Annotated in this window: 58 protein-coding genes (1 of these 58 only partly in view); 23 read left to right on the forward strand and 35 right to left on the reverse strand. The window is 64.0% G+C overall.

The window, feature by feature from the left end:
- The first annotated feature begins 84 nt into the window (after nt 1–84).
- Complete coding sequence (locus tag VGN46_RS00005; protein ID WP_331639282.1) at nt 85–1,011, forward strand: MBL fold metallo-hydrolase; 927 nt, start codon at nt 85–87, stop codon at nt 1,009–1,011.
- 69 nt (nt 1,012–1,080) lie between these two features.
- Here VGN46_RS00005 and VGN46_RS00010 read toward each other — a convergent pair whose 3' ends face one another.
- A complete protein-coding gene (locus VGN46_RS00010) occupies nt 1,081–2,355 on the reverse strand; it encodes an FAD-binding oxidoreductase (protein ID WP_331639284.1) in 1,275 nt (424 codons plus the stop codon).
- Nucleotides 2,356–2,462: 107 nt separating this feature from the next.
- On the opposite strand from VGN46_RS00010, the gene VGN46_RS00015 reads away from it, so the two are divergent.
- Nucleotides 2,463–2,984 (forward strand): 3-hydroxyanthranilate 3,4-dioxygenase, encoded by a 522-nt coding sequence (locus tag VGN46_RS00015; protein WP_331639286.1) that lies wholly within the window; start codon nt 2,463–2,465, stop codon nt 2,982–2,984.
- 64 nt (nt 2,985–3,048) lie between these two features.
- Here VGN46_RS00015 and VGN46_RS00020 read toward each other — a convergent pair whose 3' ends face one another.
- Nucleotides 3,049–3,594: an NUDIX hydrolase gene (locus VGN46_RS00020; protein ID WP_331639288.1), complete on the reverse strand. Its 546-nt coding sequence runs from the start codon at nt 3,592–3,594 to the stop codon at nt 3,049–3,051.
- 155 nt (nt 3,595–3,749) lie between these two features.
- Here VGN46_RS00020 and VGN46_RS00025 point away from each other — a divergent pair, with 155 nt between their 5' ends.
- The 3 genes from VGN46_RS00025 to VGN46_RS00035 all read left to right on the forward strand — a co-directional run bounded on the left by VGN46_RS00025 (nt 3,750) and on the right by VGN46_RS00035 (nt 7,932).
- Nucleotides 3,750–4,697: a transporter gene (locus VGN46_RS00025; RefSeq protein WP_331639290.1), complete on the forward strand. Its 948-nt coding sequence runs from the start codon at nt 3,750–3,752 to the stop codon at nt 4,695–4,697.
- Nucleotides 4,698–4,906: 209 nt separating this feature from the next.
- On the forward strand, nt 4,907–6,397 hold the full coding sequence (locus VGN46_RS00030) for an amino acid permease (protein ID WP_331639292.1): 1,491 nt from the start codon (nt 4,907–4,909) through the stop codon (nt 6,395–6,397).
- A gap of 95 nt (nt 6,398–6,492) precedes the next feature.
- On the forward strand, nt 6,493–7,932 hold the full coding sequence (locus VGN46_RS00035; RefSeq protein WP_331639294.1) for an amino acid permease: 1,440 nt from the start codon (nt 6,493–6,495) through the stop codon (nt 7,930–7,932).
- Nucleotides 7,933–8,253: 321 nt separating this feature from the next.
- Here VGN46_RS00035 and VGN46_RS00040 read toward each other — a convergent pair whose 3' ends face one another.
- Nucleotides 8,254–8,589 (reverse strand): high-potential iron-sulfur protein, encoded by a 336-nt coding sequence (locus VGN46_RS00040; RefSeq protein ID WP_331639296.1) that lies wholly within the window; start codon nt 8,587–8,589, stop codon nt 8,254–8,256.
- Nucleotides 8,590–8,728: 139 nt separating this feature from the next.
- Here VGN46_RS00040 and VGN46_RS00045 point away from each other — a divergent pair, with 139 nt between their 5' ends.
- From VGN46_RS00045 to VGN46_RS00060, 4 genes are read left to right on the forward strand one after another with little or no spacing between them, the layout of a single operon-like run.
- Entirely contained in the window at nt 8,729–9,373 is a 645-nt protein-coding gene (locus tag VGN46_RS00045) for a methylthioribulose 1-phosphate dehydratase (RefSeq protein ID WP_331639298.1), read from the forward strand.
- Nucleotides 9,370–9,942 (forward strand): acireductone dioxygenase, encoded by a 573-nt coding sequence (locus tag VGN46_RS00050; protein WP_331639300.1) that lies wholly within the window; start codon nt 9,370–9,372, stop codon nt 9,940–9,942. The genes VGN46_RS00045 and VGN46_RS00050 overlap by 4 nt, the downstream gene beginning before the upstream one ends.
- Nucleotides 9,943–9,995: 53 nt before the next feature.
- Nucleotides 9,996–10,679, forward strand: a complete 684-nt coding sequence (gene mtnC, locus VGN46_RS00055; RefSeq protein WP_331639302.1) for an acireductone synthase — start codon at nt 9,996–9,998, stop codon at nt 10,677–10,679.
- Nucleotides 10,663–11,775, forward strand: coding sequence for a C13 family peptidase (locus VGN46_RS00060; RefSeq protein ID WP_331639304.1), 1,113 nt, complete (start codon nt 10,663–10,665; stop codon nt 11,773–11,775). The genes mtnC and VGN46_RS00060 overlap by 17 nt, the downstream gene beginning before the upstream one ends.
- A gap of 128 nt (nt 11,776–11,903) precedes the next feature.
- Here the strand turns inward: VGN46_RS00060 and VGN46_RS00065 are convergent, their stop codons facing one another.
- Genes VGN46_RS00065 through VGN46_RS00075 form a run of 3 tightly spaced genes read right to left on the reverse strand, consistent with a single transcriptional unit; the run spans nt 11,904 to nt 14,884 of the window.
- Nucleotides 11,904–12,713 (reverse strand): amidohydrolase, encoded by an 810-nt coding sequence (locus VGN46_RS00065; protein ID WP_331639306.1) that lies wholly within the window; start codon nt 12,711–12,713, stop codon nt 11,904–11,906.
- Nucleotides 12,701–13,846, reverse strand: coding sequence for a pyridoxal phosphate-dependent aminotransferase (locus VGN46_RS00070; RefSeq protein WP_331639308.1), 1,146 nt, complete (start codon nt 13,844–13,846; stop codon nt 12,701–12,703). Before VGN46_RS00070 ends, VGN46_RS00065 begins: the two co-directional genes overlap by 13 nt.
- 9 nt (nt 13,847–13,855) lie before the next feature.
- Nucleotides 13,856–14,884, reverse strand: a complete 1,029-nt coding sequence (locus VGN46_RS00075) for a LysR substrate-binding domain-containing protein (protein WP_331639310.1) — start codon at nt 14,882–14,884, stop codon at nt 13,856–13,858.
- A 128-nt stretch (nt 14,885–15,012) separates the two neighbouring features.
- Between VGN46_RS00075 and VGN46_RS00080 the strand changes: the two genes are divergently transcribed.
- The gene (locus VGN46_RS00080; protein WP_331639312.1) at nt 15,013–15,594 is read left to right on the forward strand and encodes an FMN-dependent NADH-azoreductase; all 582 of its coding nucleotides are present in this window, start codon (nt 15,013–15,015) and stop codon (nt 15,592–15,594) included.
- A 79-nt stretch (nt 15,595–15,673) separates the two neighbouring features.
- On the opposite strand, the gene VGN46_RS00085 is transcribed toward VGN46_RS00080, so the two are convergent.
- The 6 genes from VGN46_RS00085 to VGN46_RS00110 form a co-directional block, all read right to left on the reverse strand.
- Nucleotides 15,674–15,820: a hypothetical protein gene (locus VGN46_RS00085; RefSeq protein ID WP_331639314.1), complete on the reverse strand. Its 147-nt coding sequence runs from the start codon at nt 15,818–15,820 to the stop codon at nt 15,674–15,676.
- A 228-nt stretch (nt 15,821–16,048) separates the two neighbouring features.
- Nucleotides 16,049–16,804, reverse strand: coding sequence for a ribonuclease H-like domain-containing protein (locus VGN46_RS00090; RefSeq protein ID WP_331639316.1), 756 nt, complete (start codon nt 16,802–16,804; stop codon nt 16,049–16,051).
- A 185-nt stretch (nt 16,805–16,989) separates the two neighbouring features.
- Nucleotides 16,990–19,407: a DEAD/DEAH box helicase gene (locus tag VGN46_RS00095; protein ID WP_331639318.1), complete on the reverse strand. Its 2,418-nt coding sequence runs from the start codon at nt 19,405–19,407 to the stop codon at nt 16,990–16,992.
- 68 nt (nt 19,408–19,475) lie between these two features.
- Nucleotides 19,476–19,712 carry a hypothetical protein gene (locus tag VGN46_RS00100; RefSeq protein ID WP_331639320.1) on the reverse strand — a complete coding sequence of 79 codons (237 nt, stop codon included), beginning with the start codon at nt 19,710–19,712 and terminating at the stop codon, nt 19,476–19,478.
- A 101-nt stretch (nt 19,713–19,813) separates the two neighbouring features.
- Nucleotides 19,814–20,050, reverse strand: a complete 237-nt coding sequence (locus VGN46_RS00105; protein WP_331639322.1) for a hypothetical protein — start codon at nt 20,048–20,050, stop codon at nt 19,814–19,816.
- 84 nt (nt 20,051–20,134) lie between these two features.
- Entirely contained in the window at nt 20,135–20,548 is a 414-nt protein-coding gene (locus tag VGN46_RS00110) for a hypothetical protein (RefSeq protein ID WP_331639324.1), read from the reverse strand.
- Between the two features lie 139 nt (nt 20,549–20,687).
- On the opposite strand from VGN46_RS00110, the gene VGN46_RS00115 reads away from it, so the two are divergent.
- Together VGN46_RS00115 and VGN46_RS00120 are read left to right on the forward strand one after the other, a co-directional pair.
- Entirely contained in the window at nt 20,688–21,092 is a 405-nt protein-coding gene (locus VGN46_RS00115; protein WP_331639326.1) for a hypothetical protein, read from the forward strand.
- 49 nt (nt 21,093–21,141) lie between these two features.
- A complete protein-coding gene (locus VGN46_RS00120) occupies nt 21,142–21,525 on the forward strand; it encodes a hypothetical protein (RefSeq protein WP_331639328.1) in 384 nt (127 codons plus the stop codon).
- On the opposite strand, the gene VGN46_RS00125 is transcribed toward VGN46_RS00120, so the two are convergent.
- The 4 genes from VGN46_RS00125 to VGN46_RS00140 form a co-directional block, all read right to left on the reverse strand.
- Nucleotides 21,522–21,749 carry a hypothetical protein gene (locus VGN46_RS00125; RefSeq protein WP_331639330.1) on the reverse strand — a complete coding sequence of 76 codons (228 nt, stop codon included), beginning with the start codon at nt 21,747–21,749 and terminating at the stop codon, nt 21,522–21,524. The genes VGN46_RS00120 and VGN46_RS00125 overlap by 4 nt on opposite strands.
- Nucleotides 21,750–21,907: 158 nt before the next feature.
- Nucleotides 21,908–22,249: a hypothetical protein gene (locus VGN46_RS00130; RefSeq protein WP_331639332.1), complete on the reverse strand. Its 342-nt coding sequence runs from the start codon at nt 22,247–22,249 to the stop codon at nt 21,908–21,910.
- A gap of 91 nt (nt 22,250–22,340) precedes the next feature.
- A complete protein-coding gene (locus VGN46_RS00135; protein ID WP_414675188.1) occupies nt 22,341–23,030 on the reverse strand; it encodes a carbonic anhydrase in 690 nt (229 codons plus the stop codon).
- Nucleotides 23,031–23,242: 212 nt separating this feature from the next.
- Nucleotides 23,243–23,965 carry a murein L,D-transpeptidase catalytic domain family protein gene (locus VGN46_RS00140; RefSeq protein WP_331639334.1) on the reverse strand — a complete coding sequence of 241 codons (723 nt, stop codon included), beginning with the start codon at nt 23,963–23,965 and terminating at the stop codon, nt 23,243–23,245.
- A gap of 137 nt (nt 23,966–24,102) precedes the next feature.
- Between VGN46_RS00140 and VGN46_RS00145 the strand changes: the two genes are divergently transcribed.
- From VGN46_RS00145 to VGN46_RS00155, 3 genes are all read left to right on the forward strand, one after another.
- Nucleotides 24,103–25,839: a L,D-transpeptidase family protein gene (locus VGN46_RS00145; protein WP_331639336.1), complete on the forward strand. Its 1,737-nt coding sequence runs from the start codon at nt 24,103–24,105 to the stop codon at nt 25,837–25,839.
- Nucleotides 25,840–25,899: 60 nt separating this feature from the next.
- Entirely contained in the window at nt 25,900–26,631 is a 732-nt protein-coding gene (locus tag VGN46_RS00150; RefSeq protein WP_331639338.1) for a 2OG-Fe dioxygenase family protein, read from the forward strand.
- A gap of 105 nt (nt 26,632–26,736) precedes the next feature.
- Nucleotides 26,737–27,069, forward strand: a complete 333-nt coding sequence (locus VGN46_RS00155) for a 2-hydroxyacyl-CoA dehydratase (RefSeq protein WP_331639340.1) — start codon at nt 26,737–26,739, stop codon at nt 27,067–27,069.
- Between the two features lie 79 nt (nt 27,070–27,148).
- On the opposite strand, the gene VGN46_RS00160 is transcribed toward VGN46_RS00155, so the two are convergent.
- Both VGN46_RS00160 and VGN46_RS00165 read right to left on the reverse strand, forming a co-directional pair.
- Nucleotides 27,149–27,400 carry a Txe/YoeB family addiction module toxin gene (locus VGN46_RS00160; protein WP_331639342.1) on the reverse strand — a complete coding sequence of 84 codons (252 nt, stop codon included), beginning with the start codon at nt 27,398–27,400 and terminating at the stop codon, nt 27,149–27,151.
- A gap of 6 nt (nt 27,401–27,406) precedes the next feature.
- Nucleotides 27,407–27,676 carry a type II toxin-antitoxin system prevent-host-death family antitoxin gene (locus tag VGN46_RS00165; RefSeq protein ID WP_331639344.1) on the reverse strand — a complete coding sequence of 90 codons (270 nt, stop codon included), beginning with the start codon at nt 27,674–27,676 and terminating at the stop codon, nt 27,407–27,409.
- Between the two features lie 117 nt (nt 27,677–27,793).
- Here VGN46_RS00165 and VGN46_RS00170 point away from each other — a divergent pair, with 117 nt between their 5' ends.
- The gene (locus tag VGN46_RS00170; RefSeq protein WP_331639346.1) at nt 27,794–28,222 is read left to right on the forward strand and encodes a MarR family winged helix-turn-helix transcriptional regulator; all 429 of its coding nucleotides are present in this window, start codon (nt 27,794–27,796) and stop codon (nt 28,220–28,222) included.
- Nucleotides 28,219–29,979: a chloride channel protein gene (locus VGN46_RS00175; RefSeq protein WP_331639348.1), complete on the forward strand. Its 1,761-nt coding sequence runs from the start codon at nt 28,219–28,221 to the stop codon at nt 29,977–29,979. Before VGN46_RS00170 ends, VGN46_RS00175 begins: the two co-directional genes overlap by 4 nt.
- Here the strand turns inward: VGN46_RS00175 and VGN46_RS00180 are convergent.
- Nucleotides 29,976–31,562, reverse strand: a complete 1,587-nt coding sequence (locus tag VGN46_RS00180; protein WP_331639350.1) for an inorganic phosphate transporter — start codon at nt 31,560–31,562, stop codon at nt 29,976–29,978. The two genes, VGN46_RS00175 and VGN46_RS00180, sit on opposite strands and share 4 nt — an antisense overlap.
- Before the next feature lie 124 nt (nt 31,563–31,686).
- Between VGN46_RS00180 and VGN46_RS00185 the strand changes: the two genes are divergently transcribed.
- The 3 genes from VGN46_RS00185 to VGN46_RS00195 all read left to right on the forward strand — a co-directional run bounded on the left by VGN46_RS00185 (nt 31,687) and on the right by VGN46_RS00195 (nt 35,085).
- Nucleotides 31,687–32,481, forward strand: coding sequence for a CHAD domain-containing protein (locus VGN46_RS00185; RefSeq protein WP_331639352.1), 795 nt, complete (start codon nt 31,687–31,689; stop codon nt 32,479–32,481).
- A 160-nt stretch (nt 32,482–32,641) separates the two neighbouring features.
- A complete protein-coding gene (locus VGN46_RS00190; protein ID WP_331639354.1) occupies nt 32,642–33,388 on the forward strand; it encodes a DUF1080 domain-containing protein in 747 nt (248 codons plus the stop codon).
- A 392-nt stretch (nt 33,389–33,780) separates the two neighbouring features.
- Nucleotides 33,781–35,085, forward strand: a complete 1,305-nt coding sequence (locus VGN46_RS00195; protein WP_331639356.1) for a carbohydrate-binding protein — start codon at nt 33,781–33,783, stop codon at nt 35,083–35,085.
- Nucleotides 35,086–35,119: 34 nt separating this feature from the next.
- Here VGN46_RS00195 and VGN46_RS00200 read toward each other — a convergent pair whose 3' ends face one another.
- Both VGN46_RS00200 and VGN46_RS00205 read right to left on the reverse strand, forming a co-directional pair.
- Nucleotides 35,120–35,347 carry a hypothetical protein gene (locus VGN46_RS00200; protein WP_331639358.1) on the reverse strand — a complete coding sequence of 76 codons (228 nt, stop codon included), beginning with the start codon at nt 35,345–35,347 and terminating at the stop codon, nt 35,120–35,122.
- 125 nt (nt 35,348–35,472) lie between these two features.
- Nucleotides 35,473–36,222 carry an SDR family oxidoreductase gene (locus VGN46_RS00205; RefSeq protein ID WP_331639360.1) on the reverse strand — a complete coding sequence of 250 codons (750 nt, stop codon included), beginning with the start codon at nt 36,220–36,222 and terminating at the stop codon, nt 35,473–35,475.
- Between the two features lie 98 nt (nt 36,223–36,320).
- Between VGN46_RS00205 and VGN46_RS00210 the strand changes: the two genes are divergently transcribed.
- Nucleotides 36,321–37,244, forward strand: coding sequence for a LysR family transcriptional regulator (locus tag VGN46_RS00210; protein WP_331639362.1), 924 nt, complete (start codon nt 36,321–36,323; stop codon nt 37,242–37,244).
- Between the two features lie 59 nt (nt 37,245–37,303).
- On the opposite strand, the gene VGN46_RS00215 is transcribed toward VGN46_RS00210, so the two are convergent.
- Genes VGN46_RS00215 through VGN46_RS00230 form a run of 4 tightly spaced genes read right to left on the reverse strand, consistent with a single transcriptional unit; the run spans nt 37,304 to nt 42,958 of the window.
- On the reverse strand, nt 37,304–38,437 hold the full coding sequence (locus VGN46_RS00215) for a hybrid sensor histidine kinase/response regulator (protein WP_331639364.1): 1,134 nt from the start codon (nt 38,435–38,437) through the stop codon (nt 37,304–37,306).
- Nucleotides 38,434–39,006: a chemotaxis protein CheB gene (locus VGN46_RS00220; RefSeq protein WP_331639366.1), complete on the reverse strand. Its 573-nt coding sequence runs from the start codon at nt 39,004–39,006 to the stop codon at nt 38,434–38,436. Before VGN46_RS00220 ends, VGN46_RS00215 begins: the two co-directional genes overlap by 4 nt.
- Nucleotides 39,003–39,860 carry a protein-glutamate O-methyltransferase CheR gene (locus tag VGN46_RS00225; protein ID WP_331639368.1) on the reverse strand — a complete coding sequence of 286 codons (858 nt, stop codon included), beginning with the start codon at nt 39,858–39,860 and terminating at the stop codon, nt 39,003–39,005. The genes VGN46_RS00220 and VGN46_RS00225 overlap by 4 nt, the downstream gene beginning before the upstream one ends.
- The gene (locus VGN46_RS00230) at nt 39,833–42,958 is read right to left on the reverse strand and encodes a response regulator (RefSeq protein WP_331639370.1); all 3,126 of its coding nucleotides are present in this window, start codon (nt 42,956–42,958) and stop codon (nt 39,833–39,835) included. The genes VGN46_RS00225 and VGN46_RS00230 overlap by 28 nt, the downstream gene beginning before the upstream one ends.
- Nucleotides 42,959–43,144: 186 nt before the next feature.
- Between VGN46_RS00230 and bla the strand changes: the two genes are divergently transcribed.
- Nucleotides 43,145–44,062: a class A beta-lactamase gene (gene bla / locus VGN46_RS00235; protein WP_331639372.1), complete on the forward strand. Its 918-nt coding sequence runs from the start codon at nt 43,145–43,147 to the stop codon at nt 44,060–44,062.
- A gap of 86 nt (nt 44,063–44,148) precedes the next feature.
- On the opposite strand, the gene VGN46_RS00240 is transcribed toward bla, so the two are convergent.
- From VGN46_RS00240 to VGN46_RS00285, 10 genes are all read right to left on the reverse strand, one after another.
- Complete coding sequence (locus tag VGN46_RS00240; RefSeq protein ID WP_331639374.1) at nt 44,149–45,558, reverse strand: 6-phospho-beta-glucosidase; 1,410 nt, start codon at nt 45,556–45,558, stop codon at nt 44,149–44,151.
- Nucleotides 45,536–46,480 carry a carbohydrate kinase family protein gene (locus tag VGN46_RS00245; protein WP_331639377.1) on the reverse strand — a complete coding sequence of 315 codons (945 nt, stop codon included), beginning with the start codon at nt 46,478–46,480 and terminating at the stop codon, nt 45,536–45,538. Before VGN46_RS00245 ends, VGN46_RS00240 begins: the two co-directional genes overlap by 23 nt.
- Nucleotides 46,462–47,829: an APC family permease gene (locus VGN46_RS00250; protein ID WP_331639379.1), complete on the reverse strand. Its 1,368-nt coding sequence runs from the start codon at nt 47,827–47,829 to the stop codon at nt 46,462–46,464. Before VGN46_RS00250 ends, VGN46_RS00245 begins: the two co-directional genes overlap by 19 nt.
- Nucleotides 47,813–49,663, reverse strand: a complete 1,851-nt coding sequence (locus VGN46_RS00255) for a beta-galactosidase (protein WP_331639381.1) — start codon at nt 49,661–49,663, stop codon at nt 47,813–47,815. The genes VGN46_RS00250 and VGN46_RS00255 overlap by 17 nt, the downstream gene beginning before the upstream one ends.
- A 2-nt stretch (nt 49,664–49,665) precedes the next feature.
- Nucleotides 49,666–52,398, reverse strand: coding sequence for a TonB-dependent receptor (locus VGN46_RS00260; protein ID WP_331639383.1), 2,733 nt, complete (start codon nt 52,396–52,398; stop codon nt 49,666–49,668).
- Nucleotides 52,399–52,667: 269 nt separating this feature from the next.
- Nucleotides 52,668–52,838 (reverse strand): hypothetical protein, encoded by a 171-nt coding sequence (locus VGN46_RS00265; protein ID WP_331639385.1) that lies wholly within the window; start codon nt 52,836–52,838, stop codon nt 52,668–52,670.
- A 179-nt stretch (nt 52,839–53,017) separates the two neighbouring features.
- Nucleotides 53,018–53,653 carry a hypothetical protein gene (locus tag VGN46_RS00270; protein ID WP_331639387.1) on the reverse strand — a complete coding sequence of 212 codons (636 nt, stop codon included), beginning with the start codon at nt 53,651–53,653 and terminating at the stop codon, nt 53,018–53,020.
- Between the two features lie 385 nt (nt 53,654–54,038).
- Complete coding sequence (locus VGN46_RS00275; protein WP_331639390.1) at nt 54,039–54,362, reverse strand: hypothetical protein; 324 nt, start codon at nt 54,360–54,362, stop codon at nt 54,039–54,041.
- 185 nt (nt 54,363–54,547) lie between these two features.
- A complete protein-coding gene (locus VGN46_RS00280) occupies nt 54,548–54,823 on the reverse strand; it encodes a hypothetical protein (protein ID WP_331639392.1) in 276 nt (91 codons plus the stop codon).
- Nucleotides 54,824–54,829: 6 nt separating this feature from the next.
- Entirely contained in the window at nt 54,830–54,982 is a 153-nt protein-coding gene (locus tag VGN46_RS00285; RefSeq protein ID WP_331639394.1) for a hypothetical protein, read from the reverse strand.
- A 122-nt stretch (nt 54,983–55,104) separates the two neighbouring features.
- Here VGN46_RS00285 and xth point away from each other — a divergent pair, with 122 nt between their 5' ends.
- Nucleotides 55,105–55,272, forward strand: partial view of an exodeoxyribonuclease III gene (xth, locus tag VGN46_RS00290; protein ID WP_331639396.1) — the 5' end (the start) only. It continues 630 nt past the right edge of the window; the window shows 168 of its 798 coding nt (coding positions 1–168); it begins with the start codon at nt 55,105–55,107; its stop codon lies beyond the right edge, outside the window.

Raw genomic sequence — 55,272 nt, forward strand, 5'->3', positions numbered from 1 at the left:
GACGGGGGCAGCCGCAAGCACCCATCGCGCGCAAGCGCGCTCCTACAGATGCGGTGGGCAGCCTGGTGGGGTTACGCTTGCCCCATGCACGGCATCCATACCATCGACACCGGCTTCGGCCGCCCTTCCTTCGACGCTGCCTACCTCGTGGTGGAGCGCGGACATGGCGCCCTTATCGATAGCGGCACCACGCATTCCTTGCCGCGCTTCCTGGAAGCGATCGAAACGGCTGACCTGCGGCCGCGTGACATCGACTGGCTGATCCTCACCCACGTACATCTCGACCACGCAGGCGGTGCCGGCGAGTTGATGAAGCACCTGCCGAACGCCATGCTCGCGGTCCACCCGCGGGGCGCGCGGCACATGATCGACCCTTCCGCGCTGATCGCTGGCGCGACCGGCGTCTATGGCGAAGACGCCGTGCGGCGGGACTACGGCACGATCGTGCCCGTACCGAAGGACCGCGTGATTGAGGCCTCGGACGGTTTCGTCGTCGACCTTGCCGGGCGTGCGCTGCTCTGCCTGGACACGCCAGGCCACGCGAAGCACCACATCGCCATTCATGACGAGCGCGCCAATGCGTTCTTCACCGGCGATATCTTTGGCCTGTCCTATCGCGAATTTGATACGGCCAACGGCCCCTTCATCATCCCGACCACGTCGCCCGTGCAATTTGATCCGGACGAGGCCCACGCCTCGATCGAACGGATGATGCGCTACGAGCCCGAAGCGATGTACCTCACGCATTACGACCGGGTGACGCAGGTGAAGCGTCTGGCGAAGGATCTGCACGAACAGATCGACGCGATGGTGGCGATCGCGAAACGCCACGCGAGCGACCCGGACCGCGAAACGCGCATCGCGACCGCTTTCGCCGAACTCTACGTAGGCCGGGCGAAAAAGCACGGCGTGATGCTATCCGCCGAAGACATCACCAAACTCCTGAAGATCGACATCAAACTCAACGCCCAGGGCATCCTCGTCTGGCTAGACAAAGCCCACGCCTTGTAGAAGCGCGCTTGCGCGCGGTGGGTGCTCGCGGCAAGGTCCGATCGCGCGCAAGCGCGCTCCTACAGAGGCTTAGCCTTCGAGGCGGGATTTGAACCAGTCGGCTAGCTCGAGCTTCCAGTAGGTGCCTTGCGCGGCGAGATAGCCAAAGGGGCGGTGCACCGGTTCAAGGCCGAACGCTGCATAGGCGGGCACGGATTTCTCGCCCGAGGCAATGGCATCGGCCAGGGCTTCCCCTGCCGCGCAGGTCGGTGCCAGGCCATGTCCGCCAAAGGCCTGGGCGTACCAGAGGCCGTTGCCGTGGGTGCCGACCTGGGGCATCTCGTGACGGGCATAACTCATCAAGCCCGACCACGCATGCTCCACCTTCACCCCCTTGAGCGATGGAAAGACCCTCGCGAGATCGCGTGCGAGGAGCTTCTGGACCGCCCGTGGGTGGCGGTCGCGCACCGAGATCCGGCCACCCCAGAGCAGCCGCGTGTCCTGCAGGGGGCGGTAGTAATCGAACGCGAAGCGCGTGTCGTAGATGGCCGCCTGCGTCCGCAGGCATTCGGCCAGGCGCGGGCCCAATGGCTCGGTCACCATGACATACGTCGCGATCGGCAGCACGGCGCGGTCGATCGTACGGTCGAGGCCGGCCAGGTAACCGCCGCACGCAAGCACCACATTAGGCGTCTCGATCTCGGCATCGCCGACGCGCAACACCCAGCGCGGGCCCCGACGCTCGAGCATCCTGACCCGTGAGCCTTCGTGAATCGCAACGCCAGCCACCTCTGCCGCCACGGCAAGCCCGCGCGCATAGGCCAATGGATCGATATGCAGCGCGTTCCGCTCGTATAAGCCATCGTGGTAGCGGCGGCTGTGCACGAATTCGTGCACGGCATCCGCAGGTATCCACTGCCATTCGCTGCCGTAATGTTCGGCAAGCAACTGCTGGCGGGCCCGCAACAGGCGCGCGTCACGGAACCAGTTCGCCCAGACCACCCCGGCGTCGACCATGTCGCAGTCAATGCCGAGCGTCGTAATCCGCTGACGGATCAGGTTCACCGCGGCCACCGTGCGTCCGTACAGGTCACGCGCCTGTTGCTCCCCTAGTTTGTCGAGGAGCGCCCGCTCACCGAGTGAGTACCCGGCGAAGACGAAACCACCGTTCCGGCCCGACGCACCGAACCCGATGCTCCGCGCTTCCAGCAATACAACGTCGCGGACGCCGCGTGCGGCCAGGCCCAGTGCCGTGTTCAGCCCGGCGAAACCGCCGCCCACCACCACGACCGCGGCCTCGCGCTTGCCCTGTGGCGCGGGACGTGGCGACGGCTCAGGTTGACGGGCGTGGTACCACGACGCCATGTAGGCGAATCCTTACGAAACGGACCGCAGTTGTACGACACAGCGCGGCCGCCGGGAAGTACCGGTGCGGGAGTATGATCGCCGGACCACTCCTTGAATCCTCGCCAATGAGTCTTACGCCTCCCATCGACCTGCAACGCTGGATCGACGAAAACCGCGCCCTGCTCAAGCCGCCGGTCGGCAACAAATGCATCGTGGATGGCGATTTCATCATCATGATCGTCGGTGGCCCGAACGCACGTACGGACTATCACTATGACGAGGGCCCCGAGTTCTTCTACCAGCTCGAAGGCGAGATGGTGCTGAAGGTGCAGGATGACGGCGTCGCGAAGGACATCCCGATCAAGGCCGGCCAGGTGTTCTACCTGCCGCCGCGCATACCGCACTCACCGCAACGCATGCCGGATTCAGTCGGCCTGGTCATCGAGCGCCGCCGCCTCAACGGGGAGCGCGATGGCCTGCTGTGGTTCTGCGAGCACTGCAATACCAAACTCTTCGAAAAGTACTTCACGCTGGAAAGCATCGAAGCGGACTTCCCGCCCGTCTTCGATACCTTCTACCGCGACACGGGCGCCCGCACCTGCCCGACCTGCGGCACCCTGCACCCCGCTCCAGCCCGCTACCTGTAGGAGCGCGCTTGCGCGCGATACACCCTGACGTAACCCTGATCGCGCGTAAGCGCGCTCCTACAGGTCAGCGCTGCGCAAGCCACTTTCGGGCCATGCGGCGCAGCGAGGGGTCGCTCGCCTCATCCCTGGCAATGTCCGCGATTTCGCGCCAGGCCAGGCCTAGTGATTCTTCATTGGCTTCGAAGGCTTCGGAGCCGCGTGCCTGAACCACGTAGCGCGCGTCGTAGTGCCAGTGTTCCGGCTCCTGCCCGCGGGCAGGGATGACGTGGCGGTCCAGGTCGAACAGCGACGGCATCACGACCAGGTCAGTCAACCCCGTTTCTTCTTCCGCTTCGCGCAACGCCACATTGGCGAGATCAGCCTCGCCATCGGCGTGACCACCTGGTTGAAGCCAGCGCTGCAGCTTGCGGTGATGCATCAGCAGAACGCGCACGCCATCCGCACTGACCAACCAGGCCGAGCCGGTGAAATGGCCGGCCAGAGTCTCGCGGTGGAAAGGCTTCGCTTCCGTCGCCAGCCAGTCACGGAAGTGCCCCACATCGGGTTCATCCGGGTGGCGGCCGGCGTAATGGTTGATGGCGGAGGCAAGGGGAACGTAGGAGGGATCCATCAGGGAATTCCGATAAACAGGCGGGCATTTTCGCACAGCATTTTCAGACAAGTCCGATGTTGCCGGCGACAGCGCCGGCCTAGCATGGAGGTGTGCGCAAGAAGCGCACCGATATTCCTGCAGCCACCAGGCTGCCTTCATGCATGGACCCGCTCATGTCACCCTCTCTTTTCCGTTATGCCACCTTGTTCGCCCTCATGCCGCTCACGGCGTTCGCCACCACCGACCGTGACGCGCTCAACTTCACCGGCCCGCTGGTCACGCCAGCAATCAACACCCTGCCCGCCGGCAAGCTCAACATAGAGCCGTACCTGATCTATACGAACGTTCGTGGCGGCTACGACAACGCCGGCTCGCGCCACGCGCTACGCCACCACGCCCGCCAGTGGCAGGTTGCGCTACCCATGATCTACGGGTTGGGCGACACCACCGCCGTGCAGCTCACGCTAAGCGCGGCACGCACCTCCACGTATCGCGCCCACACCGACGGCCTGCGCATGGGCGACTCCGTCGTGCGCCTGCAGCAGCGCCTCACCGGTCCAGGCGATGACGGCACGGGATGGGTTTCGTCCGTCTCGGTGGCCCAGCGACTGCCGACCGGCGCGTACCACCACCTCGATACCAATCCGCTCAACGGCATGGGCAATGGCACCGCCCGCACCACGCTTGCCTACGGCGTCCAGAAGCTGCAATGGCTGCCGGATGGGCAGGCGCTGCGCTACCGCGGCCAGTTGGCGTGGAGCCCGAACCCGGCCCACGTCCGTGTCCATGGCACCAGCGTGTACGGCACGGGCCCGGGTTTTCACGGCACGGCGCACCACGGCCAGGCCTGGAATGCATCGTTCGCCGTTGAGTACGCGCTGGATCCGCGCTGGGTACTCGTGAACGAGCTCGTGTTCAATCGCAACGGCACCCTGCGCCTCAAGGATGCGGCGCACCATGCCTGGAAGCTCAACCCAAGCCACGACCTCAGCCTCGCACCGGCGGTGGAATACCACTTCAACGCCACCCTGGGCCTCATCGCCGGCGTGCAGTTCTCCGTGGCCGGGCGAAACGCACCCGCCTACGTGGCGCCGCAGGCCGCGCTCAACATGCTGTTCTGATACACCGCGTCCGTTCCATCACAACCGCCGTAAGTCATGGTGACTTCCGCCGCCCTCCGTGCAAGGCCTTGGAAGGCCTCGCAATGCAGCTTGTACGGCCGTGCCCCGCTGGGCTATGGTGCCGTGCCGACTCACCGGGGGCGGCGTTCCATCATGGCTGCCACGGCGGTCCCAATAATAAAGAGCACTTCCGGCAGTAGGGGAGACACATGTTGAAACACCTTTTCGCGACGCATCCTATCGAGGCCGCGCCGCACGTCGATGCTGGTGAGCATATCGATACTGGCGCGCATGGTGATGCGGGCCTCAAGCGCGTACTCACCGCAAAGCACCTGATCCTGCTAGGCATCGGCGCCGTGATCGGTGCGGGTATCTTCGTCATCACCGGCCAGGCGGCCGCGATGCATGCCGGCCCCGCGCTCGTCGTCAGCTTCCTCATCGCGGGCTTCGCCTGCGCACTGGCCGGCCTCTGCTACGCCGAGTTCGCGGCCATGCTGCCGGTCTCGGGCAGCGCTTACTCTTATTCTTATGCCACGCTCGGCGAATACGTCGCCTGGTTCGTCGGCTGGAACCTGGTGCTGGAGTACCTGTTCGCTGCGGCTACGGTGGCGGCGGGCTGGTCGGGTTACTTCAATGAACTGCTGGGTCTTATCGGCGGCATGATCGGCAGCGACATCTCCCTGCCCTCCACGCTCGCGTCGGCCCCGTTCCAGTTCATTGAAGGCCACATCCAGTCCACCGGCGCACTGATCAACCTGCCGGCGGTCATCATCATTGCCGCGCTTTCGGGCCTGTGCTACGTCGGCATCACCCAGTCGGCCTTCGTGAACTCGATCATCGTGGCCATCAAGGTCACCGTGATCCTGCTGTTCCTGGCGTTCGCGATCAAGCTGATCAACCCGGCGAACTGGCACCCGTTCATCCCGCCGAACGAGGGCGAAGGCGTCTTTGGCTGGAGCGGCATCTTCCGCGCCGCGACCATCGTGTTCTTCTCCTACGTCGGCTTCGATGCGGTCTCGACCGCGGCCGGCGAAGCGAAGAACCCGCAGCGCGACATGCCGATCGGCATCCTCGGCTCGCTGGCCGTCTGCACGGTGCTGTACATCGCCGTGGCCCTGGTGCTCACGGGTATCGCCCCGTTCCGCATCCTGAACACGCCGGAGCCGGTCGCTACCGCGCTGGGCCTGTACCCGCAGCTGTCGTGGCTCAAGGCCATCGTGGTCGTCGGTGCCATCACTGGCCTGTCCTCGGTGATCCTGGTCATGCTCATGGGCCTGCCGCGCATTTTCTTCTCGATGGCGCGTGACGGCCTGCTGCCCCCGGGCATGGCCAAGGTGCACCCGAAGTTCCGCACGCCGTACCTGGGCACCATCATCGTTGGCGTCGCCGCCGCGGTCATGGCCGGCCTGTTTCCGGTCAGCGTGCTCGGCGAACTGGTGTCCATGGGCACCCTGCTCGCTTTCGCCACCGTCTGCATCGGCATCCTGATCCTGCGTTACACCCGCCCGGACCTGAAGCGCAGCTTCCGCGTCCCGATGGTATGGCCCATCTCGATCCTCGGCGCGGTGTCCTGCGTGTACCTGTTCTGGCAGGCCTTCGAAGAGCACTGGCGCCTGATGGTCGGCTGGATCGTCATCGGCCAGCTGATCTACTTCGGCTACGGCTACGCGCACAGCAAGCTGCGCAAGTCGCTCGGCTGATCAGCCAGGGCTCATCCGGGAAGGCCGGCGGTCACTCGCCGGCCTTCCCTGTTTTGAAGCTATCCTCATCCACGTCACATTGATCCGAGCCATCCATGCTCAAGCAGTTACTCGCCAAGAAAGCCCCGACCATCGAATCCGATGATGCCCACGGCCCGGCCCTGCGCCGAACGCTGGGGCCGTGGGGCCTGACCGCGCTGGGCATCGGCGCTGTGATTGGCGGTGGCATCTTCGTCATCACCGGAGTGGCCGCGGCGGAACACGCCGGCCCGGCCATCATCCTCTCGTTCATCCTGGCCGCCATCTGCAGCGTGTTCACGGCGCTGTGCTACGCCGAGTTCGCCTCGCTGGTCCCGGTGTCCGGCAGCGCGTACTCCTATGCATACGCGACGCTGGGCGAAGGCGCAGCCTGGTTCATTGGCTGGAATCTCATTCTTGAATACGGCGTCTCCGCCTCCGCGGTCGCCGTGAGCTGGACCGGCTACTTCGTCAGCCTGCTCGACCATGTCGGCATTCATATCCCGCCGGCGCTGACCAATGCACCGGTGGATTTCGTCGATGGCCACCTCGTAGCCACCGGCGCGCTGTTCAACCTGCCTGCCGTCGGCATCACGCTGGCGCTGACCTGGCTTTGCTACGTCGGTATCAAGGAATCCACCGGCCTGAACATGGCCATGGTCCTGCTCAAGGTGGCGTTGATCGTCGTCGTGATCGTTGTCGGTGCCAGCCACATCGATACGGCCAACTGGCATCCGTTCATTCCGGCCAACCAGGGCGGCGACAAGTACGGCTGGTCGGGCGTCATGCGCGGCGCATCGCTGGTGTTCTTTGCTTATATCGGCTTCGAGGCGACCTCGACGGCCGCGCAGGAATCAAAGAACCCGCAGCGCGACATGCCAATCGGTACGCTCGCCTCGCTGGGCATCTGCACGGTGCTGTACATCGCCATGGCCGCCGTGCTCACCGGCCTGGTGCCGTTCTCGGAACTCGGTACGGCCGAGCCCGTCGTCACCGCCATCCGTCAGCATCCCGAACTGAACTGGCTGCGTGGCCTGGTTGAAATCGGTGCGCTCATTGGCCTGTCGTCTGTCGTGCTCGTCATGATCATCGCGCAGCCGCGCATCTTCATGATCATGGGTCGCGATGGTTTGCTGCCGAAAGTGTTCACGACCATCCACCCGAAGTACCGCACGCCTCATCTCAATACGGTGATCACAGGCGTTGGTATCGCCGCACTCGCCGCGGTGTTTCCGCTCAACCTGCTTGGTGATCTCACCTCGATGGGCACGCTCGTCGCCTTCTGCGCGGTGTGCATTGGCGTGTTGATCTTGCGTCGCACGGATGCGGACAAGCCGCGTACGTTCCGCGTTCCGTTCGCACCGGTCACGTGCACGCTCGGTGTGCTCAGCTGCATCGCGTTGTTGTATTCGCTGGGCTTGCGTAACTGGATTTTGCTTGGCGTATGGACGGCGCTGGGCGTGATGGTTTACTTCGGTTATAGCTTTAGGCACAGCCGGAATCGTCGCGCTGATTAACCCTGGATCGCGCGCAAGCGCGCTCCTACAACGGAACATTAACTTTTGTCGTTAAGTTAATGTTTTTGCGACGAAATACACAAAAACACGTTCGTCATTTAACTGCCATTGGCCGGTCGCGCCCCGAGGGGAGTATGATCCCGGTTCCGTGGGTAAATCACTTGGCAGTGGGCCCCGGATTGCCGCCCAGCGCGTCAGGCGGGTCAGCTCCTCGGCCTGGCGCGCTTGGGTAGCATTTTTGCGCGGTCCCTTGGATCGCGACGCATGAAAAAAGGCCAGCCCTTCGGCTGGCCTTTCTTTTGCCTGGAACCCGGTCGCGGGTCAGATCATGACTGCGTGAGACACGCACCAGCCCTTAGCGGCCACGGCCTTGCCCGGGAACAACTGACACGGACCCCACGCGGCTCCGGCCTTGCCCTGGTAAAAGTTACAGTTGAAACAAGCGTCGCTCGCAACCTTCTTTCCCACGGCCTTGCTCCCGTCCTCCACGTACTTCAGCGCCGAGGCGGTGGGGTCGGACGGGGACAGGTGCGGCAGGTCCTGGGCCTTGCTCACCCCAGGCAGGCTGCCCAGCAGGGTGGCGGCGGCCACGGAGCCGGCGGCGGCCTTCAGGAAGCGGCGGCGGCCCTCGATGTCGTTGGTGTCGTTCTGCGCCATGAAACAACCTCGTGCGAAAGATGCTGGCATCCTACGCAAATCCGGAAAGTGGAATGGTTCGTATTTTCGCAAGCTACCGCGATCGGGCCTGTAAACACCCCCATGGTATAGTCGCCTCCTGATTTAGACGTCCAAACCCATGACCAAGACTCTCGACCACATCGACCCAGCCCTGCTCGCCTCGCGCGCCGATGCCATCGCTGACGCCGCCCGTGAACTTGCGGCCTTCGGCTGGACCCCGGCGACGAGCAGCAACTTCTCCATGCGCCTGGATAACGACCTCGCCGCCATCACCATTTCCGGTCGTGACAAGGGCCGCATGGGCCGCGACGACATCATGGTCGTGGATATGGATGGCAAGGCGGTCGGCAGCGATTCGCGCCCCTCCGCGGAGACAGGCCTGCATACCCAGGTCTATAAGCGTTTCCCCGATGCGAACGTGGTGTTGCACACCCACTCACGCACGCAGAGCGTCGCCTCACGCCTGTTCGCCGCCGAGGGCCGCGTGCATCTCGAGGGCTGGGAGTTGCAAAAAGCGATCTCCGGCTACACAACGCATGAGAGCGTGCTCGACATTCCCGTCTTCCCCAACACTCAGCAGATGCCGGAGCTCGAAGCCCAGGTCGATGCGTGGATCGACAGCGGCAAGCCACTGTACGCCTACCTGATCAATGGCCATGGCATCTACACCTGGGGCCGCGACATGGCGGAAACCCGCCGGCACCTCGAGGCCCTGGAGTTCCTGCTGGGTTGCGAACTTGACCTTCGGAGGCTTTCCCCATGAGCCGTCTGCGCATTTACGACGACGCCAACCACGAACAACCCCTCGGGGTTTTTACCGACCACGCTGCCATTGCCACGGAGCTGAACGCCATTGGCGTGCGCTTCGAACAGTGGGAAGCGAACCAGCCCATCCAGCCGGGCGCGAGCCAGGACGAAGTCATCACCGCTTACAAGGGGGATATCGATCGCCTCATGCAAGAAAACGGCTATCAGGCCGTCGACGTCATCAGCCTGAAGCCGGATCATCCGGACCGAGCCGCCTTCCGCGCCAAGTTCCTGAACGAGCACACGCACAGCGAGGATGAAGTGCGCTTCTTCGTCGCCGGCGCCGGCCAGTTCACCCTACATAAGAACGGCAAGGTGTACGAGGTGCTGTGCGAGAAAGGCGATCTGATCGGCGTGCCCGATGGCACCCGGCATTGGTTCGACATGAGCGTGTCGCCCTATTTCGTGGCGATCCGCCTGTTCACGAACGTGGAAGGCTGGGTGGCGAGCTTCACCGGTGAAGACATCGCCGAGCGTTTCCCACGCATGGATCCGCACGCCTCAGCGAGCGCTGCTGCGTCGTAAAGCCGCTCCGGCTCGGCTATCCTGCGGATATCCCCGATCCGCAGGCTTCCCCCATGTCCGATATCCGCGCCGTCCTCACCGACATCGAGGGCACGACCAGCTCGATCGACTTCGTGAAAGACGTGCTGTTCCCCTATGCCCGGCAACACCTCCCTGCCTACGTGGAAACCCACGCGGACGAGCCGGAAGTTCAGCACTGGCTGCATGAGGCGGCGAAGGAAGCGGGGATCATCGAAGCCTCGCGTACCGAAATCATCGACCTGCTGATCCGCTGGATCGATGAGGACCGCAAAGCCACACCGCTCAAGGCCTTGCAGGGCATGATCTGGCGTGAAGGTTACGAGGCGCAGGCCTACGTTTCGCACATGTATCCGGAAGTCGCGAGTCGGCTGAAGGCGTGGCACGACGAGGGCCTGGCCCTTTACGTGTACTCCTCCGGTTCGGTGCCGGCGCAGAAACTGATGTTCGGTTACAGCGAAAGCGGCGACCTCACGCCCCTGTTTTCCGGTTACTTTGACACGCAGATGGGTCACAAGCGTGAGGCCGAGTCCTATCGGCGCATTGCCAAGGCCATCGGCCTCGCCCCGTCGCACGTACTCTTCCTTTCTGACATCCGCGAAGAACTCGATGCGGCGCGCGACGCCGGCATGCAGACCACGCACCTCATCCGCCCGCCCCTGCCCATGACGGACGCCGGCCATCCGGCCGTGGCGGATTTCAATGCCATCCAGCCTTGATCCACGCCGTCGCACGGCGATCTACACGCTTGCCGGGTTCATTGCCGGCGCGGTACTGACCGCGGCGATCCTGAATTTTGGGCCGCGACCGGTCGTCACGGGCGTAGCGCCCGTGGTCCCGGCGCCCCCGGTGGCGGCAGTCTCCCCGCTCGTCGCAGGCGCCTCGACGAGCGGCGGCAAACCTCCCGCGGTTGCCACCTCCGTACCGGCGGCGCCCTCGACGGCCTCCGACGCCGTCACCGATATCAGTGATGACCCGGGTCTGCAGCTGGACGCAAGCGACTGGCCGGAGAACGCGCCTTCGCCCGAACAGGTGTTCACGAGCCAGCCCGGCGCTATCCGTGAGGCTGTGGGCAAGTTGGCCAGGCGTTCGCCCGCCAAGCCCAACGTGTACGCGGTGGCCTTCGGTGCGGACGGGGCCGAAGATGTTTTCCGCAACGAGGCCGAATACCTCGACATGCTGATGGCAACGCGCTTCGGTAGCCCGAACCACACCCTGGTCCTGGAAAATAACCCGGCGACGCTCGCGACCCGGCCGCTGGCGAGCTGGAGCAACCTCGAGGCAGGCCTGGATGGCCTCGCCAAGGTCATGAACCCGAAGGAGGACATCCTCCTGGTCTACATCGCCACGCACGGCGGCAGCGACCACAGCCTGCTGGTCGACATGGATCCTATCCCGCTCGATCAGCTGGACCCCGACGGCCTCGCGCAGATCCTCGCCAAACATGATTTCCGCTGGAAGGTGGTGGTCGTGAACGCCTGTTATTCCGGCGGCTACCTACCCAAACTGCGTGGGAGTGGCACGCTGGTCATGGCCTCGGCGCGCACCGATCGCACGTCGTTCGGGTGCGGCACCGATTCCGACATCACCTACTTCGGTCACGCGTGGCTCGCCAATGGGCTCAACGCCACGCCCGATTTCATCGAGGCGTTCAACCAGGCGAAAGTCGAGATCGCCGGCTGGGAGAAGAAGGATGCCGTCACGCCTTCCGAGCCGCAGATCGATATCGGCGCAGGGATCGAGGACAAGCTGGCCGCCTGGCGTAAGGTCGCGAAGATCGGCCCGGTCGTGCCGTTCAAACCCGCCGCCAAATAACCTGCTCATGGTAGGAGCGCGCTTGCGCGCGATCCGAGGTTGCGGCAAGCACCCATCGCGCGCAAGCGCGCTCCTACGGGTCAGGTGATGGCCCTCTGGCAAGCCCCGGCTTGCGCGCAAGCGCGCTCCTACAGGTCAAGGGTGGTGTTGAGGGAGAAGGTGTCGGCGTCCATCCACGCGGGGAAGCGTTCGCGGTGGGCGAGCAGCGGCGCAGGGTCGATGGCGATGGTGACTACCTGCTCGACCGCACCCAGCTCCACCCATGCTTCACCGACGGGATCGATCACTGCGCTGTCGCCGCTGTACGAATGGTTGTTGCCGTCCACGCCGACGCGGTTCACGCCGATCGTATACGCCAGGTTCTCGATGGCGCGGGCACGCAGCAGCGTTCGCCACGGCCCACGTCGCGGCGAGGGCCAGTTCGCGACAAACAACGCCAGGTCGTAGTCCATGCCGCCGGCCGCCGCCTCGTTGCGGCTGTTACGCAGCCACACCGGAAAGCGCAGGTCGTAGCAAACCTGCGGCAGGATCCGCCAGCCCTTGAGCTCGACGATCAATCGCTCGGTACCGCCGCCGTAGCGGGTGTGCTCGCCGGCCATGCGGAACAGGTGGCGCTTGTCATAGCAGGCCAGGTCACCGTTCGGCGAGGCCCACATCAGGCGGTTATAGACCGTACCGTTCTCACGGATCACCAGGCTGCCGGTGATCGTCGCGTTGACCTCGACTGCCAGCGCCCGCAACCACGCGACGCTTTCGCCATCCATCGTTTCCGCGTTGGCGAGGGTGTCGTTGGTGAAGCCCGACAGGAAGGTTTCCGGCAGAACGAACAGATCGCTCGGTGCGGCGCCACGCACGAGCTTGCCGTAATACTCGCGGTTGGCGGGCGCATCGTGCCAGCGGGTGGCACCCTGGACGAGCGAGACGGTCAGAGTTTGCACAGCAGCTCCGCGGCGGCTTCCATGGTGGCATCGTTCTTGGCGAAGCACAGGCGCACCAGGCGGGTATCCGGCGCGGTTTCGTAGAACGGGCTCAACGGGATCGCCGCCACGCCGCCTTCGCGGACCAGCCATTCACTGAAATTGATGTCATCCGTATCGCGGATGGCGCTGTAATCCACAAGCTGGAAATAGCCGCCCGGCACATCGAGCAACTTCAACCGCGACGGGGCCAGCAACGCGCGGAAGCGATCGCGCTTGGCCTGGTAGAACGCAGGCAGCTCGAGGTAATGCTCCGGCGTGGACTCCAGGAATTCCGCGAACGCCCACTGCGCCGGGTTGAACGTGCAGAAGGTCAGGTACTGGTGCACCTTGCGGAACTCGGCGGTCAACGCCTTCGGTGCCACCGCGTAACCGAGCTTCCAGCCGGTGCAGTGGTAGGTCTTGCCGAACGAGGACACCACGATGCTGCGTGCGGCCAGTTCCTCGTGGCGCAGCACGCTCTGGTGTTCGGCGCCATCGAAGACGATGTGTTCGTACACTTCGTCGGAAAGCACCACGATCGACGTGTTGCGGATGATCGAGGCCAGCTCATCCAGGTCGGCCCGCGACAACACGGCACCCGAAGGATTGTGCGGCGAGTTGATCAGGATCATGCGGGTCTTCGGCGTGATCGCCTCGCGTACGCGCTGCCAGTCGATGCCAAAGGAAGGCACGTCCAGCGGGATATGTACCGCCGTGGCGCCCTGCAGTTCGATCGCCGGCTCGTAGCTGTCGTAGCACGGATCGAACACGATCACTTCATCGCCCGCACGCACCACCGCGGCGATGGCCGAGAACAGCGCCTCGGTGGCACCGGAGGTCACGGTCACTTCGGTATCGGGGCTGGCCCGGTGCCCGTAGAGGCGCTCGGTCTTCAGGGCGATCTGCTCGCGCAGCTTCGCGATACCGACGCCTGGCGCGTACTGGTTCTTGCCTTCGGCCATGGCCCGCGTAATCGCATCGCGCAGCGGTTCCGGCGGCTCGAAGTCCGGAAAACCCTGGCCGAGATTCACGGCCTTGTGCTCCAGCGCAAGCTGGCTCATGACGCTGAAAATGGTCGTGCCGACCTTCGGAAGCTTGGTTTCGATCTGCATCGAACGCCCTTATTCGTTTGGACGGCCAAACGCGGCCGTATTCTCCGATCCTAACATGCGGCGCATGGCGATCGCGCCCCTGCTGGCCGGGTCATCCGCCACCTTCTGGCAATCCTTGTGAAATTCGGCCTGCGCCTTCGGCAGGCGTTCGGCCAGGAAATCGACGAAGCTGCGCACGGCCGGCAGCAGGCCGCGGCGGCTGGGGTACACGAAATGCAGGGTGCCCTGCGCCGTGGTGAACTCAGGCAACACCCATTCCAGTTGGCCGTTGCTAAGCAGCGGTGCGCAGTAATCCTCGGGAAGCAACGCGACGCCGCAGCACTGGAGAGCCGCCGAGATCAGCACAGTGAAGTCGCCGCTGACCAGACGCGGCTTCACTTCCACGGCGGCTTTCTTGCCATGGGGATCGACCAGCTCCCAGACCTGGGCCCCCTCGTGCTCATACATGCTCAGGGCCGGAAGCTGGGCGAGCTCCTCCAGGGTCTTCGGGCGGCCGTGACTATCCAGGAACTTCGGGCTGGCGACCAGCAGGCTACGGGCGTAGCCGATGCTGCGCAGGACCAGGGTGGCGTCCGTGTCGAGTTTCTCGCGCACGCGTACGGCCACGTCGTAACCCTCGCCGATCAGGTCGACACGCCGGTTGGTCGCGGTCAGCCGGACCTGCACCTTGGGGTGTTCCAGCAGATAGGCCGGGAGCATGGGGCCGACGATATTCTGGGCGATCGAGATAGGGCAGCTGATGCGGACGACGCCGCGCGGTTCGGTGCGCAGCTCATCCACCGCGTCCTGGGCTGCCTTGGCCTCTTCCAGCACCGCCCGGCAATGCTGGTAGAAGCGTTCACCGATCTCGGTGACCACGAACCGGCGGGTGGTGCGCTGGAGCAGGCGGACGCCTAGCCGGTCCTCGAGTTGCGCGATGCGCTTGGAGAGGCGGGATTTCGGGATGCCCAGGGCCCGGCCGGCTGCCGAAAAGCCCCCGTGCTCAACCACGGAGGCGAAGAAGTAGAGATCGTTCAGGTCTTGCAGGGCGCCTTCCATCGGGACGTGCCTCGTCGTTTCCTATTCGGAACAATCAGTCTACTCCATGCGGACTAATCAAGTGATTGTCCGAAGCGTACCTTCTCCTCATTCCCGCTGCCTGCGGGACCGACGAACGAGGACCTGCCATGAAACTCCTGCATATCGACGCCAGCGCCCTGGGCGCCCATTCCGTCTCGCGCGGCCTGACCCAGGCCATCGTCTCGGAATTTGTTAACCACCACCCGGGCACCGAGGTCACCTACCGTGACCTGCACGCTGCCCCGCTCACCCACTGGGGCCTGCCCGCTGGCGAAAGCGACCCGAACGCGGCCGAAGGCGCGAAGGTCCTTGAAGAGTTCCTGGCGGCCGACGTGATCGTCGTAGGTGCCCCGATGTACAACTTCAGCATCACCAGTTCGCTGAAGGCCTGGATCGATCGCATCCTGGTGGCTGGAAAGACCTTCCAGTACACCGCGAATGGTCCCGAGGGTCTGGCCGGCGGCAAGCGCGTGATCATCGCTTCGTCGCGTGGCGGTATCTACAGCGCCGGCCCCGCGACGGGCATGGATTTCCAGGAGCCGTACTTGCGTGCGGTGCTGGGTTTCATCGGTATCACTGATATCGAGTTCGTCCGCGCCGAAGGTGTCGCGATGAGTGAAGACCACAAGGCGCAGGCGCTTGAAACGGCCACCGCCGGCATCGGCGGCCTGGTCCGCAAAGCGGCCTAAAACCCCGCTTTTGTAGGAGCGCGCTTGCGCGCGATAGGGGTTCCCTCACCACCTATCGCGCGCAAGCGCGCTTCTACCATCAGCTGCCTTGTTTGCCGGGCTTCTTGTCTGGCATGTTCTGGTGCTCCTGCGGGTGGCCCTCGCCCGGGATGTGTTCCTTGCCGGTGCGCGGCTTCGGGTTGTCTTCCTTGTAACCCGGGGTTTCCTGTTTATCGTCGTTCGTCATGACGTAACCTCCTCGCACTCAATGCCGCTGCTGGCACGCGGCGTGGCCGCACTCGCAGGTGCCGCCCACGTTCTGTGCTTCCGCCGCCATGCGGCACGCCTCGCTGCAGAAATCGCGCGAAATAGGAACCTGGCATCCGCAGCCAGCATGGTCGCAAGGCTTGGTCGCTTCGTTCATCACCTCGTCTCCTGGCCTTCAACGCATCCCGCAGCCTGCGCGGCGTAACGTCTATTTTTCGTCACCGGCCGGCGAAGCGGCCTGCGCATCCGTTGCCGCCCAGCCATGTGCCTCGACAAGCAGCCCACTCAGGCTGCGCACATCCTGCAGGTTGTGTTCAGCCACGCGCACCAGGTCCGTCGATGAACCGCCACGCAGATAGGTGAGCCACGCCCGCGGCGCCTCGGAACCCGGCAGATCGTCCTCGCGCACGATGCGCAAGAGCTTGCGCTCGGCTGTTTGCATCTTGCAGTTCTCCCACACCTGCCGGTAGCGGCGCCGCATGGGATGCAGCAGGTCGACGTGGGTCAGGCCGGTCAACGGGTTCGGCAATCGTGCGAGCCGGTAGCGCGTGGAAAGCAGGGGCGCGTCGTAGGATTTGCCGTTGTAACTGACCAGCACCGTATCCGCATCGATCCAACGTGCAAACTCGCTGAGCATGGCCGTCTCGGCAGCCATGCTTGTCATGTACAGCTGGCGCACCCGAAGGCGGCCGGCGAACCAGTCGGCGGCGCCGATCATGAAGGCGCGCGTGCCCGTGCCGCCAGCAAGCCCGGTTGTCTCCGTATCGAAATGCAGCAGGTGCTCGCGCCGCGCGCTGGTGAGCCGCGCGAACGTAAGGTCAAACTCATCGGGCGGTTCGGGCCAGGTCGTATGGTATTCGAGGTAACGCAGGCCGGGCGCGATCTCATCACCCGGCACGTCACGCGTCACGGGCCGTGAAGGCACTGCGCGCACGACACCCAACCGATCACGAACGCCCGCCATCCGCCGCAGCGCCGCCAGATCCACCCCACCTTGTGGGAGCGCGCTTGCGCGCGATGGGTTCTCGCGAGGCGTTTCGGATTTTGCGGCGTTGTCGCCAGCAGGGATCGCGCGCAAGCGCGCTCCTACAGGTGGGGTCGTGGCACCGGCTTGTTTGCGGAGCGCGGCGAGTTTGGCGGCCAGGTCGGTCACGCGTTGGCGCCGAGCAGCTCAAGCACCTTCGCGGTGAGGGCCTTGGGGGTCTGGTCGCGCTGTTCGTCGGCGGCGAGCACCGGGCCGACGCAGGCGGGACAGCCGGCCTTGCACTCACAGCCTTGCACAGTCGCCAGCGCGTGCCGCACCAGCTCAGGCGCGCGACGGAACAGCGGTTCACTCAGGCCAACACCGCCGGGGAAGTTGTCGTACAGGTACACGGTAGGCAGGAAGCGTTCGAACGCATCCGGCAGCGCCAATGAGCCATCGGGTGCACGAATCTGCCCTCGCCCGCCCGCATCGACCTGCGCGGACCAGCCACCATCGCCCGAGCCCACAGCCTTCTGAAGGTCGCGCGACTCCGCCATCACCGCGACGATCGCCGCGGTGTGCAACGCATAGGCTGCACCGAGGAATCCATCGAGCGCATGTTGCCGCGAGCGGAACACGGCGTCGAGCACGCCCTGCGGTAACTGCCACCACACGGCAGTGGAATGCAACTCCTGGTCGGGCAGGTTCACCGGCCCGTAGCCAATATTTTCATGCGTGTAGTAACGGATCTTCTTGTATCCCGAGACACGGCGAACCACGTGCACTTCGCCATGCCGCGCCGTGCCCTCACCCACGTTCGAACCATCGAAGCATTCGAGCTCCTTGAGCTTCGTGTAATCGATGGCGTCCGTGTAGTAATCGACACGAGTGCGCGTGCAGTAGGCTTTGCGTCCGTCCCAATCGAGTCGCTCCACCTGGTAGGGCACGCTCTGGATCATGTGGATGGCACCTTCATACAGCGTCAGTGCCGCTGCCGAGTAATCCACCTCGGCAATGATGGTCTGGCGCCCCTCGGTCCGGTCCACCACGACGAAATTGCCATCGGCCACCGAACGCAGGCTCACGGCGTTCGCCGGGTAGCTATCGGCGATCCACTCCCAGCGATCGCCCTCGCGATGCAGGACTTCGGATTCCTGCAACACCTGCAGATAAGGTTCGGCATCGTTCGGCCCAAACGGATCGGCGCCCACGAAGGGCAACTCGAACGCGGCGCAGCGAATATGGTCCAGCAGGATCAGCGGCTGGTCGGGCTGGATGCGCGCGTGCTCGGGGCTGGCTTCGGTGAGGAAGGCCGGGTGTCGCATCAGGTATTGATCGAGCGGGGCACTGGTGGCGACCAGCACGCCGAGCGACGGCTGCTGCCGTCGGCCCGCGCGACCGAAACGCTGCCAGGTCGCTGCGATTGAGCCCGGGTAGCCGTTCAATACCACAGCATCGAGGCTGCCGATATCCACGCCGAGTTCCAGTGCTGATGTGGAAACGATGCCATCCACGTTGCCTGCGCGCATCTCCCGCTCTACCTCACGCCGCTCCGTGGGCAGGTAACCGCCACGATACGCACGAATGCGCGGTGCCACGCGTGAATCGTGGTCGAACACATCCTTGAGGTACTTGGTAAGTACTTCAACCATAAGCCGCGATTGCGCGAACACCAGGGTCTTCATCTTCGCCTTGATCGCGACGCGCGCGATCAGGTTGGTCTGCGACCGCGCGGAAGCACGCAAGCCAAGGTCAGGGTTCACGACCGGTGGGTTCCACAACAGGACGTGCTTGTCACCGCTGGGCGCGCCGCTTTGCGCCACCGTCAGCACCTCGTCCTCGATCAGTGCTTCGGCATGCTCGGTGGCATTGCCGATCGTGGCCGAGCACAGCACGAACTGCGGGCGCACGCCGTAGAAGGCGCAGATGCGCTTCAGCCGACGCAGGACGTTGGCCAGGTGCGAGCCAAATACGCCCCGGTATGTGTGGATTTCATCGATCACCACGTAACGCAGGTTTTCGAAGAACTGCGCCCACTTGGTGTGATGCGGCAGGATCGCCTGGTGCAGCATGTCGGGATTGCTGACCACGACATCACCGTGCAGCCGGATCGCCTGGCGGGCATCGCCCGGCGTGTCGCCGTCGAAGGTGAACGCCTTTACGCCCAGTTCGCCAGCGCGATTGAGTTCCAGCAGCTCGGCGACCTGGTCCTGCGCCAGCGCCTTGGTCGGGAACAGGTACAACGCTTTCGCACCCGCCTCCAGCACGGATGACACCACCGGCAACGTATAGCAGAGGGTCTTGCCCGATGCGGTCGGGGTGGCGACCAGCACATGCTTGCCGGCGCGCGCGCCCGCCCAGGCTTCCTGCTGATGCGAATACAGGCGCTCGATGCCGCGCGCCGTCAGCGCCGCGGCCAGGGCGGGCGGAAGGTCCGCCGGCAGCGGCACGAACTGGCCCTCGCGGCCGAACACCGTGAAACCGGTCGCTACACGGTCCGCGTACTTGTCGGTCAGCCGGTGCGCCAGGGTGCGCCCATCGTGGTGGCTGGCAAGGGCGCTCTCGGCCTCATCGGTACGCTTTGCTTGGAGGTAGGCGGCCATGGCGACTCGGGCACGGAAACAGAGCCGTGTTTATCCTCCGGCCCGATCTCAGATCCTGCGACGGTCACTCAATCGGCGGTGATGACCTCTCCGTGGAAGGCCGCATAGCGCCAGTTGCCGTTTTCGTCCTCAATCTTGATATCCGCGTCCTGGCCGGGCTGGGACCGGATCGCTGCCACCAGATGACTCGCATGGCGAAGCGCTTCTTCACGCGTCGCGAACTGGCCCGCCAGGTCCGAATTGCGGCGCACTATCCATTGTCCGCGTGGTGCGGCGTTGTACGGCAGGTAAAGAATGATCCGCACAGCTCGCTCCGGGGTGGGAGGGCCCGTTGCCCTCCTTGGAGGCCAACCTAGGGGCGGAATCGTCGCGGAGGCGTTACGGCGAGGTGGCCGCGGTGGTCACGTCAGCCTGAATAGGCGTTGCGCGCGGCGGCAAGCCAACCGGCGTGCTGGCAGCCTTTTTCCATGGCGGCGTCGACCGCGGCGCGCTCGTCCAGAAATTCCTCCAGCAGCGTGATCATGACAAAGTCACGCGGCCCGGCATGAGCCAACTCCACGATATAGGCCGCCTTCCACAAGCCCGTAGCGTGGTGAAGCGTGCGTACTTCGACGCAATACTGGCCAACGATGCGCCGGTGCATGGTACGGATCTCCCGTCTGGCGACGCGATGCGGTAAGGGATTCTTGCGCCTTCGCGTCGCCAATGACAAGCGTTATGTCATGGCTCAGGCCTTGGGCGCCGCCGCTGCCGTGGCCGCTGTCAGGCCCTCGCCGCTGGCCGGGATGCTGAAGTTCTTGGCCTCACCCTGGCCGACCGTGGCATCCGCGTCGATCCGATCACTGCTGCAGGCACCATGCGGCATCACGGTGAGCTTCCGGCTCCCCGAGGGGACGTGCAGCACCAGCTGCTGGCCGATTTCCATGTCGGCGACGACCTTGTCATCGAGGTAGACGGCGCTGGAGCAGCCGGCGCCCCACAGGCCCTGGTCCCGAACGATGGTCAGGGTGGCGTCGCCATCCGACGGATTCTGGTAGGCCAGGGTGGTGCTGGAAAGCACGTCATGGATACCGACGTGGCGTTCGTTCTGGGTGGCGCAGCCGGTGAGCAGGACAAGACCGGCAATGGCGAGGTAACGCATGGCGTGCAACTCCTGGGGTGATTTACCCAGCATTCTTTCGCAGATGTGCAACGCGAGTGAAGTGCCATGACGTGGCCTGCACACGGTGGACCGAACAATGCCGCGCCCTACGTCCCCGACGCCCTAAGGAAATCCTGCCATGGCCAGCCGCGACTGGATCGAGATCGAGTCTTTCGAAGCCATCGACGATATCGGCCAGTTTGACCAGCCCGACATTCCCCGCGTTGAGGCAATTCTTGCAGGGTCGCCCGAACGGGAGTGGCAGCAGTTCTTCGCGGTTCGAGCCCATGCGCTTGAGCAGAGCCACCCGGGGCTGCGTATGGAGATTCTCGCGGACCGGCTCGGCTTCCACACACGGGTTGCCACGCTGGAAGAGACCTGCCGGCTGGTAAACGATGCCGTCCAGGGCACCAACCACGACTACGCCGCCCAGAAAGCCGCCGAAGAAAAGCGGATCGCCGACCGCGACCAGGAAGTCCGCGACCTGATCGCCCGGGTGAAGTCATTCAACGCCGACTGGCCCCCGGAAGATCCGACCGAATAGCGTAATAAAACGTGCGGAGGCTTAGCCGCAGAGCTAAACTACCGCCACGATGAGCACCCGCCCCGACGCCCTGGTATTTGACCGCGCCAGCATGGTGGCGGAGACCGTTGCCATGGTTCTGGAGGACGCGGGCTATGCGGCTCGTGCAACGGTGACTTACCGGGATGCTAAGCGCGCCTTTCAGAACATGCCCGATTTGTCGGTCCTGGTCATCCACGCGGATACGCCGGGCGAACGGCGCGGCACCGCCCTGCTCCACGCTGTGCTGCGTGAACGACCGAAAACGGCCATTGTCGTCGTCTCAAGCCGCTTGCCCGAGGACCTGGAGCCCTTCCCGCTCAGCGCGGTTTTCCTCGAGAAGCCGTTCGACCGCGACCAGTTGATGGAGGCTATCGAGGACGCGCGCCAGCTGCGCCCTCGCCAGCCGGGCTAGCGTTCCAGCCGCGATAATGACTCGCGGGCCATGCGCCAGCCCTCGGACATCGCCATTTTCTGGGAATCGTATGAGACACCGCCGCTATCGCTGGTGTCGATAATGGTCGTCCCGTCGCGCGCGAAGACGCGGTAATCCCACGTATAGCGGGGGATGTCGTGGACGCTGCTATCGCGCAGGCACTCCACATCGATGCGGGATTCTTCGTCCAGGTCATGGCCCATGGCACGCTCCGCCGGCTGTCGGGAGGGAGAGTGCAGCAAGGTCCATATAAAGACGATGCGAACGGCAGAGAAAAAAGCCGTTGCAGGAGGGCGCTTGTGCGCGATCGGGGATGCCGCGAGCACCCATCGCGCGCAAGCGCGCTCCTACATTTATCGGGTTAGAGGCAGGAGATGGCTTCGTCGCGGTAGCGGCCGTCGTACTCGGAGCCTTTCTTCATCTTCTGGATTTCGTACATCACGACCTGGGCACCGGCGCCATTGGCCGTGACTTCGAGGCGCTCATGCTTGCCATCGTCGCTGGCATTGACCACGCCCTTGTCGTCCTTCGCGTCGCCCTTGGCATCCTTCGTCAGGGCCTGCCATTTCGGCACGACGCACTGGACGTAGGCCGGCACGCTCTTGCCCGTCTTGCTGCTGAGCTTGGGCAGGGTGTCTTTCATGCCGCTGGTGGCGCAGCCGGCCAGGAGGATGCAGCCGGCGATCGCAAGAACGTGTTTCATGCTCGATTCCACGGTGAGGTTACCGGGATTCTAGCTGAGAGCGCGGGCGGGGATCAGGTCCCCGCCCGCGACGCCCGTTTACAGCACCCGATCAGGACGCCCTGTCGAAGAAATCGACCCGGCCGGTATCCAGGTGATAGTAGGCGCCGACCACTTTCAGCCGCCCTTCCTGCTGGGGTTTCAGCATGATCGGATCGCTCTCCTTGCGGAGGACTTCAACCACCCGGCGGACATTCTGCTTCACGGCGTTTTCGACGGGATCGCCAGCCAGGTTGCGTGCTTCAAGCACCGCCGGAATGATCGGTTCAATCATGTTATCGATCGCGCCTGGGAATCGCGCATTATTCGCGACCACCGACATGGCCGCCTTGACCGCTCCGCAGGCCTCGTGTCCCAGCACCACGACCAGCGGTACGCCGAGCTCCGCGACGGCATACTCGATCGAGCCCATCGCGACGACATCGACGGTATTTCCCGCGTTGCGCACAATAAACAGCTCGCCCAAACCTCGTCCGAAAAGAAGCTCGGGCGGGACACGACTATCCGAGCAGGACACGTACGCACAGAAGGGCGCCTGTCCCTGCGCCAGCGCGAGGCGACGAGCGGCACTGATATCCGGCGTCTTCAGCTCATTGCGGAGGAACTGCGCGTTACCCGCGATCAGCAGGTCAAGGGCCTCGTCAGGACTAAGCGCCGCGCGACCATCCTTCGTGGGGACGGGCTTGACGTTAGCTCCTTTCGCCGGACTTCCAAGCGCGGACGACGCGGGAACTGCAGCCAGTGCGGCAGCGCCGAGCACGGCTTTGCCGATGAATGAACGCCGATCACCTTTCACCAAACTCTCCTGATGGACAACGGGAAAGCCGTGGATCGCGCGACATGATGGTGTTCCGGCACGTCCCGCCACGGCATGCTGGCAAGGTACACGCGGGTCACCGGGACCACTAAGGCCGCCGGGGCCAGAAGGTGGTCAAGCGGGGCCAGACGCGCGGATCAGGTTCCTGCGCGGGCGACGGTGTTGGCTTCGGTCTTGGCGAGTTGGTTAGTGCTGCACTTCAGGTAGCTCGACGAACTCAGCCACTTCTTGTCCGGGTAGTACGAGAACACCATCTGCCCACCCTTCAGCGCATCGATCAGCTTGTGCGCCACCGCCGTGCTTACCGCGGGGCACCCCCAGCTACGGCCAATGCGGCCGGCGGCATGCGCCATGGTCTCGCTGACATACGCCGCGCCGTGGATCACGATGGCACGCGCCAGCGCATTGCTGTTCACCCCGGGCTCGAGACCGGTCATCCGCAGCGAGTAGCCGTTCTTGCCCATGTATGTCTCGGAGGTGCGGAACAGGCCGATGCTCGAGGCCAGGCTGTTGGGCGCATTCGAGAACTTCGTGCTGTCCGCGTCGCCACTGTTCTTGCCGTGAGCGACCAGTTCCTGGAAGAGCAGCTTGCGGTTTACCGTATCGAAGACCCACAAGCGGGGTTCAGACGACGGTTTGGAATAGTCGATCACCGCCAGGCGGTTTGAAGGCGTACCACCCTGGCTCTGCGCGCACTCCGCAGCCTGGACAGCGAGCCCAATGACCTTGGGGTTAGCAGCGGGGGCCAGCTTTGAAAGCGCATCGCCGAGGGAATCGGCGGCATGGGCCTGGAGCGGTAGGAAAGCAACTACACCGAGTAGCGGTGCGGACGCCAGAAGCGCACGAATCGATCGGATCATCAGGTAAGCCGGGGACTACAGATCGGTCGATCCTAACGTGGTGATCATTTACTGACCACAACATCGTCACATCTCTGCCCTTCATATATGTGAAAGGGTGAAGGAATCACCGCGTAAAAAATGGGAAGCAATAGACAATGACTATGGAAAAGCGGTCTCGTGGCGCCTCGGTACTGATCTTCCTTCTGCTGGCCCTGCCCTTGTGCGGCAAGGCCCAAAGCCCGACCACGGCCGCCTCGGCGGCCCTTCCTCCACCGATCGTCGCGCCAGCACCCGGTTCATCCGTGGCGTCCAGCGTGCCGCAGCCGCCGCCGACCGATGACCCGGCCGCCCAGGCGATTTACGCACGGATCGTCGCCATGGCGCCGATCCAGGGCGGCCCGCTGACCCGGCAGGAGGCCGCGATCGGCCAGGCCCTGACGGATTTCTACATGCAGCGCCACTATGCCCCGGCCTGGTCGGACAGTCAGAACGTCGACCAGTTGTTTGCCGGGCTGGCCTCGGTCGAGGCTGACGGGCTCCTACCCCAGGACTATGGCCTGGATGCCTTGCGCAACATCCGCCAGGCCCCCGGTTTCGCCGACGCCAGTCCCGCCCAACATGCCGATTTTGACCTCGTAGCCACCCGCGCCTACATGACCGCCCTGGTCCAGCTGGCGCGCGGCAAGGTGGACCCGGCCCGGCTGGATCCGGTCTGGAACATCGATCCCCTGGCGATCGATCCGCAGCAGGGCCTGGCCATGCTGGAGACCTCGATCGACGAGCGCTCAGTCGACCAGGCCTTCGCCATGGCGCGGCCGCAAAACCCGCTGTACGCGAAGCTCCGCGACGGCCTGGTGCAATTGCGCGCCACGGCGGCGAGTGGCGACTGGCCTACCGTGCCCGATGGCCCGTCGCTGAAGCCTGGTATGAAGGATCCGCGTGTGAGCGCACTACGCGCTCGCCTGGTCGCTGGCGGTTACCTCGACACCACGCTTGCCCAGGGGCAGCACTACGACAACACCGTCACCGACGCTGTAAAGCGCTTCCAGCAAGATCATTACCTGGATGTCGATGGCGCGGTGGGAGCCGACACGCTTGCAGCGCTCAACGTGTCCCTCGCGCAGCGCATCGGCCAGGTCCGCGCCAACCTCGAACGCGCGCGCTGGCTACTGCATGCCCTGCCCGACACCTTCGTGGTCGTCGACGTCGCAGGCTTCAAGGTGACCTATTACCGCGATGGCCATCCGGTCTGGAAATCACGGGTACAGGTGGGTAAACCGTACCGCAGCACACCGATCTTTCGCTCGCAGATCACCTACATCACGTTCAACCCGACGTGGACCATTCCACCCACGATCCTGAAAAACGATGTGCTGCCCAAGATTCGCGCGAATCCTGCCTACCTGGCGAACAACCGTATCCGCGTCCTCGACAGCGCCGGGAACACGATATCGCCCGGCAGCGTGAACTGGTCGAGCCCGCGCAGCATTACCCTGCGCCAGGATGCCGGGCCCGGTAATTCTCTTGGTCAAGTCGTCATCCGCTTTCCCAACGCCTTCGCCGTCTACCTGCACGATACCCCGCACCAGGAACTGTTCTCGAAGGCCAAACGCGACACCAGCTCCGGCTGCATCCGCGTCGAGCATCCGCTCGACCTGGTCCAGTTGCTCTTCAACGATGATGAGAAGTGGACCCGCGATGCGATCGACGAACGGATCGCTACCGGGAAGACCCAGAATGTCACGTTGCCGACGACCGTGCCGATCCTGCTCGCATACTGGACGGTGGACATCGACGACGACGGCCGCCTTGCCTACAAGAACGACATCTATGGACGCGATGCCCCGCTACTCGCTGCGCTGGACAAGCCCCAGCGGCTGAAAACCCTGTAGCGCAGCGGCGCGGCGCGCTTTACCGCAGCCCGGCCCGGTGGCCGGGCGTATACTGCGCCGATGAACGCCCCCCTCGAAGCGACCGAACTCACCCTCCACGACCAGGTGCACGACGAGGGCTTCGCCTTCGTCCACGGCGAGACCATGCGCGAGCTGGTGAGCCACGTTGCCTCGCTCGACGATTGGGAAGCCTTTGCGGCGAGCTGGCATGCCCTGGAGCCGGATACCTACCTCGCAGCCACAGGGCGTTTCCGTCGCCGCCGGCACGCGGTCTACGCCGCCGAGCGGTTTGGTCATGTCGAACTGCGCCCGCACCAGGCGCACTTCCAGACCCTCGCTTACAACACCTTGCAAGGCGATATCGAGCGCTGGTTCGAGCCGGTACTCCCGGAAATCGCCACGGGCGCGAGCATGCGAGCCATCCTGGATTTCTGTCGGGATTTCTTCGGCGGGCTCTCGCCCGACGTGCCGCACTGGCACATCGAGGCGCACCAGTTCCGCATCGAAGCCACCGCCGCCGCCGCCGGGGAGCCCACGCCCGAAGGCAGCCACCGCGATGGCGTGGATTACGTCCTCGTCCTGCTGGTCGATCGCGAGAATATCGCCAGTGGCACCACCACCATCCATGCACCGGATGGGCGCGCGCTCGGCGAATTCACCCTCGCCAAGCCTTTGGATTCGGCACTGATCCACGACCCACGGGTGTTCCATGGCGTGACCCCGGTAACCCCGCTGAACGCCGCCAGCGCCTCACATCGGGACGTGCTCGTGGTGACCTTCCGCGCCGGCTGACCGAGCCATTATTGAGACGCCCGGGTGCCATATTGGCCCGTATTCTCAAATTTCCGACATCTGGCCATGCCACAATTGTCGTCCATACCGTAACCGACTGAAGTGATGAATTCGTCCGGAAAATACGATTTCAGACAGTTCCAGGACGAACTCGCCGCCCTCGACCGCCAGAACGTCGCCGCTAGCGATGCCGCCAAGGCCGTGGTCAAGGAAGCGGTCGTCGAGAAACGCAAACCCGGCCGACCCAAAACCGTGCGCGTGGATCCCCTGGCCGAAGCCCGCACTGCATTTGAGGCTTTGCGCATGCGCCATAACCTCACCGTGGCCGATGTGGTCGCCTGGTTCCCGGAAGAAGAAGGCGTGACCTACCTGCAGGCCTTGCTCGCCCAGCCTGCGCCAAAACGCCGCCGTAAGAAGGCCGACGGCCCCGAGGCCTGACGGCGTACGATGCCGGGTATGTCCACGCGTACCCGCACCCCTGGCCTTCGCTCACTGTTTTTCGCCTATCGCGGCACGATCATGCCCGGCATGCGACGATCTCGAGTTCACTATCCGTGAACTGGTAGACAAGTCGGTGCCTGTCATCAATTCGCCGGGACCAGGCACCCGCCAGGTCGCCTCGCAACGGCTTCGGCTTGGCTATGCCTTCAGTAGGCGTGCGCAAACACTCTTTAATCAGCAGGTTGACGCGGGCCATGATCTTCCGGTCGTGTAGCCACGATTCGTAGTCCGACCATCCTCTCGGCGTGAAAGTGAGCTTGCGTCCCATGCGACCTCACTCATCCACATCAATAAGCTGACGCTCGGTCGCCTCGCCGGCCCGCCCCTGCCGCAAGCTCTCGAGAAGATGCTCGCGATTGGCCCCACTGAGCAGATAGGCCGTCTCTTCCATGCTCTCCCAGATGCGGGCAGGCACGAGATACACCGCCCTGCTTCCGTCCGGATCACCGCGTCGGGTGACGATAGCGACTTCCGCGTCATCCACCACTGCATCGAGCACCGTGGCCAGGTTGTTCCTCACCTCCGAGTAATTGATTGCACGCATATCCACCTCAACTTGTCCAAGTTCTTGTACAAGTGTAATGCGCCCGGCCCGTGTTGCAAAAAAACATATACATCACACTGTGATATATTTGCGGCGTCCATCGGTTCCGTTACTCCCATGACGTCATCTAAGAAATCCGCCGGCCTTGCAAAGGCCGACTTCGAACAGCTATCGGAATTCCGACATCAGATCCGCCGGTTCGAGCGGTTCTCGGAGAACGCGGCCAAGGAAGCTGGGCTCACGCCGCTTCAGTACCTCCTGCTGTTGCACATCAAAGGCTATCCGGGCCGTGAGTGGGCGTCTGTCAGCGAACTGGCCGAGCGCTTGCAGGCGCAGCACCACGGCGTTGTAGCGCTTGTGACCCGTTGTGAAGACCTCGGCTTCGTTACACGCACGCCGTCGAACGAAGATCGCCGCGTCGTGGAGGTACGCCTCACGCGGGACGGCGAAGCGATGCTGGTGAAACTGGCTGCGCTGCACCGCGCCGAACTGCAATCGCTGCACGGCACCCTTTTTATCCCCAACCTTCCCCACCAAGACTCATGAACCACGACACTTCCCGTCGCGACTTTTTCGCCAATCCGCGCATGCCGCTGATGGCCGGCCTTGCCATACCCGTCGGCATCCTCTCCACGCTTGCCGCCTATGTGCTGATCAACCTGATCCACCTGTTCACTAACCTGTTCTTCTTCGGCAGCTTCTCGTTCGCCGATCGCTCGCCGGCGTTGAACACGCTGGGGCCGTGGGTGATCGCGATTCCGATCGTGGGTGGCTTGCTGATCGGCCTGATCGCACGCTTCGGCACGGAGAAGATCCGCGGCCACGGTATTCCCGAGGCCATTGAGGCGATCCTGTTTGGGAAGAGCCGCATGTCGCCGAAGGTGGCCATCCTGAAGCCATTGGCCTCGGGTATCGCGATCGGCAGTGGCGGCCCGTTTGGCGCGGAAGGTCCGATCATCATGACCGGCGGCGCGCTGGGCTCGATGCTTGGGCAGACGCTCAGCCTCACCGCTGCGGAGCGCAAGACCCTGCTCGTCGCCGGCGCCACGGCCGGCATGACCGCGGTGTTCGGTACGCCGCTGGCAGCCGTACTCCTTGCCGTCGAACTGCTGCTGTTTGAATGGCGCCCACGCAGCTTCATTCCGGTCGCAGTGTCGTGCGCGGTCGCTGGTTTCGGCCGCGCGGTGTGGTTTGGCACCGGCGCCATCTTTCCGCTGGAAACCGGGCAACCACACATGGTGGCGCTGTTCTCCTGCGTCATCGCCGGCCTGCTTTCCGGCATGCTCGCGGCGGCACTCTCTGTCGCGCTGTACAAGGTTGAAGACCTGTTCGCCAAGTTGCCACTGCACTGGATGTGGTGGCCGGCCCTCGCTGGCGTCGTGATCGGTGTGGGCGGCCTGATCGAGCCACGCGCGCTCGGTGTCGGCTACGACGTGATCGACGACCTGCTCCACCAGAACGTCCTGATGCAGGTCGCCATCTCATTACTGGTCGTGAAAGCGATCATGTGGGTCGTGGCGCTGGGGTCCGGCACCTCGGGCGGCGTGCTCGCGCCGTTGCTGATGCTTGGGGCGGGCCTCGGCGTAGTGCTCAGCCGGATCCTCCCTGGCGCCGACCCCATGCTGTGGCCGCTGGTCTGCATGACCGCCACGCTGGGTGGCACGCTGGGTGCGCCGCTCACGGCCATCGTGTTCGGCTTCGAGCTAACCCACGACAGCCATGCGATGTTGCCTTTGCTGGCGGCGACGCTAACGTCGCATGCCTTCGTCACCGTGACCATGCGCCGCTCGATCATGACCGAGAAGATTGCCCGTCGCGGTTATCACATCTTCCGCGAATACGGGGTTGATCCGCTGGAACGGCATGCCGTGCGCGAGGTGATGACGACCCAGGTGCAGGCGGTCGATGCGGCGATGCCGCTGGTAACAGTGCTCGAAGCCTTCTTCGGTGCCGGCCAGTCCCACCGTGCCTTTCCGGTGGTGGCCGATGGCGTCGTCACCGGCATGGTCGACCGTGCATCGCTACAGGCATGGATCGATGCCGGTGCGACGCGAACCATCGGCGATGCCCTGGCCGGTTCGACGACGGAAGTGGTGCAGCCGAACGATACCTGCCAACAGGCGGCTGCGCGCATGGCGGTTCACCAGCTGGAACGCATGCCCGTGGTCGATGGTCCGGGCTCACGTCGATTGGTTGGCATCGTTTCGCGCAGCGACCTGGTCCGGCCGTTGGATACGCATTTCCATGAGGAGCACCGGCGCGAGCGCTTCTGGCGCCCACGCGGCGGTGCGTCGCAGCGCTAGAACACGTGGCGTAGCAGCCAGAACAAGGCGGCGGCGAGCGCGATCGACACCGGCAGGGTCAGTACCCAGGCCAGCAACATGTTGCGCACCGTAGCCCATTGCAGGCCCGAGCCGCTCGCGGTCATGGTGCCTGCCACACCGGACGACAGCACATGGGTCGTGCTCACCGGCAGGCCGAAACGATCGGCCGCGCCGATGGTGAGCATGGCCACGATCTCGGCCGAGGCGCCCTGGGCGTAGGTGAGGTGCTGCTTGCCGATCCGTTCGCCCACCGTACGCACGATGCGCCGCCAGCCGACCATGGTGCCCAGGCCCAGCGCGATCGCCACGGCGACCTTCACCCAGGTGGGAATGAACTTGGTCGCCTTGTCGAGCAGGCCGTGATAATTGTCGAGCACACCCTGGTCTTCCGGCGAGAACGCCGGCTGCTTGTCCTTCGCCATCAGCCGTAGGGCCTCCGAGCTCAGGTACATGCTGTTACGGACGTTGTTCACCTCATGCTGCGGCACATCAGCAAGCGACGAGCGCTGCGCCACCTGATCCGCGATCGTGGTGGTCAGCTGGTTCAGCGCGGCAAGCGTCTGCGGCGTCGCCTGGCGGGTCTGGATGTAGTGTTCAATCTCAGCGCGTGGGTTGGCCACGGTGGCTGCGCCGCTGGCGTATTTCGCCATGGTCTCGCTGGCATGGTGCGCGACCGAGACGAAGGTCTGCGTTTCACCGGGGGTCACCGCCTTGTTCAACGCGTAGGCGCTCGGCACCGTGCCGATGAGGATTAGCATGATCAGGCCCATGCCCTTCTGGCCATCGTTCGACCCGTGCATGATCGACACGCCGGTACAGGTCAGGATGAGCAGGCTGCGCACCCAGAACGGTGGCGGTTTGTCGCCATGCGGTTCGGCGTAGAGCTCAGGCGCCTTGACGAAGGTCTTTAGCGCGAGCAGCAACAGGTAAGCTAGCGCGAAGCCGATCAGCGGCGAGAACAACAACGATTTGCCGACGCTCAGCGCCTGGCCCCAATCCACCGCGGCGTTGGCGTCGCCGGCATTCATCATCTGGTTCATGATGCCGACGCCGATGATCGAACCGATCAGCGTGTGCGAACTCGACGAGGGCAACCCCAGCCACCACGTGCCAAGGTTCCAGATGATCGCTGCCAGCAGCAGCGCGAACACCATCGCGAAGCCGATGCCGGTGCCGACGTTCAGGACCAGCGCGATCGGTAGCAACTGGAGGACGGCGTAAGCGACCGCACCGCTGGAGATGAGCACGCCGATGAAATTCCAGCTGCCGGACCAGACGACGGCGAACGTCGCCGGGAGTGACCGGGTATAGATCACCGTGGCCACCGCATTGGCGGTGTCATGGAAACCGTTCACGAACTCGAAGCCAAGCGCGATCAGGAGCGCCACGCCGAGCAGGAAGTATTCGAAGGTGGGGCTGGCCGGGGCGACCGTCAGGTCATGGCCGAGCTGGGAGCCAATGTAGACCAGGGCGGCGAGAAGGACACCCCCGAACACCAGGAGGCTGATCGTGCGGGTCTGCGGGGAGCTGACGGGCTGGGAGCTCAGGACGGTGCTGTTCATCGCGTGCCTCCGGTCATGACCCGCCCACAACTAGCAAGCATGTATGACCGGCAGGTGTCAGGATGGCCGAATACCGCCATGCTGCCCGCCACGTGCTATACACAGCCCGATGCCACCCAAGAGCGTGCCAAGCATTCCCACGGCCCTGGCCCTGTTCGCCTCCCGCGAATGCCGCAGCATCGCGCGCGCGCTGGCCAATACGAGGGACCGCCACGGCGGCATCCACTCGGCGCGCAAGGGCTTGCGCCGGCTCAAGAGCCTGCTGAACCTGGGCACCGACGTCTTCGGCGCCGATCTGGGCGAGATCGAGGCCCGCATCGGCAAGCTGGCAACGGGCTTGTCACCGTTGCGCGACGCTCACGTCGCCCTTGTCCTGGCCCAGCGCCTGGCCGGGCCGCGACCCACGCCCGCCTGGGTTTCCGCCATGACCCGGCTCGAGCACCGTCGGGACGGCCGGCTGGTCGAGGCGCTGCACAAGGATCCACGCTTCCTGAAACGGCGGCATGCGGTCCGCGACTTGGGCGACCTGGTGGAACGGTTGCCCTGGCGGCTAGTGAAACGCGGGGTCATCGAAGCCACGCTGGATGAGCAGCAACAACGCGTAGTGAAGGCCGGCAAACGTGTGCGCAAGGAGGCGACACCGACGAACCTGCATCGCTGGCGTCGGCGTGCCCGACGGTTACGTATGCAACTGCAGTATGGGAAGCGCGTGTTGCATGCTTCGAACAAGACCGCCCACCACCGCGCGAAACACGACAAGGCGTCCACCCACGCCATGTCGAAACTCTCCGATAACCTCGGCGCCAAGCAAGACCTGCGCGCGCTACGCGCCCACCTGCGCGCACTGCGCGAACCCGAACTCACCGCGCCCCTGATCACCCAGATCGCGGACGAACTCAAGAAATTCCGAAAACTGTAGGAACGCGCTTGCGCGCGATCCAGGCGTGCTGCGAGCACCCATCGCGCGCAAGCGCGCTCCTACAGGGATACCGCGGGCAATTCTCGGCTAGGCAAACCAGCACGGGTGCGGACGGCTGGACGGCTGTATGCTCAGGCGCTTCCCCCCGCTGGAGTCCCCCATGCTTCGAGTCGCCTTGAAGGCCCTTGCCCTCGCCTGCCTCATCGCCCTGCCCGTCCACGCGGCGGAAACACCCAACACGCTGAGCGCCGCGGAGAGCAGCCAGGGCTTCAAACTCCTGTTCGATGGAAAGAGCCTCAACGGCTGGCACTCCTTCCAGCAAAAGGGCACGGGCAAGGACTGGAGTGTGGCCGATGGCGCGATCCGCCTTGATCGCGACCTGAAAGCACCGGATGCCGACTTCGCTGATCTGATGACCGACGCGGAGTACGAAAATTTCGACCTCAAGCTCGAGTGGAAGATGACCGCCTGCGCCGACGCCGGCGTGATGTTCAACGTCAGCGAAGCGCCGAAGTACAAGTACACCTGGGAAACCGGCCCGGAAATGCAGATCGCCGACCTTGTCTGCACCAAGCCGGATAGCTACACGCTCTACGAACGCTCGGGCGACCTGTTCGACCTTATTTCGTCGCATGTCGAGAACGTTCGCGAGAACGGCAACTGGAACCAGATCGAAATCATCGTCGACCACGGCCATATGCAGTTCTTCCAGAATGGCTATAAAACCGTCGACACGCAGTTGTGGACGCCTGAGTGGAAGGCGCTCGTCGCGAAAACCAAGTTCGCGAAGATGGAAGACTATGCGAAGTTCACCCGCGGCCACATCTCGCTCCAGGGTGGCGAAGACAAGGGCAAGCCGCCCATTCGCATCTGGTTCCGCAGCATCCGTATCAAGGATTTGGGTTGATCTGTAGGAGCGCGCTTTAACGCGATCGCGCGATCGCGCGCAAGCGCGCTCCTACAGGGTGACTACGTTGTCATGCGTGGACAGGATGACTGACAGGTTCCACTGACCAGCTATCGCGGCGCAGCAGGACAGATCCGGTGCGCAACGCCCGGAATCGCGCTTTTGTCTGCTAAATCCTGACGCATTGCCGCATATCGTGCACAAAAACGGTACATGCGCGACGTCACAAATTTGCAGCTTGCGAATAGACAACGTTGTCATTCGGGACTAAACCAGACACGCCGAATCGTCCGCAAAGACCGTGCGCCATCGTCACGGGGGCAGCCAAACGCAGGCGCCGGCAGCAGGGGAGAACCCACCACCCGGTAACACCACTCGAACGGAGAGTCGTCATGCACGTGAATGCAGGTGTTCGGTCCCGTCTTGTCTTCGGAAGCTGTACTGGCACGCTCGGCGTTGCCATCGCCCTAGCCCTTTCCGCCGCCGTACCCATGCGCGTTGCCCATGCGGCCACGGCATGCGCTGCCGCATGGAGTGCCGGCACGGTATATACCGGCGGCAACCTCGCCAGCGAGAACGGCGTCAACTACAAGGCCAACTGGTGGACCCAGGGTGACGACCCTGCCACCCATAACGGCGTCACCGGCTCCGGCCAGCCGTGGACTTCGCAAGGCGCCTGTAGCGGTGGCGGCACACCGCCCACCGATCCGCCGCCGACGGATCCCCCGCCGACCAATCCGCCCCCGGGCGCCGGTGCCCTGTTCTTCAGCCCCTACAAAGATGTCACGATCAACATGGACTGGAACACGAACATCATGTCGTCGTCGGTAACAGGGACGCGATTGCCCGTCGTCGGCGCGGGCAGCCTCGTTTCAACGCAAGTGCCTAACCTCGGCGCCATCACGCTCGCCTTCGCCAGTGGCGAGTGCGGCACGGAGAACTGGGGTGGCGTACCGGGCCAGGCCTTTGCCGATGCGAACATCGCGCGGCTCAATTCAGCTGGGGTGAACTACGTGGTCTCGACCGGCGGCCAGGCCGGCGTGTTTACCTGCGGCAGTGCAACGGGCATGGCGCAGTTCATCAACCGCTACAATAGCTCGCACCTGGTCGGCATCGATTTCGATATCGAAGGCGGTCAGTCGCCGCAGCAACTCAACGCCCTGGTGAGCCAGGCGGTTTACGCCGAAAGCATCCACCCCAACCTGCGCTTCTCGTTCACGCTTGCCACGCTCGCGGCATCCGATGGCAGCTTTGGCGGACTCAACAGCACGGGCGATGCGGTAGTTAAGGCGGTCAAGGCCTCGGGCCTGAAGAACTACACGATCAACCTGATGGCCATGGATTACGGTGCCGCCGGTGCCGGCGTCTGCGTCGTGAAGAATGGTGCGTGCGATATGGGCCAGTCGGCCGTGCAGTCGGTCATCAATCTCCAGCACACCTATGGCATCGCCGCCAGCAAGATCGAGATCACGCCCATGATCGGTGTGAACGATGTCTCCAGCGAAGTGTTCACCACCGCCGATATCGACACGGTGACGAACTACGCCGCCACCAACAAACTGGCGGGCGTGCACTTCTGGTCACTGGATCGCGATACGCCCTGCTCGCAGAGCACCGCCTCGCCGACCTGCAACTCGCTGCCTTCGACGACGCCGTTGCAGTACACGAAGCGCTTCCTCTCCGACCTGGGTCACTAAGCCGATCGAGGGATGCCGGCGTGACCGGCATCCCTCATGAGCCCAGCGATTCGCGGCGGTGGTCCTCATCCATCCAGCCCTCTCGGCGCTGCATGGACCACTCGATTTCGCGGCAGGCTTCGTTGCTGATGTACTTCCCGCGCAGCATCGCGAGCAATTCGCGATCGTCGATGCCAAGAACGGAAGCACGCGTGACCGCGCCCGTGATGCCTTCGGCGGCAAGCTCATCAAGCACCGTGCGAAGGTTCACGCGTCGGTTCATTTGAATCGTATCCATGGCGCAGTACCGCTGGCGTGATAAAGCCAGTGTGCTGGCCTCGGGGTGCGGCGCCGAGGTTAGAGAACGCGTGCGTCACTGTCTTACGTATAACTACGTAGCATGGATAGTTACAGCTGGCTCATGCCGCCATCGATCACGATTTCAGTGCCTACGATAAAGCCCGACTCCGGCGAAGAGAGGTGCAACACGGTAGAGGCCACCTCGTCCGGACGGCCAAACCGGCCCAGTGGAACCTGCGCCTGGATCTGTGCCGCGGTCGCTTCGAGTTGTGCGGTATCCATGCCGAGCTTGCCGTACAGCGGCGTCTGCACCGGGCCCGGGCTGACTACATTGACACGTACGCCCCGCGGCAAGAGCTCAGCGGAGAGTGTGCGCGCGAGCGTGATCAATGCGGCCTTGCTTGCAGCATATACCGAGGAGTTCGGCATGCCGATATGGGCGTTGATGGAGCCGTTGAGAACGATCGATGCACCCTGGTTGAGGTGCGGCAACAGGGCCTGAAGCTGGAAATAGGCACCCTTTACGTTCGTATTGAAGGTGAGGTCCCAAAGGCTCTCGTCGACCTGGTCGAACGCGGCGAACTTCGCTACACCGGCGTTGATGAAGACGGCATCGAGCTTGATGCCCTGCGCGGCTACCGCGGCGGCGAGCGCCCTGGCGTCGGCGAGGTTCGAGGCATCGTTCTTAAGCGCCACGGTGGCCGCGCCGAGGTTGGCCACGGCATAGGCCAGGGCCTTCTCATCGCGGCCCGTAAGCACGACGCGAGCGCCTTCGGTAGCGTATGCCTGGGCGACCGCAAGACCGATACCGCTGGTACCGCCGGTAACGAGGACGTTCTTGCCCGTGAAACGGTTCATGGTGTGGCTCCGGTTGGGTTGGTATGGACGATAGCTTGCTCTGCTCATGGCCGATTGGCGTACCATCGCCTCGTCGCAGACGTTCGATGGGGTCGAACATGTTGTCGGAAGACGAACTGGCCTTGCTCGAGGCGATCCGCGAGACCGGCAGCCTTTCCCGCGCCGCCGCCCATCTGGGCAAGGCGCCCTCCACACTTTCTCACGCTGCCAGGCAGCTCGAAGATCGTTTCGATGCCTTGCTCTTCGACCGCCGCCGTTACCGCCTGCAGCTCACGCCCGCCGGGCAATTGCTGGCCAATGAGGCCGCACGGCTCATGCAGGATGTGAACCGGCTCACCCAGCGGGTGAAACAGGTCGCGGGGGGCTGGGAGGATCGACTATGGATTGTCACTGATGAACTGCTGGAATTTGAACTGCTGTTTCCGTCGATCCGCGCCTTCGATGCGCTGAATTCCGGTGTGCGCCTGCGCCTCACCCACGAAGTCCTCGGTGGCACCTGGGAAGCGCTGCGCGATGGCCGGGCCGAGGTGGTGGTTGGCGCCACCAACGAGCCGCCTGCCATCCCCAAGCTGCGCTGGCATGAACTGGGCGTCATGGAATGGGTGTTCGCCGTGTCGCCGCGGCATCCCCTCGCCAAGGCGAAAGAGCCGCTCGATACGGATACCGTGACGAGACACCGGGCGATCGTCGTGGCGGATTCGTCGCGCGGCGCCTCGCGCGGCTACGGCACCCTGGGCGGCCAGCAGACACTCGCCGTGCCTTCCATGCGCGCAAAAATCCTCGCGCAGCGCGATGGCCTGGGCGTGGGCTGGGTTCCCCGATCGCGTGCGAAGGCGCTGCTCGATGCCGGCGAGCTGGTCGAAAAGCGCATGGCCGATCCGCGCGAACCAAACACCTTGTACGTCGCCTGGCGCGGCGATACGGAAGGCCGCGCGCTTGCCTGGTGGATCGAGCAATTCCGCCAGCCCCGCCTGGCCAAACGCCTGATCCAGGGCCTGCCCCTGGCCGCCGGCCTTATGTAGGAGCGCGCTTGCGCGCGATCCGGGTCTACCGCGAGCACCCATCGCGCGCAAGCGCGCTCCTAGAGGTTTCGGGTGGCGTGGCGCGGCATGTGGACGCGGAACTCGACGCCTTCGTCGATATTCTGCGCGACCACGTCGCCACCGTGCGCACGCACGAATTGATCGACGATGTAGAGGCCGAGGCCGAGGCCGCGGCTCGGGTGGAAGCTGCCCTTGAACGGTTCGAAGATCCGCTGGACAAGGCCAGGCGGTAGTACACCCGCATTGCGTACGCTTAGCTGCAGCGCGGCGGCGTCGGCACCGTTCACCTCGAGCACGATCGGCGTGCTGCCCAGTGCGTACTGCACGGCATTGCCGAGCAGGTTGGAGAGTACCTGCGATAACCGCGTGGAATCGAAGTAGCCAAGCATTTCGCCGTGGGTAATGACCTCGATGGCGCGGCTCGGGTGGGCCTGACGCGTCTCCTCCGCCACCGTCTCGGCCAGCGCACCGAGGTCATGGTTCGCCAGCTCCAGCCGGATCGCGCCCGACCGGATCCGCGAGAAATCGAGCAACTGGTCGATCATCCGCGCCATACGCCTCGCGCTGGATTCCACGTGGTGTGCCGTGCGTGCCAGCGGTCCGTCACCGACCTCTTCCTTGATCCGGTCGGCACACAACGTAATCGCCGAAAGTGGCGTACGCAGGTCGTGGGTGAGCACCGCGATCATCGCCTCATTCAGCTGCAGCGCGCGCTCCAGGCTCGCGTTCTGCGTCTTCAGCTGCTGACGCTGCTGATACAGCTGCACGAACACATCGACCTTGCCGAGGATCACCCGCGGATCGATCGGCTTATGCAGGAAATCGACTGCACCTGTCTCGTAGCCCTTGAAGGAACGGGCCGGATCGTTCGGGGAGGCGGTGAGGAAGATGATCGGCACATGGCGGGTGCGTTGCGAACCACGCATCAACTCGGCCAGCACGAAGCCATCCATGTCGGGCATCTGCACATCCAGCAGCGCAAGCGCGACGTCATGGACGAGTAACAGCTCCAGCGCTTCGGGACCGGAAGCCGCCTTGAGGATGCGGATGTCATCGCGGGCGAGCAACGCCTCCATGGCTACCAGGTTCTGCGGAACGTCGTCCACGATGAGGACGTTGGCCAGCTCGCGTGTGACAGCAGCTTCCTCATGCAAGCTCATCGACAAGGTCATGGGGCTAAGCTCCCAAGGCGGCGACACAAGTCGCTCAAGGTAACAATGGCATCGGCGCCGGCATGGGCAATCGCCGACGCTGGCATGACGGAGGCAACGGCTTCAGCGGGGTCCTGGATCCATACCGTGCCACCTTCGCGACGGACGGCAGCGACCCCCGCGGTGCCGTCGCTGCTCGCGCCGGTTAACAGGATGGCGAGCAGACCCTCACCGAATACTTCGGCCGCTGATTCGAACAAGGGATCGATCGCTGGCCGCGAGTACAGCACGGGCTCATCGCGGGAAAGTGAAACCGTCGCGCTGTCTTCCACCAGGAGGTGGTAGTCCGAGGGCGCGAACAGCACCACGCCTGCGCACAGCGGCTCCTTATCTTCGGCCTCAGCGACGGGCAATGCACAGGTGCCACCGAGCAATGCAGGGATACCGCTGGGCCGGTCGCGCGGAATATGTTGGACGACGAGCACCGGTGCCGGGAACCGCGCGGGGAAGCAACCCAACACATCACGCAACGCCAGGACGCCGCCTGCCGACGCCCCGATGACGACTGCCTGGGGGAAGGCCTGGCTCATGCGGCAGCCCTCCGGTACAGGCGCTGCTGCGGAGCGCAGGCCTCGAAGGCCGCGGCGTGCGCGCCAAACTGCAGCGACTCCTTCGCGCCCAGGCCAAGGAAACCACGGCGTACCAGCGAATCGTGGAACAGGCCGACGGCCCGGTCCTGCAACTCGCGATTGAAGTAGATCAACACGTTGCGGCATGAGACCATGTGTACTTCGGAGAACACCGCGTCCGTAGCCAGGCTGTGGTCGGCGAAGACGACCTGCTTCTTCAGGCGGCGCTCGAATACCGCCCCACCGTAGCCCGTGGTGAAGTAATCCGACAGTGAACGGCGCCCGCCCGCAGCCTGGTAGTTACGGCTGAACAAGGCCATGCGGTCCAGCGCGAACACACCGCTTTCCGCTGCCTCAAGCGCCTTGGGATTGATGTCGGTGGCATAGATCACCGTACGATCCAGCAGGCCTTCCTCTTCGAGCAGGATCGCCATGGACCACACTTCCTCCCCCGTGCTGCACCCGGCGACCCACACCTTGATGCTAGGGTAGGTCTTCAGCACGGGCATGGCATGCTCGCGCAAGGCGGCAAAGTAATCCGGGTCGCGGAACATCTCCGAGACCTGTACGGTGAAGTACTGCATGGCTTCGGCGAAAAAGACGGGATCATGGATCACCCGATGCTGCAGGTCACTCAGCCGCTCCAGCCCGTAGCGCCCCATCGCGTGGCGCATGCGCCGACGCAATGAACTCACCGCGTAGTGGCGAAAGTCATAGTGATAACGCAGGTACACCGCTTCGAGCAGCACCTTGAGCTCAAGATCGAACAGTTCGGTTTCCGCGGACATCAGCGCCTCGAGCACCACACACGGCACAACGACACGAGCTTGTCGATATCGATGGGCTTGGCGATGTAGTCGTTGGCACCCGCGGCGATGCAACGCTCGCGGTCGTCGGACATGGCCTTGGCCGTGAGCGCGATGATCGGCACCTCGGCGAGGCGGGCGTCCGCACGGATGAGCCGCATCGCTTCGAGGCCGTCCATCTCCGGCATCATGATATCCATCAGGACCAGGTCTACTTCGGTGTGCGCCAACCGATCCACCGCTTCACGGCCATTGCGGGCGATTTCAAGGCGTACGCCCAGCGGTTCCAGCACGCTGGTCAAGGCGAAGATGTTGCGAACATCGTCTTCCGCCAGCAGAACCGTACGGCCATCCAGCATCGCATCGCGCTTACGCGCTTCGCGCAACAGGCGCTGCTGGTCCGTTGGCAGCGAGGCTTCCACGCTGTGCAGGAACAAGGTCACTTCATCCAGCAGGCGCTCGGGCGAACGCGCGCCCTTGATGATGATGCTCTTTGAATAGCGACGGAGACGCTGTTCTTCCTCGCGGGTGAGCGAACGACCGGTGTAGACAATGACCGGGGGGAAGGCGAACGCCTCGCTGCCCGCCATGTGCTCCAGCAGGTCGTAGCCACTGCCATCCGGGAGCATCAGGTCCATCACCAGGCAATCGAAGGTCGACGTCGAGAGGTGATCCAGTGCATCGCGGATGCTGCCCACGGCGATGATCTCGAGCTGGTCGCGGGCGAGCAGCAAGGTCAGGTTATTGCGCAGCTCCGCATCGTCTTCGACGATCAGCAGGCGGCGCATCGTCCGTGCATAGCGATCTTCCAGCTGCGCAATGGCATCGACCAGGCGCTCGCGCGTCGCCGGCTTCATCAGGTGGCCAACGGCACCCAGCTCCATGGCCAGGTGTGTCTGTTCGGTCGCCGATACGACATGCACGGGGATATGCCGGGTCGCCGGATCACGCTTCAGGCGTTCCAGCACGCTAAGGCCAGAGACATCAGGTAAACCGATATCGAGCAGTACCCCGCTCGGCGAATGCGCCACCGCGAGCATGAGGGCTTCATCGGCGGTGCTGGCGACGATGCAATCAAAGTCCAGTTCGTGGGCCAGTTCGACCAGGGCGCGGGCGAAGATCACATCGTCTTCGACCACCAGGATCAGGCGTCCCGGGCGCTGCCGCGATGCGCGATCATCTGCAACCGCCGGGACAACCGGCGCCGGAGCCCGGCTTTTGACCGCCTCGGCAGGACCCGGCGCGGATGCCCTGGTACTGGCGCGCGGCACCGATGCAGGCGCAGGCATGAGGCTGGCCGGCGTCTGCGGCGGGGCTACGCTCGCATAAGCGCTACCGTCGACCGGCAGTTCCAGCGTGAAGCTGCTGCCCTCATCCGGCGCGCTCGCCACCGAGATATCGCCACCCATGCGCTGGGCGAGATCGCGCGAGATCGAGAGACCCAGGCCGGAGCCACCAAACTTGCGGCTGGTGCTGCCATCGGCCTGGCGGAACGCCTCGAATATCGCGTCCAACTGAGCTGGATCGATACCAATGCCGGTATCCGTCACCGTAAAGCGCACCCGATCACCCGGTGCTGCTTCCACACGCAGGGACACCTCACCCGCCTCGGTGAACTTCACCGCGTTCGCCACGAGGTTTTTCACGACCTGGCGCAGGCGCTGCTCGTCGCCGATGAGCCGGGTCGGCGCGCCCGGGGCCATCGCGATGCGCAAGGCAAGCCCCTTCTCGGCCGTCAGCGGCTCGAAGGTCTCGCGCACCCTTTCCAGCGTGGCTTCTACCGAAAGTGGCTCCGCCGCGATCTCCACATGCCCGGCTTCGATCCGCGAGAGGTCCAGGATGTCATTGATAAGCGTGAGCAGATCGTTGTTGGACGAATGGATCGCGGAGGCGTACCGCACCTGCTCCTCGGTCAACGAGCCGTCGCGGTTGTCCACCAGCAGCTTCGCGAGAATCAACGAGCTGTTCAGCGGCGTGCGCAGTTCGTGCGACATGTTTGCGAGGAATTCGGACTTGTAGCGGTTGGTTGCTTCGAGGGAGCGCGCGTTGCGGGCCAGGTCGGCCTGCGCCATCACCAGGGTCTGCCGCTGGCGCTCCAGCTCATGCGTACGCTCTTCGAGCTGCACATTGGTCTGCTCGAGCTCAGCCTGCTGGGCCTCAAGCGACGCATGCGATTGCTGCAGGCTGCGGCTCTGTTCTTCCAGCTCCTCGTTGGCCACACGCAGTTCTTCCTGCTGGGTCTGCAGCTCTTCACTCTGCCGCTGGGTCTCTTCGAGCAGCTCGTTCTGGCGCTGGCGCAGCGCGGCCGTGCGCAAGGCCACGCCAATGGCTTCGCTGCTGCGTTGCAGGAGCGCGAGATCCGCGGCATGCAGATCGGCGCCTCCGATCCGGCCGATCTCGAGCACGCCCACGGCATCGCCATCGGCTGTGACCGGCATGAGGAAGACCTCCGCGGGGGTCGTGCGGCCGAGCGTCGTCGCCACGGCGAGGTGCGTGGCGGAGAGGTCGGCCAATCGCTGAGGCTCGCCCTCCACCAGGACGTCGCCCAGCATGCCACCCTCGCGCGGCAACGTCGCCGGATGATCGCCAGGCAGACCGACCCCACCGCACAGCACGAGCTGGTGGCTGTCGGCGCGGTACAACGCGCCGACCTGCGCCTCTAACCGGCGGCAAAGGGCACGCACGGCGTGGCTGCCGATCTCTTCCGGCGTCTGCTCGCCACGCAGCGCATGGGATACGGCGTTCTGGCCTTCGTGCAGCCATAACATGCGTTCGGCTGCTATCCGCGCGCGCAAGGCCTGGCTTACCAGGGCAGCGATGACCCAGAACGAGGCAGCGCCAATGCTCCGGTTGATGACCGACGAGCCTTCGGCGATCGACGGCGGTGACAGCTTGTAGCCGATGGCGATCAGCACCGTCGCCAGGAACGCCACCACGAACGGCATGTCCCGGCGCGACTGGAAAACCATCATCCCGACCGCCAGGAAATAGAACACCCACACCGAGTAGCCCAACGGGGTAATGGCATCGATGCCCAGCGTGACGGCAAGAATCGCGAACACGACGGCCCAGATCGTGCGGTCACGTGTTATCAGTTTCTGGTTCAAGCGGTTGGCCCCTGTAGAACTCGCTCGCGCCCGCCTGCGCGGCAGGGCATAACCTTCAAACGGTGACGACCCGCTCGTAAAGGCGATGTGATGATCATTCCGTCAGCAAATTGCCCGGATTACGACAGGCACAAGGCCACGACCGGCGTTACCGTGCCCGCACCTCCATGAACAGGCGTCCTCCCCGTGCTCAAGCACCTGCTCCGCGGCACCGCACTCTCCCTCGTCGCCTCGGCCGCGCTCGCTGCGGCGCCCGATGCCGCGCTACAGGCGGCCCTGCAAAAGGTGGCCGAGCAGGCGAAACCGGGCACGCTCGGCGTCCTGGTCATGGATCCAGCCACCGGCCAGTCCGTCAGCGTCAACGCCCATCGCCCTTACCTGATGATGAGTGTGTTCAAGGCGCCCATCGCAACGGCGGTGCTCAGCCAGGTGGATGCCGGCACGCTGCGTCTGGACCGGAAGGTGCACCTGGTGCCAGCGGATATCGTCGGGGGATCCGCGGTCCCGTCCACGGGTGCGGCACTCAAGAGTGGGGCCAAGGACTTCACGGTGGACGAACTGCTGCATGCGGCGGTGACCCAGAGCGATAACACCGCCGTCGATGCCTTGCTCCGCGTCCTCGGTGGGACCGCCACGGCCACGCGGTTCCTCGAAAGCAAGGGAGTGCATGGCATGCGCATCGACATGGGCGAAGGCGACCTCGGCCGGATGTTCGAGGCGAAAGGCAGCGATGCCGTACTCGCCAGCCACGTGAACAGCAGCACGCCCGAGGCCGCGGCCACCTTCCTTCGCAAGCTGCAAGCGGGTGAACTGCTCAGCGCCGGTTCGACACAAAAACTGCTGGCGTTGATGACGGCCCAGGTCATCCCCAACCGTGTTCGCGCGGGCCTGCCGGCTGGCTACCAGCTTGCCGACAAGACCGGCACCAGCGGCACGGAAGATGGCCACCGCGCCGCGTTTAACGACATCGGCATCATCACCGCACCCGATGGCAGCAAGCGCATCGTGGTGCTGTTCCTGGTCCACTCACCGGCCAGCTCCGACCAGGCTACGGCGTGGTTCGCCGAGATCGGCAAGCTCACCGCCGCGTCGATGTCACGCTGACGGCGCATTCCCTGTAAGAGCGCGCTTGCGCGCGATGGGTGCTTGCGGCAAACCCCATCGCGCGCAAGCGCGCTCCTACAGGGTGATCAACGGTGGATGGGGCCTTGGCAGAGGCAGTCACCGTCTTCGTCGACATGGCCGATCAACGCATCGAGCAGGCTGGCGGTGGGTGACCATTCGCCGATGGCCGGGTGGATCAGCATGGCCTTGCGCGCACCCAGTCGCGAATCGTCGAGTACCGAGGCGATCGCCGCGCGCTCGTACGCCTTCACGGAACGGACCAGGCCCGCCACCGCATCCGGCAAGGGCGCCAGCTTGCGCGGCTCGATCCGGTCAAGCGAGATATCGCACAGCGTCTCGACGACATCCGCATCCGGCAGATCGGGCACCGCGCCACGGTTACGCGTGTTCACGACGATGGGCGCAGGCTTCGCACCGGTCAGCGCACTCATGACGTCGATGGCGATCCGGTGATAACCCGTCGCCACACGGAACGGATCGACATCCAGGCTCACCCCGGCGTCAAACGCCGACCCACCTTCCGCCTCCAGCTTCATATACGAACCCGAGCGCTGGTTGAGGTAGGCCGCGTAGATATCGACCGCCTCATCGCCCTGCCCGGCAGCCAGCCGCGAACCCAGCGTGGCGAACAGTTCGTCGTTGAGCTTCGAGATTTCCGCGCCGCGGCTGCCGCCCTGCCGGCGCTGGTTCGCCAGGGCGCGCTGGCGTTCGTAGTAGAAGAACAGGTACTCGGTCGGAATGAGCCGCAGCGTGCGGATCATCTTCGTATCGAACAGCGGCGCGAGGTACAGGCTGCGCAACATGTCATCGTTATCGATGAGCGCGTCGATCTTTTCCTCGCCGCGCACGCGCACGCCGCGCACCCAGCCCAGGTGATTCAGGCCCACGTAGTCGCACTCGACCTCTTCGAACGGCTCACCCAGCGCACGAGCGATGTTATGGAACAGCTCGGTCGGCGTATCGCAGATGCCGACGATGCGGGCCTTGCTATGGTCGTTCACCGCCTGGGTAATCAGGCCTGCGGGATTGGTGAAGTTCACCAGCCAGGCTTCCGGGGCCAGGCGCTCGACCAGGCGGGCCTGCTCGATGGCCGCAGGAATGGTCCGCAAACCCATCGCGATGCCGGCGGGGCCCGTCGTCTCCTGGCCGGGATAACCGTGCTCGATCGCCACGCGCTCATCCGCGGCGCGACCGGTGATGCCACCGATGCGAATGCTGTTCAACACAAAGTCCGCACCCTCGATCGTGTCTTCGATGGAGCTGGCGCCACGCAGGCGGAGTTCGCCGCCCGACCGTTTCACGATGGCATTGCCGAGGTCGACCATGACCCGCAGCCGCGCGGGGTCCGGATCGTAAAGCACCATCTCGGCGGCGCCGAGCGCCTGCGCGGCCTCGTTCACGCCAAACACGACCAGGGGCGAGCGCACGCCGCCCCCTCCAACCAGTGCGATCTTACGATCGGTACGTCCGTTCACGAAGGGTCCTCAATTGGGGGGAATGGGGCAGCGCCGCGAGGGCGCCAGGGGCCGTGCTGCACAGCGCGCCGCAAATGCAGGCACGCTCAAGCGCAGGGCCAAGGGGTTCGTCATCGAGCCAGGCATCGATCAACCCGGCATTGAAGGCATCGCCGGCGCCGGTGGTATCCACCGCATCGACCGTCGGCGGCACCACATGACTGAGCACGCCACCGGACATCGCCAGGGCGCCCTGCGCGCCGCGCTTCACCACGGCACGCGACAAGCCATGGTCGGTAGCCCACGCGATAAACGCCTCGGTCGAGGCCTCGCCGCAAAGCAGCGCGGCTTCGGCCGTGTTCGGCAGGAACAGGTCTACCTCGCGACAGGTCGCGATGTTGCCTGGGTCGCGCAACCAGCCAGGGCTGTGGCCGACATCGAGCGAGGTCGTGCACCCTGCGGCGCGCAGCACGGGCAGCACGCTCTGCGCGAGATCACGCGACAGCGGCATGGCGAAGTGCACGTGACGTGCGGCGGCCAGGTCAGCGACCACGGCGGGCACTGCCAGCCATTCGGCGAGGCCCTGGTTCGCACCCGGGTAGGTAAAGAACGTGCGGTCATCGCGCATCGAAACGCTGACGGTGATGCCGGTACCATCGTGTTCCAGGCGGATGCCGCCCATCTCCACGCCAAACTCACTAAGGCGCTGCTCGAACCAGTCGAAGTCGGCATCGCCGATCAGCCCGACCAGGCGTACGCGCCGGCCAAGCCGCGACAGGCCACACGCGGTGTTCACGCTGCCACCGCCGAGCTCACGCACATAACCCTGCGCGATCACTTCTTCGCCGGGCTGCGGCCAATGGGGAAATCCGGTGAAGATGTGGTCGGCGAAGATTTCTCCAACGACGGCCACATCCCAGGGCTTCATGTGGGGAACGGCCACGTACGGGTTCTCCTCGCTTGCCATAGGAACAGGATGCAACCGGCCGTGATCGCTATCACGGCGGTGAGCATGGTGGAAACGCCACTGGTGGCGACAAGATAAAGCCAGCCGGCTACGCTGATCGCGATCGGTAGCGGATACAGCGGCATGCGGAATACATCGGCGGAACGTTCGCGCCGACGCAGCGCGACCACCGCGAAACACTGGGCGATGTACTGGAACAGGATCTGCACCACCATCAGCATGCTGATCAGCTTCTCCAGTGAGAGGAAGCAGGCCATGGCGGAGGTGATCCCGACAAAGAGCAACGACACGGTGGGGAAACCATCCCGCGGATGCAGGCGCGCGAACGGCTTGAAAAACTGGCCATCCGACGCAGCGGCATAAGGCACCCGTGAGTAACCGAGCAGTACCACGAGAGCCGAACCCCAGCTTGCGACCAGGATGAGCACCACGGCGACCGTGCCACCCCATGCACCGTGCACGGCCTGCATCATGTCGGCGACCACCGCGGTGGACTTCGCCGCCGTTTCCCACGGCAACACGCCAAGGATGCTGATATTCAGGCCCAGATAGAGCACGGCCACCACGGGGATCGAAATAAGTACGGCCCGCGGGATCGTCCGCCGCGGTTGCCTCACTTCGCCGCCCAGCATGCACACGTTGTTATAGCCACCGTAGTCGTACACCGCGATCAGCGACACCGCGCCCAGCCCAAGCCAGAAGCCTTTGCCCGACGCCATCGGCGCATCGAGGAAGTGGCGCGCCGTGGCCAGATCGAAATGGCTGATACCGGTGAGGACGATCCATACGGCGGCCGCGACCACGGCTACGGTGACGACCAGCGACAGTTTCTGGATATCGCCGACCTTGCGGTAAAGAATGGCGGTATTGAGCAGGCACAGCGCTGCCGCGACCAGGATCCGCCCACCCTCACCCAGCGATGGAATGAGGTAGCCTGCGTACTGGGCGAAGCCAACGGCCGCCGAGCCGATCGAAAGCGGTGCGGTGAGCAAGGTTTGCCACAGGTAGAGGAAGCCGAACAGCCGCCCTGCCCGCTCACGCCCGTACGCCTCGCGGAGGTAATGGTACGGACCACCCGATTCCGGGATCGTCGAACCCAGTTCCGCCCAGACCAGGCCATCGCACAGGCAAAGGAATGCTCCCGCGATCCAGCCGAGCAGTACCGCCGGACCCGCGAGCGCGGAAAGCGCAAGCGGGATCGTGACGAACGGCCCGATGCCGATCATGTTCAGCACGTTGGCGGAGAGCCCGCCCCAGAAGCCGATCGCGCGCGGCGGTGCCGGTGTCGACATCACGTTGCCCGTACCCTCACGCCAGCCCGTCATGCATCCGCTCCGCGCATGTGATGGGTGCCCCTTCGGTCCGATGCAGGTCGAGGACGCGCACGCTGTTCGCGCCGGCCTTCAACCATGCGCCGGGGCAATACAGCCGCTCTTGCGGGCCGATATGCCAGTAGCGCCCGAGGAAGTTCCCGTTGACCCAAAGATAACCCTTGTTCCAGGCCGACATGTCGAGGTAGACGTCGCCGGTCTCCAGGAGGGCCAGTTCGCCTTCGAACAGCACGCCGCCGCGGGTGGGTTTGTCGCGCAGCGCCGGCAGGTTCTCCAGCCAGGCACCATCCAGCGGCAACGGCCATGCCTCCACGTCACGCACCGGCATGCCCTGGAATGCCACCGGCCCGACAAGGCCTTTGTGGTCGCCCAGCCGAGGGCCGAAGTTGATATGGCCGAAGGTATCCACCAGGACTTCCATATCGCCCGCATGCGGAACGGCCACCTCCGGCTTCGACGACAACGACGCGTGCGTCAGCCGTGAGACATGGCCAATCTCCCGGCCGCTCGCATAGACAATCGCATAGTCACGCACGCCCTCCAGCGACAGCGTGCCCGCGCGATCCACCCGCTTGCGATAGACGACAAGCCCCTGGTCCAGACCGAACAGCATTTCGTTCGCGCCCGGTTTCGGTACAACATGCGCTTCACCCAGCGCATCCCAGAGCGAACCCTTCGGCTCAGGTGTGAAAGGTGCGAAGCGACCGGCCGGGATATCCGCCGGCGGATTCGGAGCGACCACACCCGCCTCGCGGGTAATCGCATCGCGCAGTACGGCATACGCAGGCGACGCACGACCGCGCTCGTCGATCGGCGCCGCGTAGTCGTAGCTGGTGATCACCGGCTGGAACTGCGAGCCATCGTCTTCGGCGTTGGCCCCGGCAGTAAGGCCGAAGTTTGTACCGCCGTGCACGACATAGAGGTTGAACGAATAACCCGCGCGGATCACCGAGCGCAGCGTATCCACGTAGTGCTTGCTCGCAAACTCACCTTCACCCCAATGGGTCAGCCATCCCGGATACCCCTCGCCCACCCACACCGGCGATTCCCCGGCGAACTCGTGGCCCATGGCCAGCGTCGGTACCTCGGCACCATCGAGTCCCAGCGCGGCGCCCGGCAAATAGGCCTTGCGTCGTTTGAGGTCCTTCCAGCCGTCCGAGACCGAGAACGGACCATGGATCCCGTGCACACGCCACATGTCGGCCAGCGCGCGAAGGTAATCGACGTCGTCGGCGAACATCGAGTACTCGTTTTCAATCTGGATCATGAGCACGGGGCCACCGTTCTCAACCATCAACGGCCTGAGGAACGCCGCGAGCTGGCCGATGTAGCGCAGCGTCGCGGCCATGAACGCAGGATCATCCTTGGTACGCAACCGGGTGTCCGGATCGCGCAACAGATAGGCCGGGATTCCGCCATTGGTCCATTCCGCGCACACGTACGGGCCAGGCCGAAGGTACACCCACAGTCCCTCCGCCTGGCACAGGCGAATGAAGGCTGCCATGTCACGGTTGTCGCTTTGCCAGTCGAACACCCCGGGCTCACGCTCGTGGTGGTTCCACATCACATAGATCGCGATGGTATTCAGGCCCATGGCCTTCGCCATTCGAATACGATGTTGCCAGTACTCACGGGGGATCCGCGCGGGGTGCATTTCCCCGCTGCGGATGCGGAACGGACGGCCATCCAGCTCAAACCGGCGCGGACCAAAACCAAAACGGTGCTTGCGCCCATCCGGCAGCGCTTCCACCACATGACCGGCCCACGCGCCCCCGGACATCGTCAGGGGCGCGAGCAGCGAGATAGCGAGGAAGTCCCGACGGCGCATGCTTAGAACGAGTACTTCACAGTAACCAGGGCAGTACGGCCTGCATCGACAATATCCGAGTTCGTCAGGCTGTACTGGCCGATGTGCGACCAGTACTGGTACTGCTTGGTCAGGTTGCTGATCTGCAGGTCGAACTGCAGGCCGTTGTCCATCTGGTAGCCGGCATGCAGGTCGACGCGGCGGATCGGCCGTAGCCAGAGGTCATCCCATGGAGCACCCTGGTTGAGGAAATCGTACGTCGAGATGTACGAGCCGGTGTAGTGATAGCTGAGGTTCACCGAGAAGCCGTACTTCTCATAGAAGAGCTCGGCGTTCGCCATGGTCCGCGGTGCCTGCTGCAAGCGTTCATTCTCGAAGCCTTCGCGGCCCAGGTCCACCCGCGAATTCTGCTTGGTCGCGTTGACGCTGAAACCCAGGCCGTTCCATGCACCCGGCAGGTCTTCAAACTTCTGCCGGACCGTCGCTTCGATACCGTAAACACGACCATCGCCACCGTTCATCGGGGTCTTGGTCAGCACCGTGCCGACGCCCGAGGTATTCGGGTTAGCCTGGCCGCCGCCGCTGTCGTAGATGTAATCCTTCAGCTTCTTGTAGTAGCTGGTGAGCGAGAAGAAGCCACCGTGGTCGGTCGTCCATTCCGCGCCCAGGTCCACGTTGGTGGCCTTGATCGGATCGAGATCCGGGTTGCCACGGGTGATCGTCGTGACGCCGTTGGAGACGCTGATCTGTTCGCCGCCACCGAGTTGCACGAAAGCCGGGCGGGTATAGCTCTGCCAGATCGACCCGCGGAAGACCACGTTGCCGCCTGGGCGGTAGTTGACGAACAGGCTACCCAGCGGTTCGTTATAAACCGTGCGGTTATTCGAGAAGTAGCCCGGCTGTTCGTTGCCGTCTGCATCCTGCGGCGTGGTCCAGAACGTGTTGTGGATCGAGGTGTGCTCGAAGCGCACGCCCGGGATGATCTCCAGCGGCCCCTCCTGAATGGTCGCCATGGCGTACGCCGCCGACACCGCTTCGGTACCGCGCATGGTGTCGCAGTTGAAGTTGTTGTAATCGAGCTGACCGCAGGTATCCAGGTCGGACGGCTGCACGTGCGCGGCGATCAGGGCGGCGACCGCGGCACGGCTCACGTCCGGCGTCGTCCACGGGTACTTGCCAGGGAAGATCTGGTTGTAATCGCCCTTGAAGATGCCGAGGTCGCCCAGGGTGGTGGTGCCATCGTTGATACCGCCGGTGGACCAGTCGCGGTTGGTGAATTCGCGTGAGCTGTCGCTGTACTTCACACCGAACTTCACGTTCTGTACCGGGCCATCTTCGAAGTCGTAGCGCAGGTCGAGCTTGGCGCCGCCGCGCTTCTGGCCAGAGCGGATCTTGGTGACCTCGCCATAATCGTTCGCGTACATGTTCTGGATGTTGTTCACCGAGTTCAGCAGCGCCGGGGTGAGTACCGGGTACGGGAAGTGGTTGCCACCGTAGCTGAGCAATGAACTCTGGTTGTAGGCGAAGTTATCCTGCGAGTACTTGTCTTCCCGGCCATCGATTTCGACGTGCTCAGGGCGATCGTTGCGGCCGATGCTCCAGAACACGTTCGGCGAGATCGTCCAGCCGCCGGCCGTCTTGTCGGCACCCAGCTGGATCGTAGCCAGATCCGCGCGCTCGGGGTTGGTTTCGAACCAGAAGCGGTTGGCGATGCGGCCAATGTTCGGCGAGTACACACCCGGTGTCGCCGTGGGTACGTAGGTCACATCCTGCGGCAGCAACTGGTTGTACGTCGTGTTCTGTTCGGTCAGCGCATACGCATACGATGCCTTGGCGTACGCATGCAGGGTCGGATCGACGTTCCAGTCGAACGACATGTTGCCGCCATAACGGCGCTCGAAGCCGGAGGCGATGCCCACGTTCGTGCCGATGCTGGTCAGGTTGTGCTGGGGGTCGTAGCCCGGCGCGTTGTCGCCCGCGGCCGTCGCATGCAGAAATGCCCATGAGCCATCGTTCGAGGCACTTTCGGCCGCGCCGACTTCGCTGTTGGCGATGTTACGGTAATCGTAATAGCCGCTGATATAGAAGCCGAACTGCTTCTCTTCACCGAATTTTTTCTGCAGCTCGCCAGCGAGGCCACTGCCCAGGCCGCTGCCGCCATAGTCGCGTGCGCGGCTTTCGACACGACCGCTGGCCGTCACGCTGCCGCTGAAATCCTTCTTGAAATCAAAGGCGCTTGGCGTACGGAAATCGATCGTGCCACCGATCGCATCGCCATCCATGTCGGCCGTCGAGGTTTTGTTGAGCACGATGGTCTGCAAACCGGAAGGTGGCAGCAAGCTGAGCTGCACGCTACGGCTGTACGGCATGCCCTGGGCGACATTGCTGCCGTTTACCAGGTTCACGTTGTACTCGGACGGCAGGCCACGCACGGAAGCGAACATGCCTTCGCCACGAGCCGCACCGTCGATGCCACCGAAGTAGCCGGTACCGGTGGTCGTGACGTTCACGCCTGACATCAGGCCCAGTGCTTCCGCCACGTTGTGTACGGCGGTGTTCTGCAGATCCTTGGCCGAGAGCACATCCACGGTGTTCACCGAATCCATGCGGATGCTGGTGGCTTCGTAGCGGTTTGCCACCACGCTCAGCGCCTTCATCTGCACGGCTTTGTCTTTCTCTGCCTTGTCTTTCTCGTTCTTGGCCGGCGGATCGGTCGACGGCGGCGCCTGTTGCGCAAACACCGGCGATCCCAGCATGCCAAAGGCCGTACAGACGGCCAGGACAAGCGCCTTCCTCGTCAAAACATGGTTATTACGCACAAGTCACCCCACCCCGAAAGTGTCGATAGCAGACAACACGTAGTCCTCCGCCACGTGCTGCGGACATAGCTGACCCGCGACCTTTATTTATGGGAGCGCGCTTGCGCGCGATGCGCCTTGCGGCGACCGTGTGGTCGCGTGCAAGCACACTCCTACAGGGCCTTCTCAGGCGCCTGGCAAAAGGATGGGCCGATCAGTGGTTCGGATTAACGGGCGTGGCGCGGCGGCGAATAGCCAGCAAGCGACTTGCCCCGCGAACGCAGGGCGCTGAGCTTGGCGCGGGAAAGGATCGGCTGGCCATCAGCCTGCACGAACGGAAACGACGGCTCCGCTAAGGCGCAACCCGGATTCGCTGGATTGGGAGTGCGGTGACGCATGGTGTCCCGTTGCCGATCGCGAGAAGCGCCGCCTTGCATGCCCTATGCATGCAACGCGGGAAGCGCGGCGCGTTATCGGTAACGCGGCGCACGGACAAGATATAGCGCACCGTAAATTCCGCGTCAACAAGCGGATTTAGATCGATTTTTCTGCTGCGAAGCAGCAAATCGACGAAAGATCAGAAGGCCGCGTTCCAACCGAGGTTGATCCAGTGCGAAGGATGCGGACTGCGCTCGCTGCCCACGACGAGATCAAGGCTCGATTCGCCGAACGCCAGGCGGATACCTCCCTGGTCGGTGATCGTACGATGCGTCCACATCCGCTCAACCAGCAGGGTCCAGCGTGTCGTCAATGCGACATCCATACCCAGGCCAAGCAACGAATGCGTTGATTCCCCATGGATGCGGTCGACACCGGCGTTCAACGCGACCATAAGCCTGCGCGCATCATCGATGCCGAACGTGGTCGCCACGTAAGCCTGCGCATCATCCTGGCGTCCATGGATCCATGTCGCCGCGGTGGCCACCGCGACACCGATGCCCTTGTCATCGCCATTGCGTAACTGCCACTTGATCGACGGATTGACGCCCGGACCATAGACGCCATGTCCTGTGTTAAGCGTGACACCGAATTCAACCGGGCCCGCGCCACACGCTGGTACGGCATACAACCCATTGCTTCCATGCGACCACTCACGCAACCACGACTCAAGCTGGCATTTGCCGGCACCGACGACTGAAGCGTCATCCACGTTATAACTTCCGCCCTCGGCGTGCGCGTTGCCGCCGAAAACGAGCATTGCAATGCTCGCCATGACGAACGATAAAAAGACGCCGCGACGAACTTGCATTCGACGCGGCGCATAAAGCCGGCATCTGGGGGATGGGGTCGATGCCGGACCTAGCGTAACGGCATGTCGTCGCATGGCTTTAGTCCATGACGCATATCCGCGATATGCGCAGTTTCGTCAAAGCGAATTCTAAGGAACAACGGCACCAGTCCCTATCCCCAAGAGTCTTGCAGCAAGATGAAAGTACCGGCGGCCGATGGCAGGTAGATGACCGGTGTCACAGTCGTGAGTTCGCGCCCCTTGCAACATGTCGCCCACGCGCCACGCGCACACAACGACATGGCCTACGCCGTCTACGTCCAGTGCACTATCGTTCGCTCAGCCGGGAGCGTCTTGGCAAATGCCGCTGTCAGTCCTTGGCCCAGACGCCAGCATGGAACACCCACCTGCCCTTACGGTTCTCCCAGAAGGGGTGGACATAGTGGTAGCCCGGGCGGATGCGTTCCCAATGGCCCCGCACCGGATCGTAGTCGTGGCCGTTCCACGCCCAGTAGCCGCGCGCCCATACCCACCCGGCGCGAGCCTCGGGCTCGTCCTCGGTCGGATGTTGCGGCGGTTCGTGCTCCACGACCACCAGGGTTTCATTGCGCGCGAGCCGCGGTTTTGGGGCACAGGCCGAGAGAGCCAGGGCACTGGCGAGGGCCAGGAGGGGCACGGCGGAGATGAGGCGCATGGGGACCTTGGGGCAAATAGTGACAGTAGACCCAGCAAACGCTTTCCTGTCCATTTCGTAACGCCTGCCAGGCAAACCGCGTTGGGCGACGATTCATCCCGCGCCGATTCACGTGTAGGAGCGCGCTCGCGCGCGATGGGGGTTTCCGCAAGCCCCATCGCGCGCAAGCGCGCTCCTACAACGAGCTATTTCGCGCTGAGTGGGATGACGGCGCTTTCGCGCGCTTCGGCCGCATCGGCGCGGCGGACGGGTGCCGCGCGTGGCAGCGACGGCGAAATGCGACCCAGGGTGATGTTTTTCGATGCCCGCACATCCTTGTTGGAGAAGGTCCAGATCTCGCCCGTCTCGGTGATAAACACCGTCCAGTACAGATCGGACTCCGGGCCGTAGTCGATCAGGAAATGGGCAAAGCCCTCGCCCTTCGGCGTATTTAGCGGCAGCGGCGGGTTGAGTTGCAACATAGGGAATCAGCCGCCTTTCTGGGTGTGGTTGTCTTCACCCGTGCCATCGACCGGATCGCCGGATGAGTCGGTGTCGCGGGGCCGTGTCGGGTTACGCGGATGCTCCGGCCTATCGTTCTGTCCGGGGTGCTTCTCGGGCGCATTCTTTTCATTCGCCATGGTCGTCTCCTTAGAGGTGGCGCCAGATTCGCCGTGGTCCGTTGAAGACGAGGTGGGTTGCCCGTGACGAGGCCGTTGATGCCATCACCCCTCATCGACGCCTGCGACGAGACAGTACGGGCATGAAGATCGCCACCTTCAACGTCAACGGCATCACCTCCCGCTTGCCGCACCTGCTGGCGTGGCTCGAGCGTGAACAACCTGATGTGGCCTGCCTGCAGGAACTGAAGTCACCCGATAAAGGCTTCCCTCTCCAGGCCATCCACGATGCGGGTTACGGCGCCGTATGG

Source organism: Luteibacter sp. (assembly GCF_036500425.1).
Classification (GTDB): Bacteria; Pseudomonadota; Gammaproteobacteria; order Xanthomonadales; family Rhodanobacteraceae; genus Luteibacter.

What these genes read in the sequence shown, in the direction of transcription:
- VGN46_RS00075 (WP_331639310.1), bottom strand. Translation starts at nt 14,884, where the DNA reads ATGGAAGGCGCCCTGCAAGACCTGAACGATCTCTACTTCTTCGCCTCC.
- VGN46_RS00195 (WP_331639356.1), top strand. Translation starts at nt 33,781, where the DNA reads ATGCACGTGAATGCAGGTGTTCGGTCCCGTCTTGTCTTCGGAAGCTGT.
- VGN46_RS00265 (WP_331639385.1), bottom strand. Translation starts at nt 52,838, where the DNA reads ATGCGTCACCGCACTCCCAATCCAGCGAATCCGGGTTGCGCCTTAGCG.
- VGN46_RS00205 (WP_331639360.1), bottom strand. Translation starts at nt 36,222, where the DNA reads ATGAACCGTTTCACGGGCAAGAACGTCCTCGTTACCGGCGGTACCAGC.
- VGN46_RS00215 (WP_331639364.1), bottom strand. Translation starts at nt 38,437, where the DNA reads ATGACCTTGTCGATGAGCTTGCATGAGGAAGCTGCTGTCACACGCGAG.
- VGN46_RS00085 (WP_331639314.1), bottom strand. Translation starts at nt 15,820, where the DNA reads ATGACGAACGACGATAAACAGGAAACCCCGGGTTACAAGGAAGACAAC.
- VGN46_RS00060 (WP_331639304.1), top strand. Translation starts at nt 10,663, where the DNA reads ATGCCATCCAGCCTTGATCCACGCCGTCGCACGGCGATCTACACGCTT.
- VGN46_RS00150 (WP_331639338.1), top strand. Translation starts at nt 25,900, where the DNA reads ATGAACGCCCCCCTCGAAGCGACCGAACTCACCCTCCACGACCAGGTG.
- VGN46_RS00125 (WP_331639330.1), bottom strand. Translation starts at nt 21,749, where the DNA reads ATGGGCCATGACCTGGACGAAGAATCCCGCATCGATGTGGAGTGCCTG.
- VGN46_RS00030 (WP_331639292.1), top strand. Translation starts at nt 4,907, where the DNA reads ATGTTGAAACACCTTTTCGCGACGCATCCTATCGAGGCCGCGCCGCAC.
- VGN46_RS00040 (WP_331639296.1), bottom strand. Translation starts at nt 8,589, where the DNA reads ATGGCGCAGAACGACACCAACGACATCGAGGGCCGCCGCCGCTTCCTG.
- VGN46_RS00255 (WP_331639381.1), bottom strand. Translation starts at nt 49,663, where the DNA reads ATGCGCCGTCGGGACTTCCTCGCTATCTCGCTGCTCGCGCCCCTGACG.
- VGN46_RS00260 (WP_331639383.1), bottom strand. Translation starts at nt 52,398, where the DNA reads ATGCTGGGATCGCCGGTGTTTGCGCAACAGGCGCCGCCGTCGACCGAT.
- VGN46_RS00280 (WP_331639392.1), bottom strand. Translation starts at nt 54,823, where the DNA reads ATGTTGCAACTCAACCCGCCGCTGCCGCTAAATACGCCGAAGGGCGAG.
- VGN46_RS00080 (WP_331639312.1), top strand. Translation starts at nt 15,013, where the DNA reads ATGAAACTCCTGCATATCGACGCCAGCGCCCTGGGCGCCCATTCCGTC.
- VGN46_RS00045 (WP_331639298.1), top strand. Translation starts at nt 8,729, where the DNA reads ATGACCAAGACTCTCGACCACATCGACCCAGCCCTGCTCGCCTCGCGC.
- VGN46_RS00200 (WP_331639358.1), bottom strand. Translation starts at nt 35,347, where the DNA reads ATGAACCGACGCGTGAACCTTCGCACGGTGCTTGATGAGCTTGCCGCC.
- VGN46_RS00070 (WP_331639308.1), bottom strand. Translation starts at nt 13,846, where the DNA reads ATGCAGATCGAAACCAAGCTTCCGAAGGTCGGCACGACCATTTTCAGC.
- VGN46_RS00010 (WP_331639284.1), bottom strand. Translation starts at nt 2,355, where the DNA reads ATGGCGTCGTGGTACCACGCCCGTCAACCTGAGCCGTCGCCACGTCCC.
- VGN46_RS00285 (WP_331639394.1), bottom strand. Translation starts at nt 54,982, where the DNA reads ATGGCGAATGAAAAGAATGCGCCCGAGAAGCACCCCGGACAGAACGAT.
- VGN46_RS00175 (WP_331639348.1), top strand. Translation starts at nt 28,219, where the DNA reads ATGAACCACGACACTTCCCGTCGCGACTTTTTCGCCAATCCGCGCATG.
- VGN46_RS00270 (WP_331639387.1), bottom strand. Translation starts at nt 53,653, where the DNA reads ATGGCGAGCATTGCAATGCTCGTTTTCGGCGGCAACGCGCACGCCGAG.
- VGN46_RS00105 (WP_331639322.1), bottom strand. Translation starts at nt 20,050, where the DNA reads ATGCACCGGCGCATCGTTGGCCAGTATTGCGTCGAAGTACGCACGCTT.
- VGN46_RS00180 (WP_331639350.1), bottom strand. Translation starts at nt 31,562, where the DNA reads ATGAACAGCACCGTCCTGAGCTCCCAGCCCGTCAGCTCCCCGCAGACC.
- VGN46_RS00190 (WP_331639354.1), top strand. Translation starts at nt 32,642, where the DNA reads ATGCTTCGAGTCGCCTTGAAGGCCCTTGCCCTCGCCTGCCTCATCGCC.
- VGN46_RS00210 (WP_331639362.1), top strand. Translation starts at nt 36,321, where the DNA reads ATGTTGTCGGAAGACGAACTGGCCTTGCTCGAGGCGATCCGCGAGACC.
- VGN46_RS00160 (WP_331639342.1), bottom strand. Translation starts at nt 27,400, where the DNA reads ATGGGACGCAAGCTCACTTTCACGCCGAGAGGATGGTCGGACTACGAA.
- VGN46_RS00140 (WP_331639334.1), bottom strand. Translation starts at nt 23,965, where the DNA reads ATGATCCGATCGATTCGTGCGCTTCTGGCGTCCGCACCGCTACTCGGT.
- VGN46_RS00005 (WP_331639282.1), top strand. Translation starts at nt 85, where the DNA reads ATGCACGGCATCCATACCATCGACACCGGCTTCGGCCGCCCTTCCTTC.
- VGN46_RS00015 (WP_331639286.1), top strand. Translation starts at nt 2,463, where the DNA reads ATGAGTCTTACGCCTCCCATCGACCTGCAACGCTGGATCGACGAAAAC.
- VGN46_RS00165 (WP_331639344.1), bottom strand. Translation starts at nt 27,676, where the DNA reads ATGCGTGCAATCAATTACTCGGAGGTGAGGAACAACCTGGCCACGGTG.
- VGN46_RS00170 (WP_331639346.1), top strand. Translation starts at nt 27,794, where the DNA reads ATGACGTCATCTAAGAAATCCGCCGGCCTTGCAAAGGCCGACTTCGAA.
- VGN46_RS00095 (WP_331639318.1), bottom strand. Translation starts at nt 19,407, where the DNA reads ATGGCCGCCTACCTCCAAGCAAAGCGTACCGATGAGGCCGAGAGCGCC.
- VGN46_RS00115 (WP_331639326.1), top strand. Translation starts at nt 20,688, where the DNA reads ATGGCCAGCCGCGACTGGATCGAGATCGAGTCTTTCGAAGCCATCGAC.
- VGN46_RS00110 (WP_331639324.1), bottom strand. Translation starts at nt 20,548, where the DNA reads ATGCGTTACCTCGCCATTGCCGGTCTTGTCCTGCTCACCGGCTGCGCC.
- VGN46_RS00250 (WP_331639379.1), bottom strand. Translation starts at nt 47,829, where the DNA reads ATGACGGGCTGGCGTGAGGGTACGGGCAACGTGATGTCGACACCGGCA.
- mtnC (WP_331639302.1), top strand. Translation starts at nt 9,996, where the DNA reads ATGTCCGATATCCGCGCCGTCCTCACCGACATCGAGGGCACGACCAGC.
- VGN46_RS00025 (WP_331639290.1), top strand. Translation starts at nt 3,750, where the DNA reads ATGTCACCCTCTCTTTTCCGTTATGCCACCTTGTTCGCCCTCATGCCG.
- VGN46_RS00120 (WP_331639328.1), top strand. Translation starts at nt 21,142, where the DNA reads ATGAGCACCCGCCCCGACGCCCTGGTATTTGACCGCGCCAGCATGGTG.
- VGN46_RS00145 (WP_331639336.1), top strand. Translation starts at nt 24,103, where the DNA reads ATGACTATGGAAAAGCGGTCTCGTGGCGCCTCGGTACTGATCTTCCTT.
- VGN46_RS00020 (WP_331639288.1), bottom strand. Translation starts at nt 3,594, where the DNA reads ATGGATCCCTCCTACGTTCCCCTTGCCTCCGCCATCAACCATTACGCC.
- VGN46_RS00035 (WP_331639294.1), top strand. Translation starts at nt 6,493, where the DNA reads ATGCTCAAGCAGTTACTCGCCAAGAAAGCCCCGACCATCGAATCCGAT.
- VGN46_RS00050 (WP_331639300.1), top strand. Translation starts at nt 9,370, where the DNA reads ATGAGCCGTCTGCGCATTTACGACGACGCCAACCACGAACAACCCCTC.
- VGN46_RS00275 (WP_331639390.1), bottom strand. Translation starts at nt 54,362, where the DNA reads ATGCGCCTCATCTCCGCCGTGCCCCTCCTGGCCCTCGCCAGTGCCCTG.
- VGN46_RS00220 (WP_331639366.1), bottom strand. Translation starts at nt 39,006, where the DNA reads ATGAGCCAGGCCTTCCCCCAGGCAGTCGTCATCGGGGCGTCGGCAGGC.
- VGN46_RS00090 (WP_331639316.1), bottom strand. Translation starts at nt 16,804, where the DNA reads ATGGCGGGCGTTCGTGATCGGTTGGGTGTCGTGCGCGCAGTGCCTTCA.
- VGN46_RS00130 (WP_331639332.1), bottom strand. Translation starts at nt 22,249, where the DNA reads ATGAAACACGTTCTTGCGATCGCCGGCTGCATCCTCCTGGCCGGCTGC.
- VGN46_RS00155 (WP_331639340.1), top strand. Translation starts at nt 26,737, where the DNA reads ATGAATTCGTCCGGAAAATACGATTTCAGACAGTTCCAGGACGAACTC.